57 protein-coding genes and 2 tRNA genes (1 of these 59 cut by a window edge) are annotated in these 54397 nt (G+C 63.7%); 33 read left to right on the top strand and 26 right to left on the bottom strand.

Features of this window, described 5'->3' with window-relative positions:
- The 9 genes from AC4FWB_RS28935 to AC4FWB_RS28895 all read left to right on the top strand — a co-directional run.
- Positions 1–21 carry the end of a Maf-like protein gene (locus tag AC4FWB_RS28935; RefSeq protein WP_491029649.1) on the top strand. Its footprint begins 606 nt before the window's first position, so only the last 21 of its 627 coding nucleotides appear in the window; the start codon falls outside the window, past its left edge; its stop codon occupies positions 19–21.
- Between the two features lie 13 nt (positions 22–34).
- Positions 35–256, top strand: a complete 222-nt coding sequence (gene yacG, locus AC4FWB_RS28930; RefSeq protein ID WP_491029648.1) for a DNA gyrase inhibitor YacG — start codon at positions 35–37, stop codon at positions 254–256.
- A gap of 154 nt (positions 257–410) precedes the next feature.
- Positions 411–486, top strand: a tRNA-Phe gene (locus AC4FWB_RS28925).
- A gap of 201 nt (positions 487–687) precedes the next feature.
- Positions 688–1878, top strand: a complete 1191-nt coding sequence (locus AC4FWB_RS28920; protein WP_491029647.1) for a tyrosine-type recombinase/integrase — start codon at positions 688–690, stop codon at positions 1876–1878.
- 475 nt (positions 1879–2353) lie between these two features.
- On the top strand, positions 2354–2683 hold the full coding sequence (locus AC4FWB_RS28915; protein WP_491029646.1) for a helix-turn-helix transcriptional regulator: 330 nt from the start codon (positions 2354–2356) through the stop codon (positions 2681–2683).
- A complete protein-coding gene (locus AC4FWB_RS28910; RefSeq protein ID WP_491029645.1) occupies positions 2658–3914 on the top strand; it encodes a type II toxin-antitoxin system HipA family toxin in 1257 nt (418 codons plus the stop codon). Before AC4FWB_RS28915 ends, AC4FWB_RS28910 begins: the two co-directional genes overlap by 26 nt.
- A 266-nt stretch (positions 3915–4180) precedes the next feature.
- Entirely contained in the window at positions 4181–4435 is a 255-nt protein-coding gene (locus AC4FWB_RS28905; RefSeq protein WP_491029644.1) for a hypothetical protein, read from the top strand.
- A 60-nt stretch (positions 4436–4495) separates the two neighbouring features.
- The gene (locus AC4FWB_RS28900) at positions 4496–4723 is read left to right on the top strand and encodes a helix-turn-helix domain-containing protein (RefSeq protein ID WP_491029643.1); all 228 of its coding nucleotides are present in this window, start codon (positions 4496–4498) and stop codon (positions 4721–4723) included.
- Entirely contained in the window at positions 4723–5907 is a 1185-nt protein-coding gene (locus tag AC4FWB_RS28895; RefSeq protein WP_491029642.1) for a tyrosine-type recombinase/integrase, read from the top strand. The genes AC4FWB_RS28900 and AC4FWB_RS28895 overlap by 1 nt, the downstream gene beginning before the upstream one ends.
- A 121-nt stretch (positions 5908–6028) precedes the next feature.
- Here AC4FWB_RS28895 and AC4FWB_RS28890 read toward each other — a convergent pair.
- A tRNA-Ile gene (locus tag AC4FWB_RS28890) sits at positions 6029–6104 on the bottom strand.
- A 223-nt stretch (positions 6105–6327) separates the two neighbouring features.
- On the opposite strand from AC4FWB_RS28890, the gene AC4FWB_RS28885 reads away from it, so the two are divergent.
- A complete protein-coding gene (locus AC4FWB_RS28885; protein ID WP_491029641.1) occupies positions 6328–7038 on the top strand; it encodes an SIMPL domain-containing protein in 711 nt (236 codons plus the stop codon).
- Positions 7039–7338: 300 nt separating this feature from the next.
- On the opposite strand, the gene AC4FWB_RS28880 is transcribed toward AC4FWB_RS28885, so the two are convergent.
- Complete coding sequence (locus AC4FWB_RS28880) at positions 7339–7695, bottom strand: hypothetical protein (protein ID WP_491029640.1); 357 nt, start codon at positions 7693–7695, stop codon at positions 7339–7341.
- A gap of 236 nt (positions 7696–7931) precedes the next feature.
- Positions 7932–8378 (bottom strand): YcgN family cysteine cluster protein, encoded by a 447-nt coding sequence (locus tag AC4FWB_RS28875; RefSeq protein ID WP_126092492.1) that lies wholly within the window; start codon positions 8376–8378, stop codon positions 7932–7934.
- Between the two features lie 196 nt (positions 8379–8574).
- On the opposite strand from AC4FWB_RS28875, the gene AC4FWB_RS28870 reads away from it, so the two are divergent.
- The 3 genes from AC4FWB_RS28870 to AC4FWB_RS28860 all read left to right on the top strand — a co-directional run bounded on the left by AC4FWB_RS28870 (position 8575) and on the right by AC4FWB_RS28860 (position 11967).
- Complete coding sequence (locus tag AC4FWB_RS28870; protein WP_491029639.1) at positions 8575–10944, top strand: OmpA family protein; 2370 nt, start codon at positions 8575–8577, stop codon at positions 10942–10944.
- Positions 10945–11305: 361 nt separating this feature from the next.
- Entirely contained in the window at positions 11306–11821 is a 516-nt protein-coding gene (locus tag AC4FWB_RS28865; RefSeq protein ID WP_491029638.1) for a TIGR00645 family protein, read from the top strand.
- Entirely contained in the window at positions 11821–11967 is a 147-nt protein-coding gene (locus AC4FWB_RS28860) for a type II toxin-antitoxin system ParD family antitoxin (protein ID WP_491029637.1), read from the top strand. Before AC4FWB_RS28865 ends, AC4FWB_RS28860 begins: the two co-directional genes overlap by 1 nt.
- On the opposite strand, the gene AC4FWB_RS28855 is transcribed toward AC4FWB_RS28860, so the two are convergent.
- The 3 genes from AC4FWB_RS28855 to AC4FWB_RS28845 form a co-directional block, all read right to left on the bottom strand.
- Complete coding sequence (locus AC4FWB_RS28855; RefSeq protein ID WP_491029636.1) at positions 11961–12827, bottom strand: SDR family oxidoreductase; 867 nt, start codon at positions 12825–12827, stop codon at positions 11961–11963. The two genes, AC4FWB_RS28860 and AC4FWB_RS28855, sit on opposite strands and share 7 nt — an antisense overlap.
- Before the next feature lie 119 nt (positions 12828–12946).
- Positions 12947–13588, bottom strand: a complete 642-nt coding sequence (locus AC4FWB_RS28850) for a helix-turn-helix transcriptional regulator (protein WP_491029635.1) — start codon at positions 13586–13588, stop codon at positions 12947–12949.
- Positions 13589–13596: 8 nt separating this feature from the next.
- Complete coding sequence (locus AC4FWB_RS28845) at positions 13597–14472, bottom strand: S1C family serine protease (RefSeq protein WP_491029634.1); 876 nt, start codon at positions 14470–14472, stop codon at positions 13597–13599.
- 205 nt (positions 14473–14677) lie between these two features.
- Between AC4FWB_RS28845 and AC4FWB_RS28840 the strand changes: the two genes are divergently transcribed.
- A complete protein-coding gene (locus tag AC4FWB_RS28840) occupies positions 14678–15622 on the top strand; it encodes a S1C family serine protease (protein WP_491029633.1) in 945 nt (314 codons plus the stop codon).
- A gap of 3 nt (positions 15623–15625) precedes the next feature.
- Here the strand turns inward: AC4FWB_RS28840 and AC4FWB_RS28835 are convergent, their stop codons facing one another.
- Both AC4FWB_RS28835 and AC4FWB_RS28830 read right to left on the bottom strand, forming a co-directional pair.
- Entirely contained in the window at positions 15626–16537 is a 912-nt protein-coding gene (locus AC4FWB_RS28835; RefSeq protein WP_491029632.1) for an arginase family protein, read from the bottom strand.
- A 100-nt stretch (positions 16538–16637) separates the two neighbouring features.
- Positions 16638–17063 carry a VOC family protein gene (locus tag AC4FWB_RS28830; protein ID WP_491029631.1) on the bottom strand — a complete coding sequence of 142 codons (426 nt, stop codon included), beginning with the start codon at positions 17061–17063 and terminating at the stop codon, positions 16638–16640.
- Positions 17064–17128: 65 nt separating this feature from the next.
- On the opposite strand from AC4FWB_RS28830, the gene AC4FWB_RS28825 reads away from it, so the two are divergent.
- Positions 17129–17743 carry a TetR/AcrR family transcriptional regulator gene (locus tag AC4FWB_RS28825; protein WP_491029630.1) on the top strand — a complete coding sequence of 205 codons (615 nt, stop codon included), beginning with the start codon at positions 17129–17131 and terminating at the stop codon, positions 17741–17743.
- Here the strand turns inward: AC4FWB_RS28825 and AC4FWB_RS28820 are convergent.
- Entirely contained in the window at positions 17685–18632 is a 948-nt protein-coding gene (locus AC4FWB_RS28820; RefSeq protein ID WP_491029629.1) for a LysR family transcriptional regulator, read from the bottom strand. The two genes, AC4FWB_RS28825 and AC4FWB_RS28820, sit on opposite strands and share 59 nt — an antisense overlap.
- 111 nt (positions 18633–18743) lie before the next feature.
- Between AC4FWB_RS28820 and AC4FWB_RS28815 the strand changes: the two genes are divergently transcribed.
- Genes AC4FWB_RS28815 through kce form a run of 3 tightly spaced genes read left to right on the top strand, consistent with a single transcriptional unit; the run spans position 18744 to position 20631 of the window.
- A complete protein-coding gene (locus AC4FWB_RS28815) occupies positions 18744–19388 on the top strand; it encodes an FMN-dependent NADH-azoreductase (protein ID WP_491029628.1) in 645 nt (214 codons plus the stop codon).
- A gap of 54 nt (positions 19389–19442) precedes the next feature.
- The gene (locus AC4FWB_RS28810; protein ID WP_491029627.1) at positions 19443–19676 is read left to right on the top strand and encodes a hypothetical protein; all 234 of its coding nucleotides are present in this window, start codon (positions 19443–19445) and stop codon (positions 19674–19676) included.
- Positions 19677–19698: 22 nt separating this feature from the next.
- The gene (kce, locus tag AC4FWB_RS28805) at positions 19699–20631 is read left to right on the top strand and encodes a 3,5-dioxohexanoate:acetyl-CoA acetone transferase (RefSeq protein ID WP_491029626.1); all 933 of its coding nucleotides are present in this window, start codon (positions 19699–19701) and stop codon (positions 20629–20631) included.
- A 31-nt stretch (positions 20632–20662) separates the two neighbouring features.
- On the opposite strand, the gene AC4FWB_RS28800 is transcribed toward kce, so the two are convergent.
- The 7 genes from AC4FWB_RS28800 to AC4FWB_RS28770 all read right to left on the bottom strand — a co-directional run bounded on the left by AC4FWB_RS28800 (position 20663) and on the right by AC4FWB_RS28770 (position 27895).
- Positions 20663–20956 carry an HlyU family transcriptional regulator gene (locus AC4FWB_RS28800; RefSeq protein ID WP_067326794.1) on the bottom strand — a complete coding sequence of 98 codons (294 nt, stop codon included), beginning with the start codon at positions 20954–20956 and terminating at the stop codon, positions 20663–20665.
- A 199-nt stretch (positions 20957–21155) separates the two neighbouring features.
- Positions 21156–21821 (bottom strand): PadR family transcriptional regulator, encoded by a 666-nt coding sequence (locus tag AC4FWB_RS28795; RefSeq protein WP_491029625.1) that lies wholly within the window; start codon positions 21819–21821, stop codon positions 21156–21158.
- Between the two features lie 137 nt (positions 21822–21958).
- Positions 21959–22336, bottom strand: coding sequence for a thiol-disulfide oxidoreductase DCC family protein (locus AC4FWB_RS28790; RefSeq protein WP_491029624.1), 378 nt, complete (start codon positions 22334–22336; stop codon positions 21959–21961).
- Positions 22337–22492: 156 nt separating this feature from the next.
- On the bottom strand, positions 22493–22786 hold the full coding sequence (locus AC4FWB_RS28785) for a GYD domain-containing protein (protein WP_059186919.1): 294 nt from the start codon (positions 22784–22786) through the stop codon (positions 22493–22495).
- Positions 22787–22993: 207 nt separating this feature from the next.
- Positions 22994–25027, bottom strand: a complete 2034-nt coding sequence (gene rpoD, locus AC4FWB_RS28780) for an RNA polymerase sigma factor RpoD (protein WP_491029623.1) — start codon at positions 25025–25027, stop codon at positions 22994–22996.
- A 419-nt stretch (positions 25028–25446) separates the two neighbouring features.
- Entirely contained in the window at positions 25447–27393 is a 1947-nt protein-coding gene (dnaG, locus tag AC4FWB_RS28775; RefSeq protein ID WP_491029622.1) for a DNA primase, read from the bottom strand.
- Between the two features lie 139 nt (positions 27394–27532).
- A complete protein-coding gene (locus AC4FWB_RS28770) occupies positions 27533–27895 on the bottom strand; it encodes an RcnB family protein (protein ID WP_491029621.1) in 363 nt (120 codons plus the stop codon).
- 358 nt (positions 27896–28253) lie between these two features.
- On the opposite strand from AC4FWB_RS28770, the gene AC4FWB_RS28765 reads away from it, so the two are divergent.
- The 3 genes from AC4FWB_RS28765 to AC4FWB_RS28755 all read left to right on the top strand — a co-directional run bounded on the left by AC4FWB_RS28765 (position 28254) and on the right by AC4FWB_RS28755 (position 31545).
- A complete protein-coding gene (locus tag AC4FWB_RS28765; RefSeq protein WP_491029620.1) occupies positions 28254–29918 on the top strand; it encodes a Na/Pi cotransporter family protein in 1665 nt (554 codons plus the stop codon).
- A 107-nt stretch (positions 29919–30025) separates the two neighbouring features.
- Positions 30026–30283 (top strand): DUF2061 domain-containing protein, encoded by a 258-nt coding sequence (locus AC4FWB_RS28760; RefSeq protein ID WP_491029619.1) that lies wholly within the window; start codon positions 30026–30028, stop codon positions 30281–30283.
- Between the two features lie 80 nt (positions 30284–30363).
- Positions 30364–31545 (top strand): MFS transporter, encoded by a 1182-nt coding sequence (locus tag AC4FWB_RS28755; protein WP_491029618.1) that lies wholly within the window; start codon positions 30364–30366, stop codon positions 31543–31545.
- Between the two features lie 32 nt (positions 31546–31577).
- Here the strand turns inward: AC4FWB_RS28755 and AC4FWB_RS28750 are convergent, their stop codons facing one another.
- Complete coding sequence (locus tag AC4FWB_RS28750; protein WP_491029617.1) at positions 31578–32954, bottom strand: aminotransferase-like domain-containing protein; 1377 nt, start codon at positions 32952–32954, stop codon at positions 31578–31580.
- A 113-nt stretch (positions 32955–33067) separates the two neighbouring features.
- Between AC4FWB_RS28750 and AC4FWB_RS28745 the strand changes: the two genes are divergently transcribed.
- Entirely contained in the window at positions 33068–33454 is a 387-nt protein-coding gene (locus AC4FWB_RS28745; protein WP_491029616.1) for a DUF983 domain-containing protein, read from the top strand.
- Positions 33455–33494: 40 nt separating this feature from the next.
- On the opposite strand, the gene AC4FWB_RS28740 is transcribed toward AC4FWB_RS28745, so the two are convergent.
- Positions 33495–34052: a GNAT family N-acetyltransferase gene (locus tag AC4FWB_RS28740; RefSeq protein WP_491029615.1), complete on the bottom strand. Its 558-nt coding sequence runs from the start codon at positions 34050–34052 to the stop codon at positions 33495–33497.
- A 127-nt stretch (positions 34053–34179) separates the two neighbouring features.
- On the opposite strand from AC4FWB_RS28740, the gene AC4FWB_RS28735 reads away from it, so the two are divergent.
- Positions 34180–35178 carry a hypothetical protein gene (locus AC4FWB_RS28735; protein ID WP_491029614.1) on the top strand — a complete coding sequence of 333 codons (999 nt, stop codon included), beginning with the start codon at positions 34180–34182 and terminating at the stop codon, positions 35176–35178.
- Positions 35179–35224: 46 nt separating this feature from the next.
- Here the strand turns inward: AC4FWB_RS28735 and AC4FWB_RS28730 are convergent, their stop codons facing one another.
- Positions 35225–35506 carry a hypothetical protein gene (locus AC4FWB_RS28730; protein ID WP_491029613.1) on the bottom strand — a complete coding sequence of 94 codons (282 nt, stop codon included), beginning with the start codon at positions 35504–35506 and terminating at the stop codon, positions 35225–35227.
- 292 nt (positions 35507–35798) lie between these two features.
- Positions 35799–36248, bottom strand: coding sequence for a GatB/YqeY domain-containing protein (locus AC4FWB_RS28725; RefSeq protein WP_491029612.1), 450 nt, complete (start codon positions 36246–36248; stop codon positions 35799–35801).
- A gap of 268 nt (positions 36249–36516) precedes the next feature.
- Between AC4FWB_RS28725 and carA the strand changes: the two genes are divergently transcribed.
- Positions 36517–37722, top strand: coding sequence for a glutamine-hydrolyzing carbamoyl-phosphate synthase small subunit (gene carA / locus AC4FWB_RS28720; RefSeq protein ID WP_491029611.1), 1206 nt, complete (start codon positions 36517–36519; stop codon positions 37720–37722).
- 19 nt (positions 37723–37741) lie between these two features.
- Here the strand turns inward: carA and AC4FWB_RS28715 are convergent, their stop codons facing one another.
- The 3 genes from AC4FWB_RS28715 to mntR all read right to left on the bottom strand — a co-directional run bounded on the left by AC4FWB_RS28715 (position 37742) and on the right by mntR (position 40697).
- Positions 37742–39010, bottom strand: a complete 1269-nt coding sequence (locus AC4FWB_RS28715; RefSeq protein ID WP_491029610.1) for a TCR/Tet family MFS transporter — start codon at positions 39008–39010, stop codon at positions 37742–37744.
- Positions 39011–39156: 146 nt separating this feature from the next.
- Positions 39157–40080, bottom strand: a complete 924-nt coding sequence (ypfJ, locus tag AC4FWB_RS28710) for a KPN_02809 family neutral zinc metallopeptidase (RefSeq protein WP_491029609.1) — start codon at positions 40078–40080, stop codon at positions 39157–39159.
- Positions 40081–40241: 161 nt separating this feature from the next.
- Complete coding sequence (gene mntR / locus AC4FWB_RS28705) at positions 40242–40697, bottom strand: manganese-binding transcriptional regulator MntR (RefSeq protein ID WP_491029608.1); 456 nt, start codon at positions 40695–40697, stop codon at positions 40242–40244.
- A gap of 210 nt (positions 40698–40907) precedes the next feature.
- Between mntR and AC4FWB_RS28700 the strand changes: the two genes are divergently transcribed.
- From AC4FWB_RS28700 to AC4FWB_RS28690, 3 genes are all read left to right on the top strand, one after another.
- A complete protein-coding gene (locus AC4FWB_RS28700) occupies positions 40908–42266 on the top strand; it encodes an Nramp family divalent metal transporter (protein WP_491029607.1) in 1359 nt (452 codons plus the stop codon).
- Positions 42267–42311: 45 nt separating this feature from the next.
- A complete protein-coding gene (locus AC4FWB_RS28695; protein ID WP_491029606.1) occupies positions 42312–43154 on the top strand; it encodes a protein-L-isoaspartate O-methyltransferase family protein in 843 nt (280 codons plus the stop codon).
- Between the two features lie 196 nt (positions 43155–43350).
- Positions 43351–44001, top strand: coding sequence for a dihydrofolate reductase family protein (locus tag AC4FWB_RS28690; protein ID WP_491029605.1), 651 nt, complete (start codon positions 43351–43353; stop codon positions 43999–44001).
- Between the two features lie 15 nt (positions 44002–44016).
- Here AC4FWB_RS28690 and AC4FWB_RS28685 read toward each other — a convergent pair whose 3' ends face one another.
- Positions 44017–44883, bottom strand: a complete 867-nt coding sequence (locus AC4FWB_RS28685) for a LysR family transcriptional regulator (RefSeq protein ID WP_491029660.1) — start codon at positions 44881–44883, stop codon at positions 44017–44019.
- Between the two features lie 100 nt (positions 44884–44983).
- On the opposite strand from AC4FWB_RS28685, the gene AC4FWB_RS28680 reads away from it, so the two are divergent.
- On the top strand, positions 44984–45583 hold the full coding sequence (locus AC4FWB_RS28680; RefSeq protein WP_491029604.1) for a LysE family translocator: 600 nt from the start codon (positions 44984–44986) through the stop codon (positions 45581–45583).
- A 2-nt stretch (positions 45584–45585) separates the two neighbouring features.
- Here AC4FWB_RS28680 and AC4FWB_RS28675 read toward each other — a convergent pair whose 3' ends face one another.
- Complete coding sequence (locus tag AC4FWB_RS28675) at positions 45586–46347, bottom strand: SDR family NAD(P)-dependent oxidoreductase (RefSeq protein WP_491029659.1); 762 nt, start codon at positions 46345–46347, stop codon at positions 45586–45588.
- 223 nt (positions 46348–46570) lie between these two features.
- On the opposite strand from AC4FWB_RS28675, the gene AC4FWB_RS28670 reads away from it, so the two are divergent.
- Entirely contained in the window at positions 46571–47035 is a 465-nt protein-coding gene (locus AC4FWB_RS28670; protein WP_491029603.1) for a MarR family winged helix-turn-helix transcriptional regulator, read from the top strand.
- A 34-nt stretch (positions 47036–47069) separates the two neighbouring features.
- On the opposite strand, the gene AC4FWB_RS28665 is transcribed toward AC4FWB_RS28670, so the two are convergent.
- Positions 47070–48248: an MFS transporter gene (locus AC4FWB_RS28665; protein ID WP_491029602.1), complete on the bottom strand. Its 1179-nt coding sequence runs from the start codon at positions 48246–48248 to the stop codon at positions 47070–47072.
- A gap of 204 nt (positions 48249–48452) precedes the next feature.
- Here AC4FWB_RS28665 and AC4FWB_RS28660 point away from each other — a divergent pair, with 204 nt between their 5' ends.
- The 4 genes from AC4FWB_RS28660 (at position 48453) to carB (ending at position 54264) form a co-directional block, all read left to right on the top strand.
- Complete coding sequence (locus AC4FWB_RS28660; protein WP_491029601.1) at positions 48453–48809, top strand: ArsR/SmtB family transcription factor; 357 nt, start codon at positions 48453–48455, stop codon at positions 48807–48809.
- On the top strand, positions 48809–49567 hold the full coding sequence (locus AC4FWB_RS28655) for a metallophosphoesterase family protein (protein ID WP_491029600.1): 759 nt from the start codon (positions 48809–48811) through the stop codon (positions 49565–49567). Before AC4FWB_RS28660 ends, AC4FWB_RS28655 begins: the two co-directional genes overlap by 1 nt.
- Positions 49568–49569: 2 nt before the next feature.
- On the top strand, positions 49570–50388 hold the full coding sequence (locus tag AC4FWB_RS28650) for an SH3 domain-containing protein (protein ID WP_491029599.1): 819 nt from the start codon (positions 49570–49572) through the stop codon (positions 50386–50388).
- Between the two features lie 372 nt (positions 50389–50760).
- A complete protein-coding gene (gene carB, locus AC4FWB_RS28645; protein ID WP_491029598.1) occupies positions 50761–54264 on the top strand; it encodes a carbamoyl-phosphate synthase large subunit in 3504 nt (1167 codons plus the stop codon).
- Positions 54265–54397 lie beyond the last annotated feature (133 nt).

Here is a 54397-nt window from a genome sequence, read left to right as displayed (position 1 = left end):
TGGCACGTCGCGCGCCCATGAGCATAGTCGACACATGAGCCCGGGCGACAAGGTCACGCCGCTCCGACCGAAGCGGCCCTGCCCCGAATGCGGCAAGCCTTCCGCGCGCGAGCACTATCCATTCTGCTCGGCGCGCTGCAAGGATATCGACCTCAATCGCTGGCTGAAGGGCGCCTACGTCATCTCCGGCCGCGACGATGAGGAAGAAGAGGACGACGGCTCGAAGCATGGCCCTTCGCCGAAGGACGAGCCGTGAACGCGCGCGGCAATTGGCCGTTTCCCGCGATTTTTCTTTATCAACACCTAAGCGCTGGACAGGCCGAATTCCCGTGCTATAACCCACGCGCTTTCAAGGGGCGCCGCCCGGCGCTCTCGTGAAACCCGGCGGGCGATCCCGTTAGCCGGCACAGGCCCAGATAGCTCAGTTGGTAGAGCAGCGGACTGAAAATCCGCGTGTCGGTGGTTCGAATCCGCCTCTGGGCACCATCCCCTCTTCTCCCGACCCTCCCTTTCGCCGAAGCTTCTACGCTTCAGCCTCTCCAAACCTCTGAAATCGTTGAGCTTTTGGCGCAGTTGAGCGCAATTGGGCCGCCTTCGCCGCATTTGGTCCAACGGCGCGTGGGGATGGTATTTCCGTTGGTATTGGACATGCTGATGGTATCGACACGGCCAAGGGAGATCTGATCAGTGGCCCTTTCCGACGTGAAATGCCGGAACGCTCGCTCCGCTTCCAAACTCATGAAACTGTCTGACGGTGGCGGGCTCCAGCTATGGGTACAGCCCACGGGATCTCGCCTTTGGCGACTCGCCTATCGCTTTCACGGCAAGCAGAAACTCCTGGCGCTGGGCAGTTACCCGCTCCTCTCCCTGGCCGAGGCACGTCAGGCGCGCGATGACGCTAAGCGTCTCCTGCTAGCTGGCATCGACCCCGGACAGGAACGCAATTTGCGGAAGGCCGAGTCGGCAAAGGATTCCTTTCGGCAAATTGCGAACGAATATGTTGAGAAGCTCAAGAAGGAGGGGCGAGCCGACCGAACGATCAGCAAGGTCAAGTGGCTGCTCGACTTCGCCTATCCGACCATTGGCGACAAGTGCATTCGGGAGATTGATCCGTCAACCATCCTTACCGCCCTTCGTCGCTTGGAGGTTCGCGGTCGATACGAGTCGGCCAGGCGACTGCGCTCCACCATTGGTACCGTGTTTCGATACGCAATCGCGACTTCACGCGCCGAGGCAGATCCGACGGTCGCTCTGAGGGGTGCACTCATCAGCCCAATGGTCACGCCACGTGCCGCTATCACGGATCCTAAGGCCTTGGCTGGCTTGCTGAGGGCGATCGATTCGTTTGACGGACAGCCCACAACCCGAGCCGCCTTGAAGCTGATGGCGCTGCTATTTCCCCGCCCCGGCGAGCTGCGCGCGGCCGAATGGCACGAGTTCAATTTCGAAAGCTCGGTGTGGATCATCCCTCAAGCACGCATGAAAATGCGGCGACCGCATCGCGTACCCCTCTCGAGACAGGCCGTGAGCATCCTGAGCTCACTTAGAGAAGTCTCTGGTAGTGGTTCGCTACTGTGTCCGAGTGTTCGATCGGGTTCGCGTCCGATTTCCGACAACACGCTTAATGCCGCCCTGCGCCGTATGGGCTACGGCAAGGAAGAAGCTACCGCACACGGTTTCCGAGCGACGGCATCAACGCTGTTGAATGAATGCGGCAAATGGCATCCAGATGCCATAGAGCGACAGTTGGCCCACATTGAAAAGAACGACGTCCGGCGGGCCTACGCCCGGGCAGAGCACTGGGAAGAACGCGTCAATATGATGCAATGGTGGGCTGATTATCTATGTGAACTTGAAAGCAACAAAATGCCTGAGTGAGCTCGATGGGAAGCGGCAAACCGGCCCGTGACCTCTCCCTAGCTGCGCACATGCATTGGGCGCCGGAGTGTCTGAAGGTTCGTTGGCGGGTTTCTATCAAGGCTTCAGATCATGCGACTCCTCAGGATTCGGGCCGACGATGGTGTATGGCCGTTGCAGCACCTGCATTGCTGGTCGTTTTATTCCACGCTAGACGATGGAGCGGTTCAAGGAGCAGCTTCGGCGGGATCTGCCGTTTGAACCGGGCTGGCTTTCGCAAGTGCCTGCTAGCATAGGCGACGCGCGTCACAGTCTTCCCGAATATTTGACAAGCCCCAGCTATTGCACCTGAGCTGGCGCATCGGTCAGCTTTCCATATGATCTTTTTACGTATCCTCGACGCTCGAATTGATACGCAAACGTATCCTCATCCTTGACAGCCCACAGATGATATGTTTTCATATCAACTGTCCTGATAATGGTCCGTTAAGGTATCATGATGAGTTCTGAATCGGAAAGTTTGCGGGAGATAGGAGAGCTTCTTAAGAACGCAAGGCTTGCTGCCGCAATGACGCAGGAGCAGGTCGCAGATCTGGCCGGGATATCACGTCCGCGCTACCGAGACATCGAAAAGGGAACTGCTGCGGCGAGGGCCACGACCCTTATCAATATCGCCCGCTCGCTAGGTTTGGAAATGATGCTGGTCCCCCAAGCCGTCGTTCCTGCTGTTCTGGCCTTGTCACGTCCGCATGACACTGACGATCTGCCCGCCTTTGTTTCTCTGCCCGACGAGGACGATCATGGCTCCAATCAGTCAACCCCCTAGGACGGTCCAGTCGCTCAACGTGCTTCTGGATAAGTTCAAGATCGGCACGATCGTTCGCACGCCGGGCGACTTCAATGCGTTCAACTTTGAAGAGGCATATCGCGCAACGGGCGGTTTCCCAATTCTCAGTTTATCGTTTCGTTCGGCAACCGGTGGGCTCCGAAGAGATCCAAAGCCCCTTGTTGGTGTCCTGCCGGCTTTCTTCGCGAACCTCTTGCCAGAGGATAAATTGCGCGAGGCGATGGAAAAGCACCACCAAGGTAATGTTCGGGCGGGCAACGATTTCGATCTGCTGGCAGCACTTGGTGCCGATCTGCCCGGTGCGGTGCAAGTATTGCCTGGCGATGGCTCATCTGCAGTTAAGAGAGACGCGTTGAACGAGAAGCCCAAGGCTCGTTTCTCGCTCGCCGGTGTGCAAATGAAGCTGTCGGTCATGAAGAACACGGGAAAGGGCGGGGGCCTTACATTACCGATGGACGACGAACAGGGCCGGTACATCGCCAAATTTCCGTCGATGGCGTTCACGAGTGTTTCCGAGAACGAATTCGCCAATCTTGCTCTTGCAGCGGCGATCGGGATGGACGTTCCTGAACGCGAGTTGGTCGAGAGGTCCGATTTCGAGGGCATCCCCGAGGAATTTAACACACTTTCGGAGGGCAAGGTTCTTCTCGTCAAGCGATTTGACAGGGGCAGTGACGGCCAGAGGATCCATATCGAGGATTTCGCCCAGGTCTTTGGCGTCTACCCTTCGCGCAAATATGAGGGAGCCGCTTATCACGACATCGCCGCCGCCTTGAACGCGGCGGTTTCACTTGCCGCAGCTCTCGAATTCGTTCGCAGGCTCACTCTGGCGGCCGTGACCGGCAACGGCGACATGCACCTAAAGAACTGGTCGCTGATCTATCCTGGAGATGGCAACAGCCCGGCGTTTGCTCCAGTCTACGACGTGTTGTCGACGGTCCCTTATATTCCTGGAGACGCCATGGCGCTTTCGCTTGGAGGGGAGCGTTCATTCAAGGCACTGACTGCGTCACGCTGGAAAGCGTTCGCGAACCGGGCGCGGCTGCCCGAGCCAGCGGTTCTGAAAGCAGTGGCGGAGACGGTCGCACTCGTCAACGAACAATGGTGGCGCCTGCCCGAGCGCGAGATAATGCCCGCAAAGGTCCTCGAGCGCATCGACGAGCAGGTCAAGGTGATGACCCCAATTCTGGGAACCTGTGCCGAGAAGTGAGTCGGCTTCCCCGCCCTAAGGCAGCGTAAGTCTAGTCTCTGCCATCCGTCCGTTTCATATCTCCTCACCAGTTTGCACCGAACCAACTTGGTCGGAGAGCTTCCGCCCGAGGGAATCCTCATCCTTAGGGATGACGATCTCACCGCTGCAGAATGGTACGGGGATGGACTTGTGCTTCGACACCAACACGCCCGGAGCATAATGGGCCAAGAGTTCTTGGCGTAACGACCCCGCGCCGCAGAACCCTTACCTTCAGGACGGTGTCCATGAAAAGTGACGCAATTTCCTATCCGCCGCGAGGCCTCTCGCGGGATGAAGCGGCACGGTATGTGGGGGTCGGGCCGACGCTTTTCGACGAGATGGTCGCTGATGGGCGTATGCCGAAACCTAAACGGGTTAACAGTCGTGCAATCTGGGACCGTGTGGCACTTGATATCGCGTTCAGTTCTCTGCCGGATAAAAACAATGGCCTTCAAGAGCTACTGGATCGAAGCAAAAAAGCCGCGAGAAGAGCCCCGTGATACGCTGTTTGCGTATTCGCAGCTAGGGTGATACGCTCATGCTTGGGTGGAAGCCGCGTTATGAACGAGCGTGAAAAGCTTGCACAAGAAGTGAAAGCTTGGCGAACCTACAGACGGCTTACAGCCGGAGCCGCTGCAAAGGTGCTCGGTATTCCAAAACGCACCTTTGAAGGCATCGAGCAAGGCAGAGGATTTCCATACCCGTTACTCCTGCGTATCGCGATGGAGAGTAGTAGCGAGGAGTTGCCGCGCGGCGAGTCTCCAGCCAAGGCCTCGAAGGAGAGTTGATGGCGAAGCATCCTGACTACCCTGGCGCATCTTCGCGCATGGTCAACGGCAAGGAGTACTGGCGTTTTCGAGCCAATCGCCATGCACGACAAATAACGTTACCCGGCCGGCCCGGTGACGAAGCGTTTGAGGCCACCTACCAGCGTGCTGTCGAAGGCCGCGCAGGCGGGTCGGAAATAATTAACATGCCCGGGCGTGCCCTGCCCCGTACGTTCGGGCATGCAGCACGGCGACTCGAAACTACGATGGAGTGGTTGGATTTTGATGAGGCAACGAGGCTGAAGAATGCGCGGCTCATCGAACGCTTTCTCGAACTGCGGGTCGATCCCGCCTACCCGTTGACCTGGCGCGACACGCCGGTGGAACATCTTGATGCTGATCGTCTGCGCGCAATTATCGAGGGCATCTTCGTTGCCAATCGGACAGTTGCCAAGCACCTTCTCGTAGCGATCAAGAAGCTACTCTGGGTCGCGATCGAACTGGAGAATTGGATCAAGCCTCAAGACGACCCCTCACTATCGATCCGCGTGCGTGTGCCCAAATCGACCAAGAATCCCGCTTGGCCGATCGCGATCCGAGAAAAGTACGAAGCGCGACACCTAATCGGCACAGCCGCGCGAACCTGCTACGCGCTTGGTTTCTGGCTGGGCAATCGGCGCGGCGATATCGCTGCTCTCGAATGGGACGATCTGGTGAGCGAGGAGATCGAGCTGTTTGATGGCTCGTTGGCGCAGATCGAAGCCTTTGATTTCCGTCAGAGGAAGAACCGCAATCGCCACGGTGGGCGGGAGATGTTTATTCCAGTCGTGGACAAACTAGCCGCGGCGTTGGAACCGCTGGACCGCTCCAAAGGTGGCACCGTCTTGAAGAGCGCTTATGGCAGGGCATTCTCGGAAAAAAGTCTGTCCGGCATGATGCAGCACTGGACCCGGCAGGCGGGGATACCTGAAGGCTATACGCTTCATGGATTGCGACGGACCTTCGGGACCTACCTTGCCGAGTGCAACATACAGGCGCGTGCCATAATGGACGCAATGGGACATTCCTCCATGACGGTCACAGACGAATATGTCCGTGAGGCGAACAAAAAGCGAATTGCGGTCGACATCGCCAGAGCGATCAACCAGCGCGAAGAACAGCGCGATCAGATGAAGCGGCGGCCCAACTTGCGCATCGTCCGGTGAAAACCCATAGCGAACTGGTCAAAGGTCATGACCGCAGGACACCTTAGCTGCTTATTAGCGTGGGCAAAGCGTGGGCAAGGCGTGGGCAAATGCCAATTTTAATCAACAAAATCAAAGGTCATGGTGGGCCCGGAGGGACTCGAACCCCCAACCAAGCGGTTATGAGCCGCCGGCTCTAACCATTGAGCTACAGGCCCCACGCGGGCTGGCTTAGTGTTTTTCGCCGCGCGGCACAAGGCTTTCGAAAGCACTGGCGGCAAACGCCAAAATCAGCCCATATTCGCTCCGTACAGCGGCGTGCGCGCCCATAAGGCGCGTGAACAGGTCCGGGCCTGCACCGCACTGCCGGCAATCGACACTTTTTTCCGAGTCGGGACGGAGGCGGCGGGGATATCGGATCGCAGATCTCGAGGAGTTTTCATGACCAGACATCTTTTGCCTGTCGCGCTCGCGGCCGCGATCGCGTTTCCGGCGCTGGCAAGCGCTGCCGACACCCCGCCGCCTCCGCGCATTGTCGTCTCGGGCGAAGGCGAAGCGACCGTTGCGCCGGATATCGCGATGCTGACGCTCAGCGTCATGCGCGAGGCAAAGACCGCGCGCGCTGCGCTCGATGCCAACAACGACGCCATGGCGGCCGTGATCGCGGCGATGAAATCGGCCGGCATCGCCGATCGCGACCTGCAGACGGCAGGCATCCAGATCAATCCGCGCTACAACTACACCAACAAGGCAGACGGCAGCCAGGAAGCCGAGCTCGTCGCCTACCAGGTGACGAACACGCTGTCGGTGCGCGTGCGCGATGTCGACAAGACCGGCGATATCCTCGACAAGGCGGTGTCGCTCGGCGTCAACCAGGGCGGCGGCATCGCCTTCACCAATGACGATCCGAAGGCCACCATCGTCGAGGCGCGCAAGAAGGCGGTTGCGGACGCGATCGCCAAGGCCAAGACGCTCGCCGAGGCCGCCGGCGTCAGCCTCGGCCGGGTGATCGAGATCACCGACCAGAACGTCGCGCCGGTGCCGATGCCGATGAACGCCAAGGCGTTCGATGCAGCCCGGGCGGCCGTGCCGGTGCAGGCCGGCGAGAATTCCTATTCTGTCCAGGTCACCGTCACGTTCGAGCTGAAATAACAGGTCACCTGCTTCCATCGTCGGACCGCAGACAAAAAACCCCGGAGGGACACCGATCCTCCGGGGTTTTTCGAGCCGCGCGCCTCAGCACTGGCTGAAGGGGCCCACTACTCAAAGTCGATCTTCGCAGAAGATCGTACTTATAGGCGATCCTCGCAGAGGATCGTCCTTCCGGACCGACCTTCGCAGAAGGTCATGTCCATAGCTGATCCTCGCAGAGGATCGTGCTTCAGGACTGACGTTGCAAACGTCATGTCCATAGCGGATCCGCGGAGAGGATCGTCCTTTGCCGATCCAGCCTCAGCGATAGATGATCGGGCAGCCGCGCTCATTGGCGAAGACCACCACCACGCGGTCGCCATACTGACGGCCGGCCACCTTCACCGTGCGCCGGGTGATGTCGACGATGCGGACGCGGTGCAGGCCCATGCGCTCGGCCTTGTCGAGCGCGCGGTCCGGCGAGCAGCCGCGGCGGCGCCAGTCGCGATCGCGGCGGTAATACCCATCGTCATCGTCGCCGGTGTAGACGCCGAAACGCGGATCCTGGTTGTTGCCGAAGCCGAGATAGAGGCTGTCCGCATGCGCCGCCGGGATGGCTCCGAGCGTGCCCAGCCCGACAAGGGCCGAAAGGGCTGCCGTCTTGATCTGATTGAACATCGTCTCTCTCCGTGTTGTGGGCCGCTGGCCCCTTGAATTGATGATTGGCGAACCAATGATTGCAAAATGCCTTTTCGTGTCTGAACTTTTTGCGAACCGGCCATTCATGTCCGGTTCATGTAAGCGCGAACCCGCAAGGGTTCGTCGCTCGTAGTGCTTTAACGCTAACCTCATCAGGGTTAGTCCTAAACGCGAACCCGCCAGGGTTCGTCGTTCCTCGCAAAAATGCGAACCCCTCAGGGTTCGTCGTCCAGTATATAGTCAAAATAATCGTCCGGCTCGGCGAGATCCGTTTCCTTGGCCTTCACCCGGCCGCGGATCGATATCCCGGCCTCGTGCACGGTCTCAGCACTTCCCGAGACCAGCCTGTGCCACCAATAGAGATCGTGGCCCTCGGCGATGAGCCGGTAGGCGCAGGTCTTGGGCAGCCAGGTGATGGTGCGCACGTTCTGCGGCGTCAGCCCGACGCAATCGGGCACGCGCGACAGCCGGTTGGCATAGTCCGAGCAAAGGCATTTTTCGGCATCGAACAGCCGGCAGCCGACGCTCGTCCAATAGATCTCGCCGGTGTCCTCGTCCTCGAGCTTCGAAAGACAGCATTTGCCGCAGCCGTCGCAGAGCGATTCCCACTCGGCCGGCGTCATCGCCTCAAGCGTCTTGGTTTTCCAGAACGGTGCGGTCATGCGGCTGGATTTGGCCCTCCCTGGCCTTCCGGTCAAGCGTCGCTGTCGCAGTGACCCAGTATCAACATTAGAAAAACACGAAATTGCCTTCAAAAGGCCGGCCAGGCATCCTTGGCTGCTGCCAATGCCTGAAGGAACCAATTGCGGATGATGAAAGTTTGGGCAGGGATGGGACCCCACTTAGGAGAAAATTGATATGAAACGCCAACCACGGATTCTGGCGGGTACGGCAATCGGCCTGCTTATGGCATCCGCGCCGTTGGGCGCGTATCCGCTGCAGGCCGATTTCGGCGCCTCGCAGGGAGCGCCACTGATTCTGGCGCAGACGAGCTGTGCCGAAGGCCAATCGGCAGAGGAGTGTGCGCAAGGTGGCCAGCAGGGACAAGCTGAGCAACCGAAGAAAAAGAAGCGCGAGCAGCAACAGCAGACGGAATCGGCCCCGGCCGAGCAGCCCGCCGAGCCCGAGCAGAAGCCGCGCCGGAAGCGGCAGGACCAGCAGCAGATGGATACTGGCCAGGCGGAGCAAGCAGCACCGGCCGAGCAGCAGCTCAAACCGCGCAAGAAACGCGATCAACAGCAGCAAATCGAGGCAGCGCCGGCCGATCAGGGCGGCCAGCCAGCGGCCGATGAGCAGCAGTTCCAGCCGCGTAAGAAGAAACGCGACCAGCAGCAGCAGATCGAGGCAGCCCCCGCCGATCAGGGCGGCCAGCCAGCGGCCGATGAGCAGCAGTTCCAGCCGCGTAAGAAGAAGCGCGACAAGCAGCAGCAGATCGAGGCAGCACCTGCCGATCAGGGCGGCCAGCCCGCGGCCGACGAGCAGCAGATCCAACCGCGCAAGAAGAAGCGAGACCAGCAGCAGATCGAGGCAGCACCAGCCGATCAGGGCGGTGCGCCTGTGACTGAGGAACTGCAGCCGCGCAAGAAGAAGCGCAACCAGCAGCAGCAACAGACCGAAACCGCGCCGGCCGAGCAGCCCGCTGAACAGGCGGCGCCCGCCAACGACAACTTGCCGCAGGACAAGCTGCGCAAGAAGAAGCGGGATCAGCAGCAACAGACTGAAACCGCCCCAACCGAGCAGGCGCCGAAGACCGAGGCCCCTGCTGGCGAGCCGGCGCAGCAGGCCGAGCCGCAGCAGAACAATCAGCAAGCCGCGCCGGCCGAGGGCGAACAGCCTCTGGACAAGACAAAGAAGCGCAGGAAAGCCTTCGGTCAGCAGCCCGGCGCCGGTCAAGCGGTGACGGGGGAGCAACCTTCAACCAAGCAGCCCCCTGCCGAAGGCCAGGCGACCACCGGCGGCCAGCCCGCCACAGGCGAGCAGCCGGCCCAAGGCGGCGCGAATGCCGGCACTGCCGCGCAGGGCGAAGCGCCTGCCAATGCGAACGAGGCCCCGCTCTTCGACAGCCAGAAGGATGTTGTGCGCAAGCGCAAGGGCCGTCAGCCGGCCGGCCAGAGCGAAAGCGGCCAGGCTGGCGTAGAGCAAGGCGGCACCGGCCAAACTGGCACCCAGACCGAGCAGCAGACGGGAGAGCAGGTGCAGAAGCCGCAGCTGGCTCCGGTCGATCAAGGTCCACCACCCACCGACGACAAGGCGGCGCAGCAGGCGATCAAGCCTGAGACGATCGTTCCGGCCACCGAGGAAAAGGGCAAGCGGATCGAGCTTACGCCCGAGCAGGTGGTGCGCGAGCGCCGCCGGCCGCAGGGCGCGGACGTGCTGAAGCAGTTCGGCGACCGCGTGATCCTTCAGTTCAACAACCAGACGTTCGTGGAAAGCAACGAAGCGCCTCGCATCACCCGTGGCGCCAGGGATGTTTACTACGAGGATCTTTCGGGCGGCCGTACCCGCGAAATCGTGGAGCGCGACAACGGCGTCAGGATCATCACCATCCGCAACCGCAATGGCGACGTCGTCCGGCGATCGCGCATCATGCCGGACGGGCGCGAATATGTGCTGAGCTATGTCGACGAGCGCTACTACAACGACGTCGACGAGTGGCGCGATCCTGGCGACGACCTGCCACCGATGCGTCTCGACATATCGCGTCGGGACTACATCCTGGATTCGGAGGAAGTCGAGGATCCGGACGAGTACTACACCTTCCTCGAGCAGCCGCCGGTGGAGAGGGTGCAGCGCCTCTACTCGATCGACGAGGTCAAGCGCTCGGCGCGCGTGCGCGACATCGCCCGTCGCATCGACCTTGACACGCTGAACTTCGACTTCGGCTCGGCGACGATCTCCGACACCGAAGTGCAGAAGCTCGAGGGCGTGGCCACCGCCATGGAAAAACTTCTGAAGAAGAACCCGGCGGAAACCTTCCTGATCGAGGGCCATACCGACGCGGTCGGCACGCCCGACGCGAACCTCGCTCTGTCGGACCGGCGTGCCGAGGCGGTCGCCGAGGCGTTGACCAACGCCTTCGGCATCCCCGCTGAGAACCTCACGACACAGGGCTATGGCGAGGAGTATCTCAAGGTGAATACGTCCGGCCCGAACCGCGAGAACCGCCGTGTCGCCATCCGCCGCATCACCTCGCTGGTGGCGCCGGTGGCGAGCAACAACGAGCAGTAACAAAGACCCAAAGCGCGTCGCCTGAATCCGTTTCAGCGCGACGCGCTTTAGCGTTTGATTTCAAAATCCTGATCCGATTTTCGCAATCAGCGCGAGAAGATGAGGGCCGGTCCGGATCCAGACCGGCCCTTTCTTTCAAGATGCAAGAAGAATTGTCCCGCTTGTCCCGCCGCGCTCATTGAATCGCCGCATTGCGGCACCCAGATTCTAGCCAGGGCGTTCCCTGCCCTGTCCCGACTCCAGCGGGACACATGAGCCCCGCCGGTCCCCCTCTCCGGCGGGGCTTTTTGTCTTGAAAACAGAGTCCGCCTGCCCGAAATACGGACCGACCCCCGAAGCGAAACCCAGCCCGGAACACCTGATGAAGCGTCTCGAACTCGCCATCGAATCCGTCATCCTTGCCTCGCGCTGGCTATTGGTCGCCTTCTATCTGGGGCTCGGCCTTGCGCTCGCGACCTACCCGCTGTCCTTCGGCAAGAAGCTCTACGAGTTCGTGATGAGTGTTTTCACGCTCGGCGACACCGACACGATCCTGAAGATGCTCGGCCTGATCGACGCCGCCCTTGTCGCCTCACTGGTGGTGATGGTGATCATTTCGGGCTACGAGAATTTCGTCAGCCGATTCGACGAGCAGGACGGCGAGGTCCATTGGCTGGGCACGATCGACGTCGGCTCGCTGAAGGTCAAGGTCGCCTCGACCATCGTCGCGATCTCCTCGATCCACCTGCTGCAGGTCTTCCTCAACCACGCCTCCTACACGAGCGATCAGCTCATGTGGCTGACCGTCATGCATCTGGCCTTCGTCTTCTCGGCGCTTATGCTCGCTTATATCGACCGGGTGATGGCGCTGGCCAAGGGCAAGAAGGCTGCGGAGTGATGCCTATGGGACAGAACGAAGATCATCCGGACCTCGAACGGCTTCGTAAGGCAATCGACGAGGGTGATCGATCGGGAGATCCTGAGCCGTTTGACCTCGAGTCCTTCATCGAGATGAAGCGACGTTCGCGTGATTTCCGTCAGTAGATATTCCTGATCGCGGTATCCGTACGGGCGAACACCTCGTCCGGCACGAAGAAGTCGCCGGCCAGCGGTCCTGTCGCCCCCGGCGCATAGATCGAGAAGTCCGTGACGCCCTCCGCGCGCAGCACCTCCTCGTCGATGTAGAAATTGCCGGTCGCCTCGCGCGACGGCCGCAGGAAGATCGCATGCGCGGCGTCGGCCATAATGTCGGGCGAGCGGCTCATCGCCGCCATCGTGGCGCCACCCAGGAGATTGCGCACGGCGGCGGTGTCGATGGTGGAGATCGGCCACAGCGAATTGACGGCGATGCCGGCTCCGGCGAATTCGGCGCTCATGCCAAGCGTGCACATCGACATGCCGAACTTGGCCATGGTGTAGGCGACGTGGTTCTTGAACCACTTGGCCTTCATGTCGAGCGGCGGCGCCAGATTCAGGATGTGAGGATTTTTGGCCAACTTCAGGTGCGGAACGCACATTTTGGAGACCAGGAAGGTGCCGCGCGTGTTGATCTGGTGCATCAGGTCGTAGCGCTTCATGTCGGTTTCCAGCGTGCCGGTGAGCTGGATCGCGCTGGCATTGTTGACGCAGATGTCGATGCCGCCGAACCGTTCCACCGTCTTTGCCACCGCATCTGCGACCTGCCCCTCCTCGCGGATGTCGCAAAGCGCCGGCAGCGCCTTGCCGCCGGCCTGCTCGATCTCCTCGGCCGCGGTGTAGATCGTGCCCGGCAGCTTCGGGTGCGGCTCGGCTGTCTTGGCCGCGATCGTCACATTGGCGCCGTCCCGCGCCGCGCGCAGTGCGATCGCGAGACCAATGCCGCGCGATCCACCCGAGATGAACAGCGTCTTTCCCTTGAGCGACATCTATCGCCTCCCTCTTCAAACGTGGGAGGCAACTTGCGCGGCGGACGGGCGTGGCGCAAGGCCCAAGGCGCCGGGGCGAGATTACGCTGCGTCGCTATGAAAACAGGAGTCGACCGAGCTTAAACCAGCACCAGCCCCTGTCGCATCGCTATGGCGATCGCGTCCGTCCGGTTCGCCGCGCCGAGTTTGATCAGGATCGCGGCGACATGGAACTTCGCCGTGTGAACGGAAATGTTGAGTCGCCGCGCGATCACCTTGTTGGGTGCGCCTTCAGCCAGCAGCGCCAGCACTTCCGCCTCGCGCGGCGACAACGCCGCGCGGACCTGGTTGTCGTCGGACGTCTCGTCCTCGGACAGCCCTGCGTGGAAATCGCCATGAGCCTCTGAGGGTCCTGCCCTGCTGATGCGATAGCCGGACGCCGCCAACCGCAAGGCGGCGGCAATCAGCAAGCTGTCGGCGAAGGCTGGCAGCGTCGCAAACAGATTGCCGGCCGACCGCTCGTGGCCCGCGCGCCGGGAGAGCAGCACACACGGTGTTGCCGGGCTCACGGCCCGGCTTTCCAAAGCCGCCTCGTCGACCACGGCGACATCCGCCGCTTGACCCATGCCGCTGCCGGCGAGCGTCGGCAGCAGGTCGTCGCTCGCCGCAAGCGCGTCGGCCAGTTGCTCGGCGCGCGCCACGTCGCCGAGCGCGATCAGCACCGTCAGCCGGTGGGCTACCGCCTCCGGTCTCGCAATCGTTTGTGCCGCGCTCTCCGCCATCGACCCTCTCAGCTCAGCGGCTTCTCGCCGATGGTGATCGAGACGTCGCGCTGCGTGCCGCCGCTCAAAATACCAAGCGTCACGGCCGCGCCGGCGCTGTCCGGCCCGAGCTTGCGGATCAGCTCACGCGGGCCATGCACGGCCTCGCCGTTCCAGGCGACGATGATGTCGCCGACATGCAGGCCAGCGGCCTTGGCAGGGCCGCTGTCGTCGATGCTCATCACCATGGCGCCGTGCGTGTCGCCATTGCGGATCGGATGCAGCCCGGCGCCGAGATAGCCGCGCGCGACATGGCCCTTCTCGCGCAGTGTCGCCACCGCCCGCTCGATCGTCTCGTATGGCATGACCAGCGCCCGCCGGCGCGGTCCGAACAGCAGCATGCCGATCAGGCCGCCCTTGGCATCCAGCACCGGACCGCCCTCGAAGCGGCCGCCAGTGTTGATGGCGAGGTTGATGCGCCGATCGATAGTGCCGCCGCGCATCGAGCGCCAGGCAGGCCCGACCTCGCCGACCGTGCCGAACACGGCAAGTGCCGCCCCTTCGCTATTGCCGACTGCGATCGCCACATGGCCGGGGCGCACGGCGGCACCCTGAGGCAGCTGCGGCAAACCGGCTGCGGCGGAGGCTGGTTTCAACAGGGCAACGCCGGTCGAAGGATCGCGTCCGACAAGCTCCGCCCCCACGGTTTCGCCCGAGGCCAGCATCAGCTCGATCTCCTCGCCGGCTTCGACCGCTTCCTCGGCGGTGACGAAGAAGCCGTCTCGCCAGTGGAAGGCGCTCGCGGTGCGGTGGTGATGCGTGGCGAAGCTCGCCAGCGTCGGCGCGGCGGTCGCCGCGACGTCGGCAACGGCGTCGGAAAAGGCGCTGAGGTTGAAGTTGCTCATATCGATGATCTCCTGGGTTCTGTGACCCAGATATCGCTCCATGCCGCGCCCGCGGATACTCGCCTGACGGCTAGTCGGCGACCGGACTGGCCATGTGGTCAGGTCGCGGCGAATGCGGCCGCTCCGCACATATAGTGCGTGTCGCCCAAAAGTGCCGCGCGGTTTTGGGATGGCGACACGCACAAAATGACACGGAGCCCCACCCATGGCCTTCGCCGCCGAAAAACTCCAATCCGATGACGCCTTGCTCGATATCTATTCGGCGACGGTCGCCGACGCCGTCGACCGCATCGGCCCGGCCGTCTGCCGCATCGAGCGCATCGGCGCCGGCGGCCATGGCTCCGGCTTCGTCATCGCGCAGGACGGGCTGGTCGTCACCAACTTCCATGTCGTCGGCGACGCGCGCGCCGTGCGTGTCACGATGCCGGACGGCGCCGCCCGCGAGGGCCGCGTGCTTGGCCGCGATCCCGACACCGACATCGCGCTGGTGCGCGCCGACGGCAGTTTCGCCGATGTCGCGCCGCTCGGCGATTCCAAGCGGCTGCGGCGCGGCCAGATCGCGATCGCGATCGGCAATCCGCTGGGCTTCGAATGGACCGTCACCGCCGGCGTCGTCTCCGCGCTCGGCCGTTCGATGCGCGCCTCGACCGGCCGGCTGATCGACGACGTCATCCAGACCGATGCCGCGCTCAACCCCGGCAATTCCGGTGGCCCGCTGGTGTCGTCGGCCGGCGAGGTGATCGGCGTCAACACCGCCATGATCCACGGCGCGCAAGGCATCGCCTTCGCGGTCGCCTCCAACACCGCCAACTTCGTCATCTCCGAGATCATCCGCTTCGGCCGCGTGCGCCGCGCCTTCATCGGCGTCTCGGCCGACACGACCAACCTGCCGCGCCGCGCGGCCCTCCTGTCGCAGGTAACCACGAACACGGCGGTGCGCCTGCGCAGCGTCGAGAAGAACGGTCCCGCCGCGAGGGCCGGCCTGAAGGAAGGCGACATCATCGCCGCCATCGACGGCCGTCCGGTTACCGGCGTCGATGATCTGGTGCGCCTGCTCGATGCCGAACGCATCGGCCGCGAGACGCTCTGCACCGTCGTACGCCGCAGCGGTGTGAGCCAGGTGGTGGTGACGCCTGTGGCGCGGAGCTGAACTCTATCGCGGCCTGACGATCCGCCCGAGCAGCGATACCAGCAGCCGCGCCAGTTCGCCGCTCGGGTCGAGGTCCGGATCAAAGATCGTCATGCCCATGCCGATGCAGCGTTGGTCCATAGCCAATGGCGACAGAATGGCGACGAGATCGTCAGGATCGATGCCAGGGTTGCCAGGCGAATCCACAGCTGGCATCACCGTCTGGTCGAGCACATCGACATCGAGATGCAGCCAGTAGGGAAAACCGACACGCGCCAACGCCGCCCTTGTTGTCTCCACCATTCCCACCGCGCCCAGTTCCCGGGCCGCGAAGACATCGATGCGCGTGATCGCGGTCGCATTGATGTCGGGCCAGGCAAAGTCTGGGTCGCGGCTCTCGCGTTCGCCGATCTGCACCACCGCCTCGTCCGCCACCAGCGGGCCGGCAATGCCCGGCCATTCAGTGAGCAAGGCCTCGCCCCGCCCGGTTGCAAGCGCCAGATCCATACCTGCAGCAGAGCCGAGCGTGGCGTTGACGTCATAATTGCCGGGATGGCGGAAATCGCTGTGACCATCGACATGCACCAGCGCGACGGGACCCGATCGTCGAGCGGCGGCGAGCGCGCCAAGCAGCACCGAGCAGTCGCCGCCGATGACCAGCGGCCACTCGCCTTGCCCGAGCGCGTTGGCGACGCCATCCGCCAGTTCGAGATTGAAACGGCGGATGGCATGGCCGTTGCGCAGCCGGGTGCCGTGCTCCGGTTCGGCGCTGTAGGCCGGCCGCTCCAGATCGAGGATTGCCGCGGGCGTCAAGGCTTCAACCAGCCCGGCCTTGGTCAGAGCCTCGGGCCCGCGCCAGGTGCCGGGCACATGGCCGGGCCGCAATGGCCGCAGCCCGAGATTGGAGGGCGCGCGGATAAGGCAGATGTCACGCATACGGCTGGGTCCGATTCAACTCACTCCAGCATAGATCCCCGCGAAGGGCTCCGGCCATATGGTCGGAGCCAAATGCCGACACCTGCTGCCAGCGCGAGCCTTAGCTTCGTACCGCGCCTTCGGTGTATTGCGCCAGAAACTCCTCGCTCGGTGGGATCGGCTTGATGACGTCGATCAGGACGCCGTTGGGATCCCTAGTGATGAAATGGCGCTGGCCGAACGGCTCGTCGCGCAGGCTGCGCAGGATCGGCAGGCCGGCGGCGACGACGCGCTCATAGACGGCGTCGGGATCGCGAACCTCGAAATTGATCAGCAGGCCGGACGTGCGTCCCCGCCCCTCTTCCGGGATTGTCTCATGATCGCCCTGGACGACGCCAAGGTTGACCCGCCTGTCCTCGCTGGAGCGCAGATGGACATACCAGTCGCTCGTAAACAGCGGCTCGAAGCGGAAGTGCTTGACGTAGAAGGCCGCCGTGCCGGCGACATCGCCGGTCATCAGCACCGGATAGTAGCTCGTCGTCTTCATCTTTTCTTCTCCTGCCTCATAACATACAGTCTGTATGTAAATTCAATAACATACAGGCTGCATGTATGCAACGTCGCTCCAACCGCGATCGCACCGAGGCCACGCGCGCCGATCTGATCCGTGCGGCGCGAAGACTTTTTACGGAGAAATCCTATGCCGAGACCGGCACGCCGGAGATCGTCGCCGCCGCCGGCGTGACGCGCGGGGCGCTCTACCATCACTTTGCCGACAAGCAGGCGCTGTTTGCGGCGGTCGTGGAACAAGAGGCGGCGGCAGTGGCGGCGGAGATCGGTCATGCTTCGCCGCCCTCGCTCTCCGCCCGCGAAGCGCTGATCGCCGGCTCGGACGCCTATCTGGAGGCAATGCGGTCGCCCGGCCGCACACGGCTTCTGTTGCTTGATGGACCGGCCGTGCTCGGCCGCGCCGCCATGGACGAGATCGACAACCGCCACGGCAATCGCTCGCTGCGCGAAGGCCTTGTTGCGGCCATGCGCGTGCAAGCTATGACCAGATTGCCGGTCGAGGCGCTGACCGCCCTGCTCGCCGCCGCCTTCGACAGGGCGGCTTTAGCCGTCGAGGCCGGCGCGTCGGGCGAGGATTATCGCGCCGTTCTGGTGGCATTCATGGACGGCTTGTCTCCGGCCCCTCCTCCGTCCACACGCCGGGCTCCATCTCATTGAAGCAGCCGAGCTGCCGTTTGAATTCGTCGATCAGCCAGGACGCGGCGGGCTTGGGGCTGCGGTCGGTGCGGTGCATGGCATAGAGCGGCGAGCGTACCTCGCGATAGGGCTCCAGATCGAGCTCGACCAACCGGCCGCTGGCCAGGTCGTCGGCAATCAACCAGCGCGGCAGGCCGCCCCATCCGAGGCCCTCGCGCATCAGCGCGTGCTTGGTGCGCACATCCGTCAGCCGCCAGGTGCGATAGGCAAACACGCCATAGTCGCGCCCGCGCGTGCGCTCCGACTGGTCGGAGACGACGAGCTGGATATGCTCGCGCAGGTCCTCGACGGCCACCGGTTTCGGCAGCTTCGCCAGCGGGTGGTCGGGCGCCGCCGCCGGTACCATCGAGGTGAAGCCGATGCGCAGCAGATTGACGTCGGCTTCACCAATCAGCCCGCCAAAGCCGAGATCCGACTGGCCATTGACGACCTGATCGAGGATCAGGCCGAGCGAACCGATATAAAGCCGCAGCATCACGGCCGGGAATTGCGCCTCGAAAGCTTTTAGCACCCGCACGAGCGCCGGCGAAGGCAGCGCCACGTCGACCGACACGGTCACTTCCGCCTCCAGCCCTTGCCGGTAGCCGTCGGCGCGCGATCGGATGCGTTGCAGGACGCCGATCATGCGCCGTGCGTCCTCCAGCATGGCCTTGCCGACATCGGTCAGTTGCGGCTCGCGCACGCCTTCGCGCTCGAACAGTTTCAGGCCGAGCTGCGCTTCGAGATTGGAAATGCCGTAGCTCACCACGGACTGCGCCCGGTTGAGCTTGCGCCCCGCGGCCGAGAAGCTGCCGGTGTCGGCCACCGCCACCAGGATCTGAAGCTGGTCTAGTGTCGGGTTGGGTTGCATGACCAATCCATATTCTAGATGGATACCATGTAAATTATACCAGTTTTCCAGATATGGCGGCAATCCCATATTGGCGGGGAAAGTTCAATCCAACCCCAAGGGGACACCGCCATGTCTATTCTTCTCGTTACGTCCAGCCCGCGCGGCGCTGCTTCGCACTCGACCCGCGTCGCAACCGACCTCGCCCAGAAGCTGATTGCCGCCGACCCGTCCAACACGCTTGTTGTGCGCGACCTGGTCGCCAATCCGCTGCCGCACATCGACCCTGACTACGCCACCGGCATCTACACGCCGGCCGAAGCCCGCACGCCGCGCCAGGCCGAGGTGGTCGGCGTTTCCGATGCCGTGCTCGATGAACTGTTCGCCGCCGACACGGTGATCCTCGCCACCGGCTTCATCAACTTCAACATTTCTTCGACGCTGAAGTCGTGGGTCGACCACGTCGCCCGCTCGGGCAAGACCTTTGCCTATGGCGAAGGCGGCCCGAAGGGCCTCGTCAGCGGCAAGAAGGTCTATATCGTGCTCGCTTCCGGCGGCATCTATTCCGAGGGTGCGGCAGTGCAGATGGACCATGCTGTCCCGTATCTGCGTAGCGTGCTCGGCTTCCTTGGCATGACCGACGTCGAAGTGATCCGCGTTGAGGGCGTCGGCATGGGTGCTGATGCCGTCACGGCAGCACTTGCCAAGGCCACCGCCAAGGTCGATGCGATCGCTGCCGCGGCTGCGAATGCGGACCAGATCGCCGCGGCCGCGTAATCATCGCCCTAAGAATGAGAAAGGCAGGCGCCGGTCGGCGCCTGCCTTTTTTGCATGATCATCGAACGCGGCGCCGATCTGGAACGACTTTTTCTTCCCACTGGTGCTGATGACCTCCGACAATTTGAAGACACTGCCGCAGGGGCTGACCGTGTTCGTCGGCGAACTCACCACCGACTGGGCGTGCTGTTCACCGGGCTGACACTGGCGGCGCTGCCGATTACGCTGCTGTATATCGTGCTGTCGAAGCAGTTCATCTCCGGCATCACCCAAGGGGCAGTCAAATAACGAAAGATCGAGGCATCACGAAGTGGCAAACCAGAACAAGATCATCATCACCTGCGCGGTCACCGGCTCGATCCACACCCCGTCGATGTCGCCGCATCTGCCGGTGACAGCGCAAGAGATCGCGACCGCTGCCATCGAGGCGGCCGAGGCGGGAGCTGCGATCGTCCATCTTCACGCCCGCAATCCGACCGACGGACGCCCCGACCAATCGACGGAGGCGTTCGCGCCTTTCCTGCAGGTCATCAAGCAGCGCTCCAACTGCGTCGTCAACATCACCACCGGCGGCGCCGCGACGATGAGCGTGGAAGAGCGGGTCAAGCCGGCGAAGGTTTTTGCGCCCGAGGTGGCGTCGCTCAACATGGGGTCGATGAATTTCGCGCTGTTTCCGATGCTGGAGCGCTTCAAGACCTTCGAGCACGATTGGGAGCGGCCTTATCTCGAAGGCTCGCGCGACCGCATCTTCCGCAACACTTTCGGCGACATCGAGCACATATTGCGCACCTGCGCCGACAATGGCACGCGCTTCGAGATCGAGTGCTACGACATCGGCCATCTCTATACACTGGCGCATTTCGTCGACCGCGGCCTAGTGAAGGCGCCGTTCTTCGTCCAGAGCGTGTTCGGCATCCTCGGCGGCATCGGCACGCATCCGGAAGACGTCGCCCACATGAAGCGGACGGCCGACCGGCTGTTTGGCAAAGACTACCACTGGTCGGTGCTTGGCGCCGGCCGCCACCAGCTGCCGATTGCCACGCAGGCGATCGCTCTCGGCGGCAATGTGCGGGTCGGCCTGGAGGATTCGCTGTGGATCGGCAAGGGCAAGCTCGCCCGCTCGAGCGCCGAACAGGTGACCAAGGTCCGCCAGATCATCGAAGGCCTCGGCGCCTCGATCGCCACGCCCGACGAGGCGCGGCAGATCCTTCAGCTCAAGGGCGGCGACAAGGTCGCGTTCTGATCGGGGCAAAAAGGCGGCGAGCCTTGGCGGCTCAGCCGAACATCCTCTCGCCCTGCTCGTCGACGAGTTGGATGCCTTTCTTGATCGAGATGTCGACGGCGTCGTCCAGTCCGGCGAAACGGTCGGCGCGGATGAAGCGGTGCTCCTTCATCACGCCGTCCACTTCCTTGGAGACGACGCCGCAGGTCTGGTACTGGCCGTCGGCCTTGTAGGGCGTGGCGCTGATCAGGAATCCCTTGTGCTCGACCTGCTTTGCCGGCTTCGCGGCTCCGGTGTCCGTTGCCTCGCCACCGCCGCCGCCGAAAAGACGTTTCAGAAAAGACATTTCAGTATCCTCCAACGGCAATCGTCCTGCATCACATAGCGTGTTGCAGGACGATTTTCACTAAGCATGATCCCGAAAAGTGTGCAGTGGTTTTTGCTTCGCTGACCTTCGGTTCGAAAGGGATCGTGCTCCAATAAGAAAATGAAGCGGCGGCCCTTGGTTGAACGAGCAATGGCCCCTTCGGAGCCAGCAATTGTCCTTAGCGGCGCGATAGCGCCTCGAGCGCCGCGGCGGCGTCTTCCAGGATGCTGATCGCCTCGACCTGCTTGTCTTCCGGCGCATCGACGATGTCGCTGAGCGCGGCACGCAGCCGGTGGCGCAGCGCGCGGAACCGGTCCCGCTTTTCATGCCGACCGCGCCGGCCGCCGTCCTCGCCGTCGTCGCTCCAGCCGAACCAGTCGCGCGCCTTGGCCATCTTGCGGCCGAAACGCTCCAGGTGGTCGAGCACGTGATCGATCATCTCGCGGTTTTCCTCGAGATGCGCCCGGCCCGCCTCGGTGATCGAAAACACCTTCTTGTTGCCTTCGCTGGACGAGACGGCATAGCCAGCCTCTTCGAGGAAAGTCAGCGTCGGATAGACCACGCCCGGGCTCGGGCTGTAGATGCCGCTGGTGCGCTCCTCCAGCGCCTTGATGATGTCGTAGCCGTGCCGCGGCGCCTCGGCCAGCAGCGACAGCGTGATCAGCTTGAGATCGCCGTCGGCCAGCATGCGGCCGGCGCGGAACATGTCGCCGGGGCCGCCACGACCGCCGCCGCGCATGCCGTGCCCGAACGGCCCGAAGCCGCCGCCGCGACCGCCGAAACGACCGGCCATATGCATGAACATGCGCTCGCCGAAATGGTTGTGTCCGAAATGCTTATGCATGGATTGCTCCTTGAGTTCTATCTTACGATATATCTTAGTTAGGTTCCGGTATCCACAGAGTCAAGATATATCTTACGATGTATCGAGACTGTAGCCAACTGACTGCGCCCACGCGACCGGAATGCGGGTCAAGCGCGCTACCAGCGGCCTTTGCGGCGATTCCAGGCGTAGAGAAGATCGGCGAAACGGTCATAGGCAAAGCGTGTCAGCGGCAGCGCAACCGGGTTGCCGAACAATGTCGCCAGCCAACTTTCACCCGGCGTTATCCGCCAGACCGCTATCGCCACATCCGCGCCGACCAGCAATCTGCCTCCGGCATCGGTCGCATGCAGCCGGCGGCGGACGTCCTCCAGCGAGGCGCCATATCCGGCCAGCGCCGCCGGCTCGAAATTGATGTCGCGGAATTCGATGCGGCCGGCCCTGACCGCCTCGATCAGCCGCAGCCTCTGGCGTGTGATGCCGGCATCGCAGACCGGACAGCGCGTGTTGTACCAGACGGTCAGAGGCTCGGACATGGAATGGTTATCGGGAACGAGGCGCGGCCCCGCAATAGAGCGTGTTTCACCGTTTCACCGAAACGGCGAGCCGCTCTATCTTGACGCAATTCCTGAAGGAAACCGCTTCACACTTTTCCTGGAATTGCTCTAGCCGGTCCGTGCCTTGCCGGACCTTCACCCGAGCGAACTGATGATCTCGCGATAGGCGAATTCCGGGAACGCCTTCATGGTTCGCGTTCTGACATTGCCGCCCGAGGAGAGCATCAGCGCGAAGCGAGCCAGCACCGCATCGTCAGGCGCCTCGACAATGGCGACCATGTCGCATTCGCCCATGGTCAGATAGAACGCCTTGAACGATCCCCCCATTTCCCCCAGTAGCTTCTTGCCGGCATCGAGCCGCTTCGGCGACTCACGCACGTTCTTGGCGCCCTGCTCCGTCCAGTTGATCAGCATGATGTAGGTCGTCATGGCATACCTCCCTCCGGTGCCACGGAGCACGGCGCTTTGGCCGTTACGACCGGCGCCGGGGGCGGGCATCCGGCTTGTCGCCCACGAATGCATCCGACCGCAAAATTATCCTCCTGTCGAACAGCCCGGGCAAGGCGGCAGTGCGATGATTGGATCGCAAAAAAGGGCGCCAGGGGCGCCCTTTCGATGATTATCTGATTTCCGTAATCAGCTGTCGAGGAAGCTTCTGAGCTTGCGCGACCGGCTCGGGTGCTTGAGCTTGCGCAGCGCCTTGGCCTCGATCTGGCGGATACGCTCACGGGTGACCGAGAATTGCTGGCCGACCTCTTCCAGCGTGTGGTCGGTGTTCATGCCGATGCCGAAGCGCATGCGCAGAACGCGTTCCTCGCGCGGCGTCAGCGAGGCGAGCACGCGGGTCGTCGTCTCGCGCAGATTCGCCTGGATCGCCGCATCGATCGGCAGGATCGCCATCTTGTCCTCGATGAAGTCGCCGAGATGCGAGTCCTCCTCGTCGCCGACCGGCGTTTCGAGCGAGATCGGCTCCTTGGCGATCTTCAGCACCTTGCGCACTTTTTCCAGCGGCATTGCGAGTTTCTCGGCCAGTTCCTCCGGCGTCGGCTCGCGACCGATCTCGTGCAGCATCTGGCGCGAGGTGCGCACGATCTTGTTGATCGTCTCGATCATGTGCACCGGAATGCGGATGGTGCGCGCCTGGTCGGCGATCGAGCGGGTGATCGCCTGCCGGATCCACCACGTCGCGTAGGTCGAGAACTTGTAGCCGCGGCGGTATTCGAATTTATCGACCGCCTTCATCAGGCCGATATTGCCTTCCTGGATCAGGTCGAGGAACTGCAGGCCGCGGTTGGTGTATTTCTTGGCGATCGAGATCACGAGGCGCAGGTTCGCCTCCACCATTTCCTTCTTGGCGATCGCGGCCTCGCGCTCGCCCTTCTGCACCTGGTTGACGATCTTGCGGAATTCCAGGATCGAGATCGCCGTCTCGGTGGCGAGGCTCTGGATCTCGGCGCGCAGCTCCTTGATCGCGTCCTTCTCGTTCTTGGTGAACTCCTTCCAGCCGCGCGACGTCAGGTTGGCGATCGAGCGCGTCCAGTTCGGATCGAGCTCCGAGCCCTGATATTCCCTGAGGAACTCCTCGCGACGCACGCCATAGCTTTCAGCGAGCCGGAGCAGCTTGCCCTCGTTCTGCACCAGGCGCTTGTTGATGTCGTAGAGCTGCTCGACCAGCGCTTCGATGCGCTGGGTGTTGAGCGACAACGACTTCACTGCCTTGATGAGCTGGTCCTTCAGCTCCTTCAGCCGGCGATCCTGGCTGGGCGAAAGCGTGCCGGCGGCGGCGAGACGGTTCTCGACCTGCTGGTCCTGCAGCTTGCGCAGCTTCTTGTAAGTGTCGGCGATGACGTCGAGCGTCTCCATCACCTGCGGGCGCAGTTCCGCTTCCATCGCGGCGAGCGACAGGCTCGCCTCGTCCTCGTCGTCTTCCTCTTCCTCGAGCCCGCGGGTGTCGCCGCCGCCGACATTGGTGATGTCGTCCTCTTCCTCGCGCGCCGCCGCGCGGCCGCGCGGCTTCTCCTCGGGCTTGGGCGCTTCCTCGATGCGTTCGACGACCGGCGCCTGCTTGGCCTCGGGACCGGCATAGGTCGCCTCGAGATCGATGATCTCGCGCAGCAGGATCTTCGATTCGTTGAGCTCGTCGCGCCAGATGATGATGGCCTGGAAGGTCAGCGGGCTTTCGCACAGGCCCGCGATCATCGTCTCGCGGCCGGCCTCGATGCGCTTGGCGATCGCGATTTCGCCTTCGCGCGACAGAAGCTCGACCGAGCCCATCTCGCGCAGATACATCCGCACCGGGTCGTCGGTGCGGTCGGTCGGCTCTTTCTTGGTGGTCGTGGTGGCGACGGCCGTGCCGGTCTGCTCGGCAAGCTCGTTGGCGTCCTCGTCGGAATCGGCGGCCGAATCGGCCGCCTCCGCCTCCTCGCCCTGCTCGTCGTCCTCGACGACATTGATGCCCATGTCGGAGAGCATCGCCATCGTGTCCTCGATCTGCTCGGAGGTCACTTCCTCCGAAGGCAGCACCGAGTTCAGCTCGTCCATGGTCACATAGCCGCGCTTCTTGGCGGCTTTGATCATCTTCTTGACAGCATCATCGGAAAGGTCGAGCAGAGGGCCATCGGTGGCGCCTTCACGTTCGGTCTCGACCTCTTCCTTTTCCTTTGTCGCCATTCTTTGTCGTCTCCAAGCGGCCCAACATCGAAGCCGCGTAAGCTGCTGTCACACCGGTTGCGCTCGCACCAGAACGCTTCTACCGGGCCAGTAACCGCATCATCTCTTTGTTTGGTGCATGTCGTTGCCCCAAAACCGGCCTCCACTTTTTGGGCGACATGCATTAAGTCCAGATTAACCCTGGTATCTGTGGCAGGCCTTTTGCCTGTCCAGTGACCAGCACCTCGCATCGCTCAAAATTTCCCGCCGCAGCCGGGGGCACGGTTAACGTTTCGAATCGTCCTGATTCCGCCAATCTGCCAGAAGGTCAAGCGCCTCTGGCATGATTCGCATGAAAAAAGCGAATCAATTACCCGACTTAGAGGCGTAGATTCGACGCGCCTGCATATTTCCACTTCATTTTCGGGGCAGAGTCGGACCTAAACCCGTCCAACCCTGCCCGATGAAACGCCGAACCCTTCGATCAGCGCTTCCGTTGCCTGCATATCGTTGAATTGCGCTTGAATCTCGACGAGATGCCGGAAGTTTTCATCCGAAGGGTCTGCATCGAGCGCCGCCTGCGCCTGTTTCAGCTCTCTATGTAAGGTGCGCGCGCTGCGCTGCAAGTGCAGCGCCTGGTTGAAGGCGTCGCGGGCATCGTCAAGGCCAGCGGTTTCGAGCGCCGGCCACTGCCTTGCGCGCTTGATCAGCGCGACCGCACGCTCCCAGATGTCGCCGCACCCGGCGCGCACGATCGTGGCGATCACCGCGTCGCGGTCGTCGGCCGCATCATGCGCCATCGCGTCGAGGATAGCGGCGTGCAGCCGCCGCAGGTCGGAATTGGCGAGATCGAGGAATTCGACATGGGCGAAATTCTCGTCAATCAGCGCCGGGTGATTGATGAGCGCCACGATGATCGTCGCCTCGCGCACCGACATGCCCTCGCCGCCGCGCCTGACCAGCGCCGAGCGGCCGAGGCTTTCGGTGATGGCTGTGCGTGCGCCGGCAGCGCCCCGGCCAAACGCTCCGCCTGGCGCCGAACCTCTGCCGCGCTCGCCCGGCCGACCGTCCTGGCGTTGATGGCCTTGCCGCGTGCCGCGCTGCGAGCCGAAGAAGCTTAAGACGCGTTCACGCATCTCCTGTTGATAGTGGTAACGCAGGCTTTCGTCGCGGATGCGGCTGGTGATCTCACGCAGCCTCTTTTCGAGTTCGGCGCGCCGCTCCGGCGTGTCGAAGACGCCGCCGGCTGTCTCGCGCATCCACAAAAGGTCTGCAAGCGGCCTGGCTTCCGCCAGCACCGCGCGGAAAGCGTCCGGCCCATCGGCCTTGACCAGGTCGTCCGGATCCTTGCCTTCGGGCAACAGCGCGAAGCGCGCCGAGCGGCCGGGCTGGATCGTCGGCAGGGCCAGATCGGCGGCGCGCCATGCCGCCTTCAACCCGGCCTGGTCGCCGTCGAAGCAGAGTATCGGCTCGCCGGCCATGCGCCATAGAAGCTCGAGCTGGTTTTCGGTAAGAGCGGTGCCGAGCGGCGCCACGGCATTCTCGAAGCCGGCCTGCGCCAGCGCGATCACGTCCATATAGCCTTCGACGGCAATCACCGTGCTGCCTTTCGCTACGGCCTTGCGGGCGCGGGCGAAATTGTAGAGCACGTTGCCCTTGTGGAAGAGCTCGGTCTCCGGCGAGTTCATGTATTTGGCCAAGGCGTCCGGCGCCAGCGCCCGCCCGCCGAAGGCAATGATCTTGCCGCGCGAATCCGGGATCGGGAACATGATGCGGTCGCGGAACCAGTCGTAGGAGACCGGTATATCGTCACCGTGCCGCACCAACCCGCAAGCTTCGATATCGGTTTTCAGCACGCCCTTGGCGGCGAGATATTCCTTCAGCGCGTTGCGGCTGTCCGGCGCATAGCCGAGCCGGAACGACTGCTGCGTCACCGGCGTCAGGCCACGATCGCGCAGATAAGCGCGGGCCTTGGCGCCTTCCGGCCCCTGCAGACGCTCCTGGAAGAAGACGGTCGCCATTTCCATGACGTCGGTCAGGCTGGCGCGCTCCTTCTCGCGCCGTTCCTCCTGGGCGTCGCGCACCGGCATTGGCACCCCGGCCATCTCGGCGATCTTTTCGACCGCTTCGGGAAAGCTCATGCCGTCGAGCTCGGTCAGGAACTTGAAATGATCGCCCGACACCGAGCAGCCGAAACAATGATAGCGGCCCTTCTTGTCCTCGCAGTGGAAGGACGGGCTCTTCTCGCCGTGGAACGGGCAGCACGCCCAGAAATCGCCGCGCGACGCGTTGGTCTTCTTCCTGTCCCACGAAACGCGCTGGCCGATGACCGAGGAAATCGGCACACGGTCGCGTATCTCGTCGAGGAAGGCGGGCGGAAAGCGCATCGGGAAAGGCTCGTTTGCCCTCATATAGTCGAGCCGCACGGGCGCGACGACTCGTCAAAGCCCATCGTACCCGCTTTTCACAGACAAAAAGAAGGCGGCCGAGTGGCCGCCTTCTTTATCGTCTCGGGCCGTTGCCGGATCAGTGCGCGGCGATCGCGCCGAAGATGATACCGGAGACGATGCTGACCAGCAGGTAGTCGTTGCCGACGCGGATCCATTCCTGGCCGGGACCAGGGCGGCGCAGGCCATAGCGGTGCCAGTCGCGCACCGCCTGATGGCGCTTCCAGCTGGAGTATTTCTGGCCGTTGCGCCAGTGGCTGCGCCTTACCACGACCTTTTTCTTCACCACCACTTTCTTCTTCGTCACGCCCGGCTTCTGCCAGTCGACCTGGGTGTAGTTGGACTGCGGCGCGCTCGGCTGATTAAGCGGCGCGGCCTGACCCGAAAAGGCCGTGGCAGCCAACATCGAGCCGGTGACGACGGAAAGTATGAGACGTTTCATGGTCGGTGCTCCTTGGTTGTCGATAGGCAAGGAGGTAGCCGCGGCCGGATGAACCGAAACTGAACGCTTGGACTACAATTCTGTAATGATTTCCTATGTTTGTGAGGCTCACTTCAACAAAGGGCAAGACTGACCCTTGGGCCGGCAGTCGCACCGCGTCGGGCCGACTGGCGCGGCGGGCGGATGCAACCAATATGTCTTCCATCCATTTCCGACACGCGCCGTCGCGTGCCGGCCGCCGGTCAAGCGGGGTAAAATTTATTATCCGGCTAAAGTTGTTTGGAGTAGTCTCGACCCCCGAAATGCTTGTGATTCGTACCCCTTCCCCCTTCCTTGCCGCCTCATTGCGAGGCTGGGCATGAGCGGTTCTGTCGTCCTTCTGCACCTTGCCGGCGCGGTGGCGCTGATGCTGTTTGCCACCCGCCTGGTCAAGACCGGCGTCGAACGCGCCTATGGCGATGTGCTGCGCCACAGGCTGCGCGCCACCATGCGCAATCCGCTGATGGCGGTTCTGGCCGGTTGCGGCCTGGCGATCGCCTTGCAAAGCTCCACCGCCGTGACGCTGCTGGTCGGCTCCTTCGCCGGCGCGGGCATAGTGTCGGGCGCCGCCGGGCAGCTTGCCGTGCGCGGCGCCGAGATCGGCTCGGCGCTCGTCGTCAAGCTGCTGACCTTCGACCTGTCGCTTCTCGTGCCGGTCTGCCTGGTCGCCGGGACATTCATGTTCATGGCCACCGAGCGACGTGACTGGCGCCAGTTCGGCCGTATCCTCGTCGGCATCGGACTATTGCTGCTGTCGCTGGAAATGATCGGCCAGGCTTCGGAGCCGTTGCGGCAGAGCACGCTGATGCCGATGATCGTCAATTATTTCTCCGGCGATTTCGTCACCGCCTATCTTCTCGCCGCGCTGATCACCTGGCTGTTCCATTCCTCGATCGCGGCGGTGCTGCTCCTGGTGACGTTGGCTGGCCGCGGCTTCATTCCGCCGGAGCTCGGCATCGTGCTGGTGCTCGGCGTCAATCTCGGCTCCTCGATCATCGCGCCGCTGCTCACCCGCAATGCCGATCCCGGAGTCCGCGTCGTGCCGATAGGCAACCTGCTGATGCGTGGCATGGGCTCTCTGATCATGCTGATCCTGTTCATGACGCTGAAGCCGCCGGTCGGCTTCCTCGGCGCGACCGGACCCGACCAGATCGTCAACGCGCATATCCTGTTCAATGTGATCATCCTGCTGGCAGGGCTGCCGCTCGCCGGCCTCGTCTATCGCGCTTCCGAGAAGATCGTGGCGCTCGGCGCCAAGCCGCAGCCGGCGGCCGCGCTCGATGTCGTCGAGCTTTCGGCGCTGAACGAAAGCGCGCTCGACACGCCGAGCCAGGCGCTCGCAAACGCCACGCGCGAGGTGGTGCGGGTCTGCGAGACGGTCGAGATCATGCTGAAGCGCATCATCGAGCTCTACGAGAGCGCCGACAGCGACAAGATCAAGGCGCTCGCGGCGCTCGACGACCGCGTCGACCGGAAGCACGCGGCGATCAAACTCTATCTCGCCAAGGTCACCAAGAACCCTTTGAGCGAGGACGAGGCGCTGCGCTGCCAGGAACTGATCGGCGCCTGCGTCAAGCTGGAACAGGTCGGCGACATCATCGTGCGCAACATGCTGGTGCATGTCAGGAAGAAGCTGGAGCGCGGGCTTGAATTCACGCCTGAGGGCTGGCGCGAGCTCAGCGCCTTCCATGCCTCGGTGCTGGCCAACGCGCGGCTTGCCTTCAACGTGCTGGTCTCGCGCGATCCCGAGACCGCCCGGCAACTGGTGCTGGAAAAGGACCTGCTGCGCGAGCGCGAGAAAGAGACCAGCGCCAGCCACTTTGTCCGGCTGCGCGACGGCACCGCCAAGAGCGTCGAGACCAGTTCCATCCACCTCGACACTATTCGCGACCTGAAGCAGATCAACTCGCTGCTGGCCTCCATGGCCTATCCCGTGCTTGAGGAACGCGGCCTGCTCGGCGGCTCGCGGCTGAAGGCTGGTTAGTCGTTGCCTGGGCAGCGCGTCCGGCCGGGCAAAAAATTAGTCTTTGCTCATCCTCGCATCCGTCGGCTAAGGAACATCTGATATCCACTGGGAGGATGATGTAGTCGATGGACACCCACTCGCGCAGCTTCATCAAGGCGCTTTCCTGGCGCGCCACCGGCACGATCGACACGATGATCATATCGCTCGTGGTGACCGGAAGCGTGAAGCTCGCTGCAGCCATCGGCGGGACTGAAGTTGTCACCAAGTCGCTGCTCTTTTACCTTCATGAGCGAGCATGGCTGAAAATTCCTTACGGCAGGGACAAGAAGTCGGCCTTGCCGTCCGCGACTGAAGTAGAACTAAATCCGGTCAAGAAAAGCTAAAGCGGCGTCGACAATTTCTGCATTGCCGGCAGCACGCATCCGTGGTTTGACGCCCTGCATTCATTTCAAGCCTTTACGCCATGCTGCCCCTTATCGCCCTGTTCATTGCCGCCTTCGCTTTCGGCACGACTGAATTCGTCATCGCCGGCGTGTTGCCGGAGGTGGCGCAAGGCCTTGGCGTTTCGGTGCCCACCGCCGGATATCTAGTCTCCGGCTATGCCTGCGGCATTGCGATCGGCGGTCCGCTTCTGGCGCTTGCGACCAGCAGGGTCTCGCGCAAGGCGCTGCTCATCGGACTGACGATTGCCTTCACCCTTGGCCAGGCGGCTTGCGCGCTGGCGCCCGATTTCGCTTCGATGCTGCTGCTGCGCATCGCGACCGCCGTGGCGCATGGCTGCTATTTCGGCGTCGCCATGGTCGTCGCGGTCAGCCTGGTGCGCGAGGACCAGCGCGGTCGGGCGGTAGCGGTCATCCTCTCGGGGCTGACGGTCTCCAACGTCATCGGCGTGCCGGCCGGCACCGCCATCGGCGACCTATGGGGCTGGCGCGCGACCTTCTGGGTGATGGGCGCGCTGGGCGTCGTCGCGATCGTCGCCATGCTCGCGCTGCTGCCGCGCACGGCAGGCGCCGCCAACCGGCCCGCCGGCTTGGCGCGCGAAGTGCGCGTGCTCGGCCGCCAGCAAGTCTGGACCTCGCTGATCTTGATGCTGATGTTGATGATCGGCCAATTCGGCCTGTTCACCTACATCACGCCGACGCTGCTCGAAGTCACCGGCCTCGACGAAAGCATGATCCCCTTTGTGCTGCTGCTCAACGGCGTCGGCGCCACGATCGGCGTTCTTTTGGGCGGCAAGCTTGCCGACTGGAAGCTGATGCCTTCATTAATCACCATGCTCTTCCTGCAGGCGATCATGCTGGCGGTGATCTATGTGGTCAGCCCCTATCCGGTGCCGATGGTCGTTGCCATCGTCATCTGGGGCGGCCTTAACTTCGCCATCGGCGCGCCGATCCAGACCCGCATCCTTGCCTGGACGGCGGATGCCTCGAACCTTGCCTCCTCGCTCATCCCGTCCGGCTTCAATGTCGGCATAGCGCTCGCTGCCTCGCTGGGTGCCGCGATGCTCAATGCCGGCTTCGGCTATCGCAGCCTGCCGGTCGCCGGCGCGCTTGCCATGCTGGTGGCGGTGGTAGTGGCGCTTGCCTCGCAGACCTGGGAATGGCGCAGCCGCGCGACGCCGCCGCTGCCGGCGGCGGCCGAATAGAACGCCGCGCAGCGCGTTATCGCTGTGCCGCCTCAGACCGCGGGCAGCGATAGCCGGGAGCCGCCCTCAAGGATCGACACCAAACCGCGAAGACCCTCCTCCAGCCTTTCCCGGCTAGGTGCGGCGCCCAGCGCCAGGCGCAAGCCGTCGGCGACGCCGGGCACGAGGGAAAACTCCCCTGCCGGACTGATGGCCAGCCCGCGGCGCCGGGCCACGTCGACAAGCTCTGAAGAGCGCGGCCGCCCCTCAAGCGGATACCAGAGATGCAGGCTGGATTCCGCCGAGGCGAAACCTGCCGGCAGGATCTTGCGCGCGATTGTCTGCCTGGCCTTCGCTTCGGCACGCACGGCTGCGCTGATCTCGCTGGCCAAGCCGCTTCGCACCCACTCGCAGGCAAGACCCGTCATCAGCGGCGGCGCCATCATCGTGGTGCCTCGGATTGCCGCCGCGATCCGCTCGACGGCTTGCGCGTCCGGCGCCGCAAGGAAGGCGGTGCGCAGGAAAGGCGAGATGCATTTCGCCAGTGTCGCGACATGGATGGTCCGCTCCGGCGCGACGCTGAGGAAGGCCGGCGGGGCTGAAGTCAGCAGCGGGCTGTAGGGATCGTCCTCGACGATCAAAAGGTCAAGCTTGCCCGCCATCCGCTCCAGGTCCCGGCGCCGGCCCTTCGGCATGGTGAGCGCCGTCGGGTTGTGGAGCGTCGGGTTGAGATAAAGGATGCGAGCGCCGTGCCGTCGCGCCGCTTCCTCCAGATAGTCAGGACGCATGCCGTCATCGTCGCGGCCGACGCCGGCCAGCTTCCGCCCCGCGGCCTCTGCCAGCGCGATCAGACCGGGATAGGTCAGCGCATCGGTAAGGATCGTGTCGCCCTCGGCGGTTTGCGACAGAAGGACAGCCGCAAGCAGCGCCTGTGCGCCCGAGCCGACAGCAATGCGCTCTACGGGCAGCCTGTCTCCGGCTGCGGCAAGCCATGACGAACCGGCGGCGCGTTCGGCCGGCGAACCGGGCCCGGGATGGTAAGAGAGCAGCGCCTCCGCGCTGGAACGCTTGAGCAGCCCGTCGATGCCGCTCCGGATCAATGCCGGCAGGCTGAAACCAACGGGCGCCGGCGGGATGTTCATGCTCAGGTCGAGGATCGGCTCTTCCTGCTCCCCGGGCGTGACGAAGGTGCCGCGGCCTGCCGTTGCATCGATCAGGTTCCTGCGCCGGGCTTCGGCGAAGGCCCTGGTGACGGTGGTCAGGTCGACTCCCAGCACGCGGGCAAGTTCGCGCTGCGGCGGCAAGCGATCCCCCGGCTGCAACCGGCCGCTCGATCGGGCAGCCGCAAGCGCGTCGACAATTCTGAGATAGATCGGGCGAGGCCCCTCCTCCAAGCAAGAAAGCCAGCCGAGGTCGCTCTCGTCGTTCATGTCGCCGCTATCCATACATTTTGTCGCATTGTATGCATACAATCATGATACTAGTATGTATGAGTGACCTCAAGGCTGATCGAACGCCATGCGAGGTCCCCGGAGCGACAACGATGCAAGATCACGCGCACTATCCCCACCTCGAACCCTGGCGGGTCGGTATCCGCGGCCGCTGCCCGCGTTGCGGAGAGGGCCGGCTGTTCGACGGATTTCTGAAGCTGGCGCCGAAATGCGACGTCTGCGGGCTCGACTATTCCTTTGCCGACCCGGCGGATGGCCCCGCCTTCTTCGTCATCTGCTTTGCCTGCGTCCCTTCCGTCCTGTTCGCCGTCTGGGCGCAGGTGAGCTTCGAGCCGTCCATGTGGTTCCACGCCTTCGTTTCGGTACCGTTGATTTTCGCAACCTGCATCCCGCCGCTTAGGCCGCTCAAGGGCTGGCTTGTCGCGAGCCAGTTCTACTACAAGGCCGAAGAAGGAAGACTGGCCAAGCCCGGCGAATAGGCGCAACAGGCGCTCTTGCCCCCCGAACCGATCTAAAGATCTAAAGGTCGATCCGGTACTTGAGGCTCTCCGCGCCGCCATAGGCGGCGAGCTTGGCGAACCGCCCGACGAGCGTGCCGCCATTGGCCAGGATCACCTGCTGCGAAGCGGGATTGTCGAGGTCGGTGGTGATCTCGACATAGTCGAGGCCCACCGCCCTTGCCTCAACCAGCATCAGCCGCAGCGCCTCGGTGGCATAACCGCGGCCCCGCTTCCAGGGCACCACGGCATAACCGATATGGCCGAGCACGTGCGGCGGCAGCGCCGACGTGCCCTTCTGCCAGCGAAGCCCGATCGAGCCGGCAGCCTCGCCATCCCAGATCCAGCGCCGGAAGCCGGGCAGCCGTGGCACCTTGCTGCCGTCTGGCATGGCGATGGGCGGTCCCTTCGCCTCGGGGTCATCAAGACCGGCCAGAAACGCCGCCGGATCTTCCTCGATGGCCGCGAGCTGCTCCCGTGTTGCTTCCAGGAGCCGGACATTGTCGGGCGACCAGCCGCGCTCCAACGCCGCCTTGTAGGAGGGCAGGTGTTCGAGCGCGGGCTTGACGATTTCGATCATGTTAAATCCCGGCTTACGGCTGACTTGCTAAACTAGAAGTGTTTCGCCGATTGGCGCGAGGCCTTTTATGATTGGCGCGCAGGTGATTCACCGCAAGGGATAGCGGTTTAAGAGGGGAAATAATCTGGTGCGGTTAAGATCTGTTCCGCTGGGCGTCACTGTCCTCTGCCTCATTGCCGTTGCCCTGACGATGTCGGCCCAGTCTTTCGCAGCGCTGCGGCCCTCGAATATCCCGGCCTGGCTGCAGGCCCATGTCGGCGAGGGCGACGGTCAGATCTCACAAGTCATTCTGGAACGGGCACGCGCGCTTTACCTGAAAAAGGTGAGCGAAGGTTCGGTGAGAAATCCCTGCTATTTCGCCATGGACGCGACCCGTCCCGGCGATTTGGGCAATGGGGTATTGGGGCGCCGTTATTACATCATCTGCGAGGCCGAGCAGTCGTTCCGCGCGGTGTCGGCGGGCCATGGCGGCGGCCGCAACCTGAAGGGTGTCGCGGATTTTTCCAATGGAAGACGCTGCGCGAAAAACTTCGGCAACGCGATGGATTCGGAGCTGACGGCCGGCGGCGCCTACATGACCGCCGACACGAAGACGTCGTTCAAGGGCTACTACCGCACCGCCGCGAAACAGGACGCGGTCTTCATGCGCAGCTTCGTGCAGTTCGACGGCGAAGGCGAAACCGCGAATGCCAGGCAGCGGGTCATCGGCGGGCACCCGGCCGCATTGCTGCGGGGAATGTGTCTCCTGAAGAAGCCGCGGAGCTCCTATGCCGACCGCGACGGCTACGTTCCGTTCGGCAAGCTGGTGAATTACGCCGGCGGCCGCAGCAATGGCTGCACCAGCTGGTCGCCCGCGGATGCCGAGCTGATCATCCCGATGATCAAGGACAATCCGACGACGCTTTACATCTACCCGGAGTCGCGGGACATCGCTGCGATCGCGCGCAAAGCCGCCTCCAGGCAATCGCTGTCAAGCGCGGGCCTCTATTGGAATGCATCCTGCCTGAAGGAGATCGGCTCTCCGAAATTCTGGCCGAAAAGGACCCTCGAGCCGATCATCGCGCAATACAAGAAGGATCACCCGTTGCCGCTTGCGCAACCGGTGCCGATCTGCAAGGAACCCTGAGGTTTCCCGACGGCGCCGCCGTGACGCCGCCAACCGGGGGGCGATCCTACTGAAGCAACCCCTTGAGGCTTTGCCTTGGCGAAGTCCATTCGGCCGTCAGGGCCTGCGCCCGTTCGCTTGCAAACATTGTGAGGCCCCATTCCGATTGGAGTTCGTCATACCGCAGTATGTAGAGCGCGCCATCGCTGCCTTTGACCTTGCAGTAGCGGTAACCGGCACCAAACCATTGGTCGATCATCTCAAGAACATCCACCTGGTCGCCGTTGAGGCGGAATCTCCCAGGCACTTCGATGTCGCCGTCTTGCCGGATTTCGACCTTGATCCGCATACACGCCTCCGCGCTTTTGATAGAGGCTGATCCTTATCGCTTCACCTAGGCATTCGCCTGACCGCCTGCCACCCTGACCGGATCGGCTGGGCCTCGCCGATCATCGCCGGCGAGGCCCGACCCGGCCGCCGCGGGCAATCGCAAGACGAGCCGGAATTGATCGGCACCAGCGCGTTGATGCAGCGGATCAATGTCGATTTGCCGGAGCCGGCGCGGCTTGAGCGGGGTTATGTGCCCAGCCTTACATGGGCCTCACTACGGAGGCGGCAAGAATTCCCACTGAAGCAGTGCCCTACTGAAGCAGCCCCTTGACGATGGCGCTTGCCTTGGCGAAATCCATCTGGCCGGCATATTTCTGCTTCAGCGTTCCGATCACCTTGCCCATGTCCTTCTGGCTGGCCGCGCCGGTGGCAGCGATCGCCTCGCGCGCCGCCGCCATGATCGCCGCCTCGTCGAGCTGCGTCGGCAGGAACTCGCGGATGATCTCCATCTCGCCGCGCTCCTGCGCGGCCAGTTCCGGCCGCTTGCCGTCCTCGAATGCCTTGGCCGACTCCTCGCGCTGCTTCACCATCTTGGAGAGAATCTGCAGGATCTCTTCCTCGCTCGCCGCCGGCTTGCCGGCGCCGCGATTGGCGATGTCGCGGTCATGGATGGCGGCCTGGATCAGCCTGAGCGTCGGCAGGCGGTGCTTGTCCTGCGCCTTCATCGCGCTCTTCATGGATTCGGCGATTTTTGTGCGCATCGTGCTTCTCCTTCGAATGGCGCGGACAATAGCTTTGCCGAACCGGCAAGGCAAATCCCAGCAAGCCACTGATATTGCAGGGTGAAACAAATCAAGGTTGGTTTGCCACCCCCTCATTGACCGCTTTGGCCGCTTCCCCTATGTACTCGGTCCTGCATGAGACAATGAGTTGACGCGCGGAAGCCTGAGAAATCATCGCTTCGCGTCGCTTGCTGCGCGTGGTGGTCCGCCGGACCAGTTAAGGCGCGCGGCCTGACAGGAGTGCCGCATGGCCACGACCACCGCCCCTTGGGCCACCGAAAAGCCGACCGCCCTGCTGGTGCTTGCCGACGGCACGGTGATCGAAGGCCGCGGCCTGGGCGCCACCGGATCGGCCGTCGCCGAAGTGTGCTTCAACACCGCGCTCACCGGCTATGAGGAGATCCTCACCGATCCCTCCTATGCCGGCCAGATCGTCACCTTCACCTTCCCGCATATCGGCAATGTCGGCACCAACGCCGAGGATATCGAAGACCTCAATCCGGCAGCGCGCGCCGGTGCCGTCGGCGCCATCTTCAAGGCCAATGTCACCGACCCGTCCAACTACCGGGCAGCCGGGCATCTCGACCAGTGGCTGAAGAAGCGCGGCATCGTCGCGCTTTCGGGCATCGACACCCGCGCGCTCACCGTGCTGATCCGCGAAAAGGGCATGCCCAACGCCGTCATCGCGCATGCGTCGGACGGTGTCTTCGATCTCGACGACCTGAAGCGGCAGGCCGCCGCCTGGTCGGGCCTGATCGGGCTCGACCTCGCCAAGGAAGTCACCTCGGGCCAGTCCTCGGTTTGGCGCGAGACGCCCTGGGTCTGGAACAAGGGGGTCGGCGAGCAGAACGAGCCGTCGCTGCACGTCGTGGCGATCGACTATGGCGTCAAGCGCAACATCCTGCGCCTGCTCGCAGGTCTCGGCGCCAAGGTCACCGTCGTGCCGGCCAAGACCGGCGCGGAAGAGATCCTCGCCATGCAGCCGGATGGCATCTTCCTGTCGAACGGCCCGGGCGACCCGGAAGCGACCGGCGAATATGCCGTGCCGGTCATCCAGGATCTCTTGAGGACCGACATCCCGGTGTTCGGCATCTGCCTCGGCCACCAGATGCTGGCGCTGGCGCTTGGCGGCAGGACCGAGAAGATGCACCAGGGGCACCACGGCGCCAACCATCCGGTGAAGGACCACACGACCGGCAAGGTCGAGATCGTCTCGATGAACCATGGCTTCGCGGTCGATGCCGACTCGCTGCCCGAAGGTGTCGAAGAGACCCATGTCTCGCTCTTCGACGGCTCCAATTGCGGCATCGCGCTGACCGGCCGGCCGGTGTTCTCGGTCCAGCACCACCCGGAGGCCTCGCCCGGCCCGCAGGATTCGCACTATCTCTTCCGCCGCTTCGTCAACCTCATCCGCGCGCGGCGCGGCGAAGAAGCTATAGCCGAGCGCGCTTAGCGCCTGTCGGGACAAGCCCTCAAGCAGCGTCGGTCACAGCTTCCTGCGTGTGCATGCGCTCGACTTCCTTTGGCGTCGGCTTGGCCACCTTCGTCACGAAGGCGATGACCGCGAGCGTGAGGAAAACCGCACCGAGCACATAGGGCGCGCCGCCGAACTCAACCGGCGCGCTCGGGCCGGTGAACCAGGAAAAGATCGCCGTATAGAGCAGCGGCGTGATGATCGAGGTGATCGAGAAGATCGAGGTCATCGCGCCTTGCAGTTCGCCCTGCGCCGAAGGCGGCACCTTGGCTGCGGCAAGGCTTCTCAGCGGCGGGTCGGCCAGCGCTTCCAGGCAGCCGGCGACGATCACCGCGTAGATCATCCAGCCTTGCGTCGCAAACGCATAGCCGAAGGCGCTGAGCGCAGTGAAGGTGAGTCCGATCGCCGCCGTCTTCCACTCGCCGAACCTGGGGATGACCCGCGGCAGCACCGTCGCCATGATGATCGCGCCGCACAGGCCGAAGGCGCCGAGCGAGAAACCGATCTGCTGCTCGTTCCAGCCATAGCGATAGCTGGAGACGAAGGACCAGACCGCCGGATACATCATATGGCCGAGCGTCATCAGGAAGAAGACGAGTCCGATCCAGCCGATGCCGGGATAGTTGCGCATCTGGATGAGCGTGCCGACCGGATTGGCGCGCTTCCATTCGAAGCGGCGGCGGTGCTTTTCGTCCAGCGTCTCCGGCAGGAAGAACATCGCAATGAGAAAATTCACCAAGGCAAGTCCGGCGGCGAAATAGAACGGCACGCGCGGCCCGAACGTGCCGAGCAGTCCGCCGAGCACCGGGCCGATGACGAAGCCGACACCGAAAGCGATGCCAAGCAGGCCGAAATTCTTCGCCCGGTTCTCGTCGTTCGAGATGTCGGCGATGAAGGCGGACGTGGTCGAATAGCTGGCGCCGGAAATGCCGGCGAGCACCCGCCCGATGAACAGCATCGGGTAGGACCAGGCGATGGCGCAGATCAGATTGTCGATGGAAAAGGTAAGCACCGATGCGAGCAGGATCGGCCGCCGCCCGAAACGGTCGCTCAAGCCGCCGATGACCGGCGCGAAGAAGAACTGCATCGCCGCATAGACGAAGAACAGCCAGCCGCCCTCGATCGCCGCCTCGCTGACGCCGACGCCGGTCAACTCCTGCAGATAGGCAGGCAGCACCGGCATGATGATACCGAAGCCGATGATGTCGAGCAGCAGCGTCGTGAAAACGAGCGCAAGGCCCCGCTTGGCGGTTTTTGGGTCGATCATGGTGATAAGCTCCTCGGCCGCCTTGGCGGGAGGCAACTTATAGGCGAGCTTGCCGCCTGGAACAATAAGCGAACGACGGCAACTGCCTCATCCTGACATCAGATGCCGGCAGCCGCTGTCAGAAGACCGGAACCCGGTGCATCACCTCAGACCGGATTGTTGAAAGTATCGCAGTCCGAAAGCTTGCCGCTCTTGTAGCCGCGCGCCAGCCAGGTTTGCCGCTGCGCTGATGTGCCGTGGTTGAAGCTTTCAGGCACGACATAGCCCTGCATCTTCTTCTGCAGCGTGTCGTCGCCGATCTGCCGGGCGGCGTTCAACGCGCTCTCCATGTCGCCCTGCTCCAATATGCCCTTCTGCGCGGTGTAGTGCGCCCAGACGCCGGCGAAGCAATCGGCCTGGAGCTCGACCCGCACCGACATCTGGTTGGCCTCCGCCTCGCCCATGCTCTGCCGCATCTGGTTGAATTTGGACATGATTCCGGTGAGGTTCTGCACGTGATGGCCGACCTCATGCGCGACCACATAGGCGCGGGCGAACTCGCCCGAGGCGCCGAACTGCTGGTCGAGTTGCTGGAAGAAGGTCATGTCGAGATAGACCTTGTGGTCGCCGGGGCAATAGAACGGCCCGGCCGCCGAGGAGGCAAAACCGCAGGCCGAGCGGATCTGGCCGCTGAACAGCACCAGCTTCGGGTCTTCGTAGGTGAGGCCGTTGGCCTTGAAGATGCCGGTCCAGGTGTCCTCGGTTTCGGCAAGCACGGTCGCCACGAACTGCTTCATCTCGTCGGAAGCAGGCGCGCCGGTGCTGTCCGGCGAACCGCTGTTGTCGGTGATCTGGCCACCGCCGCCCGGCACGAGGCCGCCGCTGCCGTCGCCCAGGATCTGCGATGGATCGAAGCCGAAATACCATCCCGCGAGAACGACCAGGATGACCAGGATGATGCTCGAGCCGCCGCCGGCGCGGCCGCCGATCGGAATGCGGAACTGGCCCGGGCTGCCGCCGCCGAATCCGCCGCCGCTATCGCTGCGCTGGTCCTCGATGTTGTCGCTCTGACGACGGCCTTTCCAAAGCATGGCAGCTCCTCGCACCACGAATGTCCTGGAAGGTCCGGCCCGCGACCGCCCCCTCGGCCAACAATTATCGCAATGGATACGCCAAGTCACAGCATTTTTCGCGCTGCCGGCGCCGCGGCTTCGCGCTACGCAACCCGTTCCTCATCTCCGAACATCCGGGCTCAGCGGGCTGAGGTCATTGCCCTGCGGAAAGCGTCCAGCGTCTCGGCGCTGACATGATGCTCGATGCCTTCGGCATCGATGCGCGCCGTTTCGGCGCTGACCCCCAGCGAGCGCAGGAAGGCCTCCACCGTCTGGTGGCGGATGCGGCTTTCTTCCGCGACCTTCCGGCCGGCCTCGGTCAGGAACACCCCGCGATAGGGCTTTCTGGAGACCAGCCCGTCGGCGCAGAGCCTGGTCAGCATCTTCGCTACGGTGGGTTGCGCGACGCCAAGCCTGGCCGCGATGTCGACCTGACGAGCCTCGTTGCCGTCCTCGATCAGGTCGGCGATCAGCTCGACATAGTCTTCGACGAGCGCGCCGCGGCGCGCTTCGCGCGTGTGCCGGAACCCCTCCGAATGGATTTCGGCATCGGGAAGCGGCTTTTCGCGTCGAACCGGTCTGTTCCTCAGCGCCAATACGCGCTCCTCCTTCACTGCCGAAGCTTGAATCGGCCCGTATTCATAACACGGAGCCGAGTGGTCTGGCCGTTTATTTGCATTCCCGCTCACGTGCAACCAGCCTGTGTCATTGGATAAAAAGCACAAACAATGAAATATAGCCTATTGCATAATGTTGAGCCATGGCATAGATAGGAGGCACACTCGATCCATCCCAACGGAATCCCCATGTCCGACGCCGAAGCAGCAGCCATCTCCAGTTCCGCATGGCGTTTCGACAGGCCCAACGACGAGCAGCCCAGCCTGCGCGAGGTCAACGCCTCTATCGCGGTGCCGAAGGCCGGCGTCTGGTTCCGCCGCCTGTTCGCCTTCATGGGTCCGGGCTACATGGTGTCGGTCGGGTACATGGATCCAGGCAACTGGGCGACCGACCTCGCCGGCGGCGCGCAGTTCGGCCACACGCTGCTTTTTGTCATCATGCTGTCGAACCTGATGGCGATCCTTTTGCAGGCGCTGGCCGCCCGCCTCGGCATCGCCACCGGCCGCGACCTCGCACAGGCCTGCCGCGCCTACTATCCCCGCCCCGTCAATTTCCTGCTCTGGATCGCCTGCGAGCTTGCGATCATCGCCTGCGACCTTGCCGAGGTGATCGGCACGGCGATCGCGCTGCAGCTTCTGTTCGGCATCCCGCTGATCGGCGGCGCTATTCTCACCGCGCTCGACGCCTTCCTCGTGCTAATGCTGATGAACAGCGGCTTCCGTTATCTCGAGGCATTCGTCGTCGCGCTCTTGATCATCATCTTCGGCTGCTTTGCCGTCCAGATCTTCGTTGCCGCGCCGCCGGCCGGCACGATCCTGCATTCGATGTTCGTGCCGTCTTCCGAGATCGTCACCAACCCGACGATGCTCTACATCGCCATCGGCATCATCGGCGCCACCGTGATGCCGCACAATCTCTACCTGCACTCATCGATCGTGCAGACCCGCGCCTATGAGCGCACCGACGCGGGCAAGCGCGACGCCATCAAGTGGGCGACGATGGATTCGACCGTCGCGCTGATCCTGGCGCTGTTCGTCAACGCCTCGATCCTGATCGTTGCGGCCGTGGCCTTCCACGGCACCGGGCACCAGGATGTCGCCGAGATCGGCCAGGCTTTTGCGTTGCTGTCGCCGCTCTTGGGCTTGAGCATCGCCTCGATCCTGTTCGCGATCGCGCTGCTCGCCTCCGGCCTCAACTCGACGGTCACCGCGACGCTCGCCGGCCAGATCGTGATGGAAGGCTTCCTGCGCCTGCGTATTCCGCAATGGGCGCGGCGCCTCCTGACGCGCGGCATCGCCATTGTCCCCGTCGTGATCGTCACCGCGCTCTATGGCGAAAAGGGCACGGCCCAGCTTCTGGTCTTCAGCCAGGTCATCCTGTCGATGCAGTTGCCCTTCGCCGTGGTGCCCCTGGTGCAGTTCGTGTCGGACAAGAAGAAGATGGGCAATTTCGCCATCCCGCGCGGCGTCGCCGCGCTCGCCTGGGTGGTCGCGGCCATCATCCTGGTGCTCAATTTCAAGCTGCTATTCGACACCTTCGCCGGCTGAGATCGAGCAGCGACATTCCGGCCGGCCATGCTATCTTCCGGAAGCATGACCGGATCGGACGATGCCCGAAAATTCTATGCCAAGCTGATGGCCGCGCATGCGCGCTCCGCCGATCCCCGCATCGAGGAGGTGTTCGCCTCGGTGCCGCGCGAGGCCTTTCTCGGGCCCGGACCGTGGACCGTTTTTGCCGGCGACGGCGCGTTCAAGACGCCGACCGCCGATCCAAGCTACATCTACCAGAATGTGCTTGTGGTGCTCGATGCCGATAAGGGCATCAACAACGGCGAGCCGATTCTGCACGCCATGTGGATTGGCAAGGTCGAACCGAAGCCCGGCGAAGCCGTCACCCATATCGGCGCCGGCACCGGCTACTACACCGCGCTGCTGGCCAGGCTGGTCGAACCGGGCGGCAGCGTCACCGCCTTCGAGATCGAAGCAGGCCTTGCCGTGCAAGCCAAGGTGAACCTCGCAGCCTATGGCAATGTCGAGGTCGTTCCTGCCGACGCCGTGGCCGCTCCGCTGCCGCCCTCCGACATCATCTATGTCAATGCCGCCGTCATTGCCCCGCCCGCGGCGTGGTTGAAAGCGCTCAAACCCGGCGGCCGCCTGATCTTTCCTTGGCGGCCGGCGGAGCGCATCGGCCTCGCCGTGCTGGTCACTTGCATGCAAGCGGGTTTCACCTGTCAGCCCTTCATGGGTTCCTGGTTCATCCCTTGCGTCGGCGCCTCTCTCGCCGGCCCGGGGGCAAAAGTGCCAACCCGCGAACGCGCGCTGCGCACGCGCTCGATCTGGCTGAGCGAAGACAAGGCGCCCGACCGCACCGCCACCGCCGTCTTCGGCGATGTCTGGTTCTCGTCTCGCGCAGTTCGTGGTGACAACGGGCGGTAGAAATCTACAGCTCAGTGTCGAAAAGGAGCCTTGTCGTCCGTCCTTAGAGCAATTCCAGGAAAAGTGCGTAGCGGTTTTCCGTCTGGAATTGCGTGGAAACAAATATTTAGAGCGGGTCAGCGCATCTATCGAAAGCTGGACCGCTCTAGACTGAAATCCGGCCGTGCCGGCGCGGATCGTAAAACGGGAGAGACAGATGCGCAAAATCATCGCCGCAACATTCGTCAGCCTCGACGGGATCATGCAGGCGCCCGGCGGACCGGACGAGGATCCCGTCGGCGGCTTCAAGTTCGGCGGCTGGACGTTCCATTACTTTGATGAGGTAGCGGGCGCGGCCTTGGATGAATTGTTCTCCAAACCCTTCGCGCTGCTGCTGGGGCGTAGAACCTACGACATCTTCGCCGCGTACTGGCCGTATCAGAAAGATCAGATCGCAGATGCCTTCAACCCTGCGACCAAATATGTGGCGACGCACCGCCCGGATTCGCTGACCTGGCAGAACACTCACGCGCTTGGGCCAGATGTCGTTGCAAGGCTCAGGCAGCTCAAACAGGAGGACGGACCTGACCTTCTCATCCAGGGATCCGGCAATCTGATCCAGACCCTGCTCGCCAACGGGCTGATCGACGAGATCCGGCTGATGATCTTCCCGCTGTTGCTCGGCAAGGGCAAGCGGCTGTTCGGTGACAGCGCGATGCCGGCCGCCTTCAAGCTTATCAAGTCGCGGACATCGAGCGCCGGCGTCATCATGGCGACCTATGAGCGTGGCGGCGAGATCAAGACCGGATCTTTCGCGACCGAACAGCCTTCGGAGGCCGAGCTCGAACGACGCAAGAACTGGAAGTAGCCAGGCTTTCTTTCCTCACGCCGCCTGCCGATAGCGCGCCAGACCCTCGCGGATGTGAGCGGCGAACGCCTCCGCCGCCGGCGCGGCAGCATGCTTCGGCAGATGCAGGTTGACGGAAAAGTTCGGCAGGGCCGGCAACTCGGCATCGGACAGGATGTCGAGATCGGCCGGAACCGTCGAGGCAAGCCAGGTGGTCACCGCAAGGTCTGAGCGCACCGTCGCCGTCGTTGCGTCGATGTTACCGTTCTCGAACACGGTGCGCCAATCCAGCCCATGCTCGCCAAGTGCCGTAAGAACAGCCGGACGGAAGGCGCATGTGTCCGCGACCATCGACACCGGCAAAGGCCGCTTCGAACGCGCCGAGCCGCCTCTGGCGCCGACCCAGACCAGGCGGTCGACAGCCAAGCATTCGCCGGCCGTCGGACCGGCCCGCTCCTCGATGACGACGAGATCGATCGTCCCTGCCGCCAGCGCCGCTGCAAGTTCCGGCGAAGAGGCGCAGACCAATGAAATCTCCACCTGCGGATAGGCTTCGGCATAAGTCTTGAGCACGGGTTGAAGCAATGTGCCGACAAGGTCGTAAGGCACGCCGATACGCACCTGGCCCGCGACCGCCTTGCCGCCCATCTCGGCGATGATCTCGTCGTTGAGCTGCAAGAGACGCCTGCCCTTGTCGAGCAGCCGCTCGCCGGAACGCGTCAGCCTCAGGCCGCGCCGGTCGCGCTCGAACAGTGTCTGGCCAAGAACTTCCTCCAGCCGCTTGATCTGCTGGCTGACGGCGCCTTGGGTGAGGTTGAGCGCATTGGCTGCCGCCGTCATGCTGGCCTTGTCGGCCGTGGTGACAAAGGTGCGGATGAGTGTGGTGTCGAGATCGCGGATCATGGTTCGCATTATAGTTTCTAATGCAGATCATATCAAACATTGCATTTACTGATGAGGCAAAGCGCCTAGCATGTCGGCTTCCTTCGACCGGGAAGCCGCCATGTCCGAAACTATCGTCCCCGTTGTCCTGTTCGCTTTGATCGCCACCTCGACACCCGGCATCGCCACAACGCTGTCGACGGCATCCGGCGCGCAGTTCGGCTTTCGCCGCTCGGTGCCTCTGATGGCCGGCAGCGCCGCTGGTCTCGCTTCGGTAGCGGCGGCAGGCGCGGCCGGCCTCGCAGGGCTGCTCACGGCCGTCCCTTCCCTGCAACTCGCCATGAAGATCGCCGGCTCGCTTTATCTCATCTGGCTGGCGATCAAGATCGGCCGCAGCGGCCCGCCCAATCTCGATGTCAGCATGGCCAAGCCGAACAGCTTCTTCGGCGGCGCCGGCATCCAGTGGATGAACCCGAAAGGCTGGGCCATGGGGCTGGGCGCTGCTGCTTCGTTCGCGGCGCTCGCGAACGGTCCCTTGCAGCTCGCGCTGTTGCTCGGCGCCGTATTCGGTCTTGCCGCCGCCTTCTCGCTGTCGCTCTGGTGCGTGGCCGGCACGCTGCTGGCCCGCCTGCTCCGCACCGAACGGCAGTGGCGGGCGCTCAACATCGTGCTCGGGCTGCTGCTGGCCGCCTCCATCCTGCAGATGTGGCGGCCAGCTTGACCTCAGGCCGCGTAGCGCGCCGCCGGCTTGCCGGCGATCAGGCTGACGTAGAAGCTGTCCCTGGCGCCGAGATAGGCATCGAGCTTGGCCGGATCGGCAAGCCCGGGCGCGGTGATCGTCTCGCCCTGGGCAAGGCCGGCGAGCGAGGCGTCGACGAGATCGTCCACGGTCATCACCCAATCCTGGTTGAGGGAATCGATGTCGGCGCCGGAAAGCTCCCAGAATTCGGTGCGGATCGGCCCGGGCAGCACCACCTGCGCCCGCACTCCGGTGCCGGCGACTTCCTTCTGCACCGCTTCGGTGAAGTTGACGACATAGGCCTTGGTCCCGCTGTAGATGCCGCCGACGGCGATGCCATAGGCGGCAACCGAGGCGATGTTGACGATGGCGCCACGGTTGCGCGCGAGCAGCCCCGGCAACACGGCGCGGGTCAGCCGGGTCAACGCTATGACATTGACCTTGATCATGCGCTCGACGGCGTCGGCATCGGCACTGGCGATCACCATCTGACCGCCGAGCCCGGCATTGTTGACCAGCAATGTTACGCTCTCGTCGGCGGCAATCGTCTGCTCGACGCGGCGCACGTCACCATCGTTGGAGAGATCGGCGGCAATCACCTTGACCTTACGGCCATAGGCATAGGCAAGCTTGTCAGCGAGTTCCTGCAACCGGTCGGCGCGCCGCGCCACCAGCACCAGATCGTAGCCCTGCCCGGCCAGCCGGTCGGCATAGACCGCGCCGATGCCCGAGGAAGCGCCGGTAATGACGGCCGTGCCCTTGTTGTCATTCTTGCTCGTTGTCCTGTTCCTTTTCGTCCTGTGGGGCTCTCATTCGGCTTCGACGGAGAAGTCGGGGCCGAACCCGTTATCCAATTAGTGGCATATGCCACTTTGCCGAAGTAGGTATATGCCACTATCTTGTCAACGGCGGTGCCGAAAACTATTTCTGCGGCAGGCTGGCGCACCTCTTCGCCGGCAAGGAGTGAACATGACCGAAGCTCAGCAGCAGGGATTCAGCCGGTGCAACAACGCCACCTTGCGGCGCGCCGCGCGCAGGCTCAGCCGCTTCTACGATGACGCGCTGGCGCCTTCGGGCTTGAAGGGCACGCAGTTCGGCCTGCTCTTTCAGATCCATGTCAGTAGCGAGCCGGCGATGGGCGCCATTGCCGAGGCGCTGATCATGGACCTTTCCGCGCTCGGTCACACGCTGAAGCCGCTGATCCGCGACGGCTACGTCGAGACTTTTGCGGACAAGGACGACCGCCGCATCAAGCGCGTGCGGCTGACGCCGTTGGGAGAGATCAAGCTCGACGAGGCAATCAAGCTATGGAGCGCTGCCCAGCGGCAATTCGAGGATAAGGTCGGCGCGGAACAGGCCGCGAAGCTGCGCGCAACGCTGGACGCGGTGGCTGACTTGAATCTGGAAATGCCGGCGGCCGCTCCTTCCCTCTGAAGAAGCGGCCGCCACCGGTCATTTCCTGGCTGTTTTATTCCGCCGGCATCGCAACCGGGCGAGCCAGCACCCGTCCGGCAAGCACAACACCCAGTCCCGCGATCGGGAACATGGCGGCGATCACGCCGAGGTCGGCCGGTGCGCCGAAGCGCAGCACCGCGCCGCCGACCACCGCGCCGAGCGCGACGCCGAAATAGAGCGCCGATGCATTGAGCGAGAGCACGATGGGTGCTGCATCAGGGGCGATCTTGATGATGCGGCTTGCCTGTGCCGGCGGGAAGGCCCAGCCGACGATGCCCCATGGCACCATCATGCCCATCAGCGCCGGCCCGGCGATCGAATGCGGCAGGAAGGTCGGGATCAGCGAGAAGGTGACCAGCATCGCCGCGGAGAGCGCCAGGGACCAGCAGACGGTGCGCGCCGCGCCGAAACGGTCGGCAGCCTGGCCGCCGGCGATGTTGCCGATGACGGCCCCGACGCCGAAGGCGAGCAGCATGCCGGGCAGCGCGAGCGGGCTCAAGCCGCCGCCTTCGATCGCCAAAGGCGCGATGAAGGCAAAGACGGTGAAGGCGCCGACCAGCGCCAGCACCGTCGTCAAAAGGATCGGCATCACGCCGGGGCGAACCGCTGCGGCCAGCCTGCGCTTCAGCGGCAGCCTGGTGCCGACAATGCCGCGCGGCAAGCGCCACCACAGGATCGCCCCAGCCAGCGCGCCTAGCCCGGCAATGGCGAAGAACGTGCCGCGCCAGCCGGCAATCGCCGCGACCAGCGCGCCGAGCGGCGCGCCGACCGCCACCGCCACCGTGGTGCCGCCGACAACGACCGCGATGGCACGGGCGCGGTGATGGTCGTCGACCAGCGCCACCGCCGTCCCTTGCGCGGTCGCAGCGAACAGGCCGGACGACAGCGCCATGACGATGCGCGCGATCAGCAGCAGCTCGAAGGACGAGCTTACCGCCGCGACCAGGTTGCCGATGACGAAGAACACCAACGTCCACAGGATGACGCGCCGCCGGTCCCACTCACCGGTCAGCGTCGCAAGGACCGGCGCGCCGATCGCATAGGCGAGCGCGAAGGCGGTGATGAGCGAGCCGGCAAGCGGCACGGAGATGCCGGCATCCGAGGCGATGTCGGGAAGAAGGCTGGAGATGACGAAGCCTTCGGTCGAGATCGCAAACGATCCGAGCGCAAGCCAGAAGATCCGCTTGTCCATGGGATGAGTCCTTAGTTCAAAGGTTATTGAACAATTGGACATAACGGGGCATGATGTCAACGCAGCCAGGGAAAAATAGCTGAACCCTGCTGACAGCCCGGTGTCAGGACGGGGTAAAAACAAGAGCCGAACGAAGAAGCTGCGTAACCCGGCAAGAGAAGGAGACGCGTTGAAGTTGGTTCAGTTTGTGCTTAATTCTCGGCCATGACCCTGCCCCATCCGACCTCCGACCAGATCAGCCTGCCGATCGTGCTTGCCGTGCTCGGCGATCCGACCAGGCTCGCCATCGTGCGCTATCTGGCCAGCAAGGAAGGCGTGCCGCTGAACTGCAGCAAGTTCCTCGATCTCGCCTCCAAGACCAACCTCTCCTACCACCTCGCCAAGCTGCGTGAGGCCGGCGTGACGCGCACCGAAGCGGTCGGCACCAGCCGGCTGATCACGCTGCGCCGCGACGACCTCGACAAGCGCTTCCCCGGCCTGCTCGACAGCGTGATCGCGGCTGCCGGCGATGACAAGGCGCTGCCGATGGTCGGCACCGCCGACAGCGAAATCGACGCCTGATGCGCATTGCAGTCCTCGCTGACATCCACGGCAACGTGCTCGCCTTGGACGCTGTGCTCGACGATCTCGAGCGCCGCGGCGGCGCCGACCTCGTCGTCAATCTCGGCGATTGCGTCTCCGGGCCGCTCTGGCCGCGCGAGACCATGCAGCGGCTTGAGGCGCTCGGCCTGCCGACGGTGCGCGGCAACCACGACCGCCGTGTCGCCGAGGACCCGGCCGACGGGAACATGTGGCCATCCGACCGCTATGCGCAGGAGCGGCTGACGCCGGCGCAGCGCGAGGCGCTGTTTGCCTTGCCGCTTACGCTCGAGATCGCGCCGGGCATCGTGGCTTTCCACGCCCGGCCCGACCATGACGAAAAGTATCTTGCGGATGCGATCGTAGATGGACAGCTGGTGCGTGCGCCGCTCGCTGCGATCAAGCGGCGACTGAAGTCGCTCGACCCCGCCTGCCGGATCGCGCTCTGTGGCCACAGCCATCGCAGCGAACTCATCCGCATTCCGGGCGGCCCCGTTATCTTCAACCCCGGCAGCGTCGGTTGCCCCGCTTATGCCGACGATACGCCGCCGGCGCATGTCTCCGAGCAAGGCAGCCCGCATGCGCGCTACGGCATCGTCGAACTGCGCGCGCCCGGCCGCCCCGATCGTTTCGAAGCGATCGCCGTGGACTACGACCATGAAGCCGCCGCAAAGCAGGCCGAACAGGCGGGACGGCAGGAATGGGCGCACGCCCTGCGAACCGGTTTTATGAAGGATTGAGGATGAGGCGCAAAGCTGCGCTCCGATCGACGCTGCTGATCGCCGCTCCTTTGCTGCTGGCATCCCTGCCGGCCATGGCGCAGGACGCGCCGGGCACGATCATTTCGATCATCGGCGGCCTCGCGCCGGACGATCTCCTCAACATCCGCGCCACCGCTTCGCCAAGCGGAAAGATCGCGGCGCGCCTGCCGAACGGCGCGGCCGTGAAGAATTTCGGCTGCAACCTCGTCAACGGTTATCCCTGGTGCAAGATCGAGGACACCCAGGGCGCGAATGTCGTCGGATGGGTGCCCGGCCGCTACCTCAGCCCGACCAACCCGGCGCCCGCGCCAGAAGATGCCGCAGCACCTGCAGCCGAAGCCGTCGCGTCTGGGGAAGCCAACGCGGCTCAGCCCTCAGAAGCGCCGTCGCCCGACATCGCCGCGCGCCTGGGCAGCGGCGAGCCGGCCAAGCCGCCATCCGCCGCCGATATCAGCGTGACCGCCATGCAGGATGCCTACGGCCTCGCCTTCGCAGCCTCGACAAACGCTGGTGCCGACACCCCTGCCCCCGACGCAGCCGGCGGCATCCCATGCGCCCGCCGCATCGGCCAGCCGATGACCCGCTGCGCGGTCAGCGTCGCGCGCAAGGACGGCGACAGCGCCGTGACGGTGACCTGGCCGGATGGCGGCACCCGCGTCATCACCTTCCATGGCGGCCAGCCGTTCGGCTCGGACTCGCCCGACGAATTCCGCTTCACCCGCGAGGGCACGCTCAACATGATCCGCGTCGGCGTTTCCGAGCGGTTTGAAATTACGGACCAGTTGGTATTGGGGAATTGATAGACTCGAGAGGCCGGCGGGACAGCGCCCCCCTCTGTCCTGCCGGACATCTCCCCCACTTGGGGGGAGATTGGCAGTTTTGACGCCTCGCTTTTTTCTGCATCGTGGAAAATTGGCGAAAACGATCGTGACATCCAATCTCCCCCCTCGTGGGGGAGATGTCCGGCAGGACAGAGGGGGGCGCGAAGGAATGAGACGCCCGTTTGCTCCGTCTGGCCAACCCGCAAAAACCCGCATTTTCGGGGTTACATCCGCCAAAACTCTCCCCTATAAGGCCCTCCTAGCCTGATACCAGAATCGCAAGCACAACCGGCCGGGTCCTCCCCCGCCCGGTTTTTCGTGCAAGCCGCTCGCCGAACGGAATTTTCGAACATGCCAAGACGCACTGACATCAAGTCGATCCTGATCATCGGGGCCGGCCCCATCGTCATCGGCCAGGCATGCGAGTTCGACTATTCCGGCACCCAGGCCTGCAAGGCGCTGAAGGAAGAAGGTTTCCGCGTCATCCTGGTCAACTCCAATCCGGCCACGATCATGACCGATCCGGAGCTGGCCGACGCCACCTATATCGAGCCGATCACGCCGGAAGTGGTGGCCAAGATCATCGCCAAGGAGCGTCCCGATGCGCTGCTGCCCACCATGGGCGGCCAGACGGCGCTCAACACCGCGCTGTCGCTGCGCCGCATGGGTGTGCTCGACCGTTACAATGTCGAGATGATCGGCGCCGACGCTCATGCCATCGACAAGGCCGAGGACCGCGCGCTGTTCCGCCAGGCGATGAGCAAGATCGGCCTGGAGACGCCGCGCTCGATGCTAGCCAATGCCACGGACGTCAAGGACGCCGATCGCAAGATCCACGAAGCCGAGCGCGCGGCGCTGAAGGCCGAGAACCCGCCGCACCTGGACGCCGCGCTCGACGCGCTGGAGACGCGCTGGAACCTCGGCGAAGGCGACCGCAAGCAGCGCTATATCAGCCACGGAATGGCGATCGCCGCGCTGGCGCTTGACCATGTCGGCCTGCCGGCGATCATCCGGCCTTCCTTCACCATGGGCGGCACCGGCGGCGGCATCGCCTACAACCGCGCCGAATTCTACGACATCGTCCAGTCCGGCCTCGACGCCTCGCCGACCACGGAAGTGCTGATCGAGGAAAGCGTGCTCGGCTGGAAGGAGTATGAGATGGAGGTCGTCCGCGACAAGGCGGACAATTGCATCATCATCTGCTCGATCGAGAACCTCGATCCGATGGGCGTGCACACGGGCGATTCCATCACCGTCGCGCCGGCGCTGACCTTGACCGACAAAGAGTATCAGATGATGCGCAACGCCTCGATCGCGGTGCTGCGCGAGATCGGCGTCGAGACCGGCGGCTCCAACGTTCAGTTCGCCGTCAATCCGGCCGATGGCCGCCTGGTGGTGATCGAGATGAACCCGCGCGTCTCGCGCTCCTCGGCGCTGGCCTCGAAAGCCACCGGCTTCCCGATCGCCAAGGTCGCGGCGAAACTCGCCGTCGGCTACACGCTGGACGAGCTGGAGAACGACATCACAGGCGGCGCGACGCCGGCTTCCTTCGAGCCGACCATCGATTATGTGGTCACCAAGATCCCGCGTTTCGCCTTCGAGAAATTCCCGGGCGCCGAGCCGGTGCTGACCACCGCGATGAAGTCGGTGGGCGAAGTGATGGCGATCGGCCGCACTTTTCAGGAATCGCTGCAGAAGGCTCTACGCGGACTGGAAACCGGCCTGACGGGATTGGACGAGATCGAGATCCCCGGCCTTGGCCACGGCGCCACCCCCGCCAGCCACGCCGACGACCGCAACGCCATCCGCGCCGCGCTCGGCACGCCGACGCCCGACCGGCTGCGCATGGTGGCGCAAGCGATCCGCATGGGCACTTCGCTCGAAGACGTGCACGCCATGTGCAAGATCGATCCGTGGTTCCTGGAGCAGATCGCCGGCATCATCGCCATGGAAGAGCGCATCCGCGAGCATGGTTTGCCGCAGGACGCCGCCAACCTGCGCATGTTGAAGGCCATGGGTTTTTCGGATGCCCGCCTCGCCTCGCTGACCAAGACCGACGCCGAACACGTTCAGGCCGCGCGCGAGAAGCTCGACGTTCATCCGGTCTATAAGCGCATCGACACCTGCGCCGCCGAGTTCGCCTCGCCGACCGCCTACATGTACTCGACCTATGAAGTGCCCTTCGTCGGCGAGCCCGCCAACGAGGCGCGGGTGTCGTCGCGCAAGAAGGTGGTCATCCTCGGCGGCGGTCCGAACCGCATCGGCCAGGGCATCGAGTTCGACTATTGCTGCTGCCATGCGGCGTTTGCGCTGCGCGACGCCGGCTACGAGGCGATCATGGTCAACTGCAACCCGGAGACCGTCTCGACCGACTACGACACCTCCGACCGCCTCTATTTCGATCCGCTGACGGCGGAAGACGTGCTGGAGATCCTGCGCGCCGAGCAGGCGTCCGGCGAGTTGGTCGGCGTCATCGTCCAGTTCGGCGGCCAGACGCCGCTGAAGCTCGCCGACGCGCTGGAACAAGCCGGGATCCCGATCCTCGGCACCTCGCCCGACATGATCGACCTGGCAGAGGACCGCGACCGCTTCCAGAAGCTGTTGCACAAGCTCGGCCTCACCCAGCCGAAGAACGGCATCGCCTATTCGGTCGAGCAGGCGCGCCTCGTCGCCGGCGAGCTCGGCTTCCCGCTGGTGGTGCGCCCGTCCTATGTGCTCGGCGGCCGCGCCATGCAGATCATCCATGACGAGGGCATGCTGCAGACCTATCTGCTCGACACCGTGCCCGGCCTGGTGCCGGAGGACATCAAGCAGAAATACCCCAACGACAAGACCGGCCAGATCAACACGCTGCTCGGCAAGAACCCGTTGCTGTTCGACACTTATCTCACCGGCGCCATCGAGGTCGATGTCGACTGCCTGTGCGACGGCAAGGAGACCTTCGTCTCCGGCATCCTGGAGCATATCGAGGAGGCCGGCATCCATTCGGGCGATAGTGCCTGCTCGCTGCCGGTGCACGCGCTTCACCCGGACCTCGTCGACGAGCTGGAGCGGCAGACTGCGGCGCTCGCGCGCGCGCTCAATGTCGGCGGCCTGATGAACGTGCAATACGCGATCCAGGACGGCACGGTCTATGTGCTGGAGGTCAACCCGCGCGCTTCGCGCACCGTGCCCTTCGTCGCCAAGACCATCGGGCGTCCGATCGCCAAGATCGCAGCCCGCATCATGGCCGGTGAGACGCTGGAAAACGCCTTCGCCCACTACGGCGCCATGCCCGACCCGCGCAATCCCGGCCACATCGCGGTCAAGGAAGCCGTTTTCCCCTTCGCCCGCTTCCCCGGCGTCGACATCCTGCTCGGGCCGGAAATGCGCTCGACCGGCGAGGTGATGGGCCTCGACCGCGACTTCGCGCTGGCCTTCGCCAAGAGCCAGCTGGGCGCCAATGTCGACCTGCCGCGCTCGGGCACGCTGTTCGTCTCGGTGCGCGACGAAGACAAGAAGGGCATCCTGCCGGCCGTGAAACGCCTCGCCGGCCAGGGCTTCAAGGTCCTCGCCACTTCCGGCACCGCGCGCTTCCTCGCCGAGAACGGCGTGACGGCGGAAAAGATCAACAAGGTGCTCGAAGGCCGCCCGCACATCGAGGACGCCATCCGCAACCGCCAGGTCCAGATCGTCTTCAACACCACCGACGGCCAGAAGGCGGTGTCGGACTCGAAGTCGCTGCGGCGTGCGACGCTGATGCAGAAGGTGCCGTATTACACGACGCTGTCGGGCGCGGCGGCTGTGGCCGAGGCGATTGCGGCGTTGAGGGCGGGGAATTTGGAAGTGAGACCGCTGCAGGAATATTTTGGGTGAGAGGCCTTCCCTTCTCCCCTCATATGATGAGTTGAAGGTCAAGGGGTGTGGTCACCATTGTTGACGGCCTTTGTGGTTGTCGACGGTATCCAGTTGCGCCCATTCCCAGTACCGGCAGCCATGGCTGACCCGT

The sequence above is a fragment of the Mesorhizobium sp. LEGMi-168a genome, assembly GCF_058312955.1.
Note: the sequence above shows the minus strand (reverse complement) of the source record. Positions and strands in the feature narration are given on the sequence as shown.

What these genes read in the sequence shown, in the direction of transcription:
- yacG (WP_491029648.1), top strand. Translation starts at nt 35, where the DNA reads ATGAGCCCGGGCGACAAGGTCACGCCGCTCCGACCGAAGCGGCCCTGC.
- AC4FWB_RS28915 (WP_491029646.1), top strand. Translation starts at nt 2,354, where the DNA reads ATGATGAGTTCTGAATCGGAAAGTTTGCGGGAGATAGGAGAGCTTCTT.
- AC4FWB_RS28910 (WP_491029645.1), top strand. Translation starts at nt 2,658, where the DNA reads ATGGCTCCAATCAGTCAACCCCCTAGGACGGTCCAGTCGCTCAACGTG.
- AC4FWB_RS28905 (WP_491029644.1), top strand. Translation starts at nt 4,181, where the DNA reads ATGAAAAGTGACGCAATTTCCTATCCGCCGCGAGGCCTCTCGCGGGAT.
- AC4FWB_RS28900 (WP_491029643.1), top strand. Translation starts at nt 4,496, where the DNA reads ATGAACGAGCGTGAAAAGCTTGCACAAGAAGTGAAAGCTTGGCGAACC.
- AC4FWB_RS28895 (WP_491029642.1), top strand. Translation starts at nt 4,723, where the DNA reads ATGGCGAAGCATCCTGACTACCCTGGCGCATCTTCGCGCATGGTCAAC.
- AC4FWB_RS28885 (WP_491029641.1), top strand. Translation starts at nt 6,328, where the DNA reads ATGACCAGACATCTTTTGCCTGTCGCGCTCGCGGCCGCGATCGCGTTT.
- AC4FWB_RS28880 (WP_491029640.1), bottom strand. Translation starts at nt 7,695, where the DNA reads ATGTTCAATCAGATCAAGACGGCAGCCCTTTCGGCCCTTGTCGGGCTG.
- AC4FWB_RS28875 (WP_126092492.1), bottom strand. Translation starts at nt 8,378, where the DNA reads ATGACCGCACCGTTCTGGAAAACCAAGACGCTTGAGGCGATGACGCCG.
- AC4FWB_RS28870 (WP_491029639.1), top strand. Translation starts at nt 8,575, where the DNA reads ATGAAACGCCAACCACGGATTCTGGCGGGTACGGCAATCGGCCTGCTT.
- AC4FWB_RS28865 (WP_491029638.1), top strand. Translation starts at nt 11,306, where the DNA reads ATGAAGCGTCTCGAACTCGCCATCGAATCCGTCATCCTTGCCTCGCGC.
- AC4FWB_RS28860 (WP_491029637.1), top strand. Translation starts at nt 11,821, where the DNA reads ATGCCTATGGGACAGAACGAAGATCATCCGGACCTCGAACGGCTTCGT.
- AC4FWB_RS28855 (WP_491029636.1), bottom strand. Translation starts at nt 12,827, where the DNA reads ATGTCGCTCAAGGGAAAGACGCTGTTCATCTCGGGTGGATCGCGCGGC.
- AC4FWB_RS28850 (WP_491029635.1), bottom strand. Translation starts at nt 13,588, where the DNA reads ATGGCGGAGAGCGCGGCACAAACGATTGCGAGACCGGAGGCGGTAGCC.
- AC4FWB_RS28845 (WP_491029634.1), bottom strand. Translation starts at nt 14,472, where the DNA reads ATGAGCAACTTCAACCTCAGCGCCTTTTCCGACGCCGTTGCCGACGTC.
- AC4FWB_RS28840 (WP_491029633.1), top strand. Translation starts at nt 14,678, where the DNA reads ATGGCCTTCGCCGCCGAAAAACTCCAATCCGATGACGCCTTGCTCGAT.
- AC4FWB_RS28835 (WP_491029632.1), bottom strand. Translation starts at nt 16,537, where the DNA reads ATGCGTGACATCTGCCTTATCCGCGCGCCCTCCAATCTCGGGCTGCGG.
- AC4FWB_RS28830 (WP_491029631.1), bottom strand. Translation starts at nt 17,063, where the DNA reads ATGAAGACGACGAGCTACTATCCGGTGCTGATGACCGGCGATGTCGCC.
- AC4FWB_RS28825 (WP_491029630.1), top strand. Translation starts at nt 17,129, where the DNA reads ATGCAACGTCGCTCCAACCGCGATCGCACCGAGGCCACGCGCGCCGAT.
- AC4FWB_RS28820 (WP_491029629.1), bottom strand. Translation starts at nt 18,632, where the DNA reads ATGCAACCCAACCCGACACTAGACCAGCTTCAGATCCTGGTGGCGGTG.
- AC4FWB_RS28815 (WP_491029628.1), top strand. Translation starts at nt 18,744, where the DNA reads ATGTCTATTCTTCTCGTTACGTCCAGCCCGCGCGGCGCTGCTTCGCAC.
- AC4FWB_RS28810 (WP_491029627.1), top strand. Translation starts at nt 19,443, where the DNA reads ATGATCATCGAACGCGGCGCCGATCTGGAACGACTTTTTCTTCCCACT.
- AC4FWB_RS28800 (WP_067326794.1), bottom strand. Translation starts at nt 20,956, where the DNA reads ATGTCTTTTCTGAAACGTCTTTTCGGCGGCGGCGGTGGCGAGGCAACG.
- AC4FWB_RS28795 (WP_491029625.1), bottom strand. Translation starts at nt 21,821, where the DNA reads ATGCATAAGCATTTCGGACACAACCATTTCGGCGAGCGCATGTTCATG.
- AC4FWB_RS28790 (WP_491029624.1), bottom strand. Translation starts at nt 22,336, where the DNA reads ATGTCCGAGCCTCTGACCGTCTGGTACAACACGCGCTGTCCGGTCTGC.
- AC4FWB_RS28785 (WP_059186919.1), bottom strand. Translation starts at nt 22,786, where the DNA reads ATGACGACCTACATCATGCTGATCAACTGGACGGAGCAGGGCGCCAAG.
- rpoD (WP_491029623.1), bottom strand. Translation starts at nt 25,027, where the DNA reads ATGGCGACAAAGGAAAAGGAAGAGGTCGAGACCGAACGTGAAGGCGCC.
- dnaG (WP_491029622.1), bottom strand. Translation starts at nt 27,393, where the DNA reads ATGCGCTTTCCGCCCGCCTTCCTCGACGAGATACGCGACCGTGTGCCG.
- AC4FWB_RS28770 (WP_491029621.1), bottom strand. Translation starts at nt 27,895, where the DNA reads ATGAAACGTCTCATACTTTCCGTCGTCACCGGCTCGATGTTGGCTGCC.
- AC4FWB_RS28765 (WP_491029620.1), top strand. Translation starts at nt 28,254, where the DNA reads ATGAGCGGTTCTGTCGTCCTTCTGCACCTTGCCGGCGCGGTGGCGCTG.
- AC4FWB_RS28760 (WP_491029619.1), top strand. Translation starts at nt 30,026, where the DNA reads ATGGACACCCACTCGCGCAGCTTCATCAAGGCGCTTTCCTGGCGCGCC.
- AC4FWB_RS28755 (WP_491029618.1), top strand. Translation starts at nt 30,364, where the DNA reads ATGCTGCCCCTTATCGCCCTGTTCATTGCCGCCTTCGCTTTCGGCACG.
- AC4FWB_RS28750 (WP_491029617.1), bottom strand. Translation starts at nt 32,954, where the DNA reads ATGAACGACGAGAGCGACCTCGGCTGGCTTTCTTGCTTGGAGGAGGGG.
- AC4FWB_RS28745 (WP_491029616.1), top strand. Translation starts at nt 33,068, where the DNA reads ATGCAAGATCACGCGCACTATCCCCACCTCGAACCCTGGCGGGTCGGT.
- AC4FWB_RS28740 (WP_491029615.1), bottom strand. Translation starts at nt 34,052, where the DNA reads ATGATCGAAATCGTCAAGCCCGCGCTCGAACACCTGCCCTCCTACAAG.
- AC4FWB_RS28730 (WP_491029613.1), bottom strand. Translation starts at nt 35,506, where the DNA reads ATGCGGATCAAGGTCGAAATCCGGCAAGACGGCGACATCGAAGTGCCT.
- AC4FWB_RS28725 (WP_491029612.1), bottom strand. Translation starts at nt 36,248, where the DNA reads ATGCGCACAAAAATCGCCGAATCCATGAAGAGCGCGATGAAGGCGCAG.
- carA (WP_491029611.1), top strand. Translation starts at nt 36,517, where the DNA reads ATGGCCACGACCACCGCCCCTTGGGCCACCGAAAAGCCGACCGCCCTG.
- AC4FWB_RS28715 (WP_491029610.1), bottom strand. Translation starts at nt 39,010, where the DNA reads ATGATCGACCCAAAAACCGCCAAGCGGGGCCTTGCGCTCGTTTTCACG.
- ypfJ (WP_491029609.1), bottom strand. Translation starts at nt 40,080, where the DNA reads ATGCTTTGGAAAGGCCGTCGTCAGAGCGACAACATCGAGGACCAGCGC.
- AC4FWB_RS28700 (WP_491029607.1), top strand. Translation starts at nt 40,908, where the DNA reads ATGTCCGACGCCGAAGCAGCAGCCATCTCCAGTTCCGCATGGCGTTTC.
- AC4FWB_RS28695 (WP_491029606.1), top strand. Translation starts at nt 42,312, where the DNA reads ATGACCGGATCGGACGATGCCCGAAAATTCTATGCCAAGCTGATGGCC.
- AC4FWB_RS28690 (WP_491029605.1), top strand. Translation starts at nt 43,351, where the DNA reads ATGCGCAAAATCATCGCCGCAACATTCGTCAGCCTCGACGGGATCATG.
- AC4FWB_RS28685 (WP_491029660.1), bottom strand. Translation starts at nt 44,883, where the DNA reads ATGATCCGCGATCTCGACACCACACTCATCCGCACCTTTGTCACCACG.
- AC4FWB_RS28680 (WP_491029604.1), top strand. Translation starts at nt 44,984, where the DNA reads ATGTCCGAAACTATCGTCCCCGTTGTCCTGTTCGCTTTGATCGCCACC.
- AC4FWB_RS28670 (WP_491029603.1), top strand. Translation starts at nt 46,571, where the DNA reads ATGACCGAAGCTCAGCAGCAGGGATTCAGCCGGTGCAACAACGCCACC.
- AC4FWB_RS28665 (WP_491029602.1), bottom strand. Translation starts at nt 48,248, where the DNA reads ATGGACAAGCGGATCTTCTGGCTTGCGCTCGGATCGTTTGCGATCTCG.
- AC4FWB_RS28660 (WP_491029601.1), top strand. Translation starts at nt 48,453, where the DNA reads ATGACCCTGCCCCATCCGACCTCCGACCAGATCAGCCTGCCGATCGTG.
- AC4FWB_RS28655 (WP_491029600.1), top strand. Translation starts at nt 48,809, where the DNA reads ATGCGCATTGCAGTCCTCGCTGACATCCACGGCAACGTGCTCGCCTTG.
- AC4FWB_RS28650 (WP_491029599.1), top strand. Translation starts at nt 49,570, where the DNA reads ATGAGGCGCAAAGCTGCGCTCCGATCGACGCTGCTGATCGCCGCTCCT.
- carB (WP_491029598.1), top strand. Translation starts at nt 50,761, where the DNA reads ATGCCAAGACGCACTGACATCAAGTCGATCCTGATCATCGGGGCCGGC.